This window comes from Pseudomonadota bacterium, from assembly GCA_036339585.1.
GTDB lineage: Bacteria > Pseudomonadota > Alphaproteobacteria > UBA8366 > UBA8366 > UBA8366.
Map to the genome: position 1 here is coordinate 1 of JAYZAS010000021.1, position 57,671 is coordinate 57,671.

General features: G+C 44.4%; 48 protein-coding genes (1 of these 48 running past the window's edge). 23 read left to right on the plus strand and 25 right to left on the minus strand.

Annotated features, from left to right (window positions below):
- Nucleotides 1–447 (plus strand): SDR family oxidoreductase (locus tag VX941_11680; GenBank protein ID MEE2934064.1); only part of this gene is annotated, 447 nt, incomplete at its 5' end.
- Here the strand turns inward: VX941_11680 and VX941_11685 are convergent.
- A complete protein-coding gene (locus tag VX941_11685; protein MEE2934065.1) occupies nt 444–2,117 on the minus strand; it encodes an amidase in 1,674 nt (557 codons plus the stop codon). The genes VX941_11680 and VX941_11685 overlap by 4 nt on opposite strands.
- An 80-nt stretch (nt 2,118–2,197) precedes the next feature.
- On the opposite strand from VX941_11685, the gene VX941_11690 reads away from it, so the two are divergent.
- From VX941_11690 to VX941_11705, 4 genes are all read left to right on the plus strand, one after another.
- Nucleotides 2,198–3,373 (plus strand): acyl-CoA dehydrogenase, encoded by a 1,176-nt coding sequence (locus tag VX941_11690; protein MEE2934066.1) that lies wholly within the window; start codon nt 2,198–2,200, stop codon nt 3,371–3,373.
- A 3-nt stretch (nt 3,374–3,376) separates the two neighbouring features.
- The gene (locus VX941_11695; protein MEE2934067.1) at nt 3,377–5,467 is read left to right on the plus strand and encodes an acetate--CoA ligase family protein; all 2,091 of its coding nucleotides are present in this window, start codon (nt 3,377–3,379) and stop codon (nt 5,465–5,467) included.
- A 21-nt stretch (nt 5,468–5,488) separates the two neighbouring features.
- On the plus strand, nt 5,489–7,582 hold the full coding sequence (locus VX941_11700; protein ID MEE2934068.1) for an acetate--CoA ligase family protein: 2,094 nt from the start codon (nt 5,489–5,491) through the stop codon (nt 7,580–7,582).
- 84 nt (nt 7,583–7,666) lie between these two features.
- Entirely contained in the window at nt 7,667–8,575 is a 909-nt protein-coding gene (locus VX941_11705; GenBank protein MEE2934069.1) for an isocitrate lyase/PEP mutase family protein, read from the plus strand.
- 14 nt (nt 8,576–8,589) lie between these two features.
- Here the strand turns inward: VX941_11705 and leuD are convergent, their stop codons facing one another.
- The 3 genes from leuD to VX941_11720 form a co-directional block, all read right to left on the minus strand.
- A complete protein-coding gene (gene leuD / locus VX941_11710) occupies nt 8,590–9,201 on the minus strand; it encodes a 3-isopropylmalate dehydratase small subunit (protein ID MEE2934070.1) in 612 nt (203 codons plus the stop codon).
- A gap of 1 nt (nt 9,202) precedes the next feature.
- Nucleotides 9,203–10,612 (minus strand): 3-isopropylmalate dehydratase large subunit, encoded by a 1,410-nt coding sequence (gene leuC, locus VX941_11715; GenBank protein MEE2934071.1) that lies wholly within the window; start codon nt 10,610–10,612, stop codon nt 9,203–9,205.
- Between the two features lie 681 nt (nt 10,613–11,293).
- Nucleotides 11,294–12,196, minus strand: a complete 903-nt coding sequence (locus tag VX941_11720) for a DMT family transporter (protein ID MEE2934072.1) — start codon at nt 12,194–12,196, stop codon at nt 11,294–11,296.
- A gap of 156 nt (nt 12,197–12,352) precedes the next feature.
- Between VX941_11720 and VX941_11725 the strand changes: the two genes are divergently transcribed.
- The 3 genes from VX941_11725 (at nt 12,353) to VX941_11735 (ending at nt 15,795) form a co-directional block, all read left to right on the plus strand.
- Nucleotides 12,353–13,324: a hydroxymethylglutaryl-CoA lyase gene (locus tag VX941_11725; protein ID MEE2934073.1), complete on the plus strand. Its 972-nt coding sequence runs from the start codon at nt 12,353–12,355 to the stop codon at nt 13,322–13,324.
- 4 nt (nt 13,325–13,328) lie between these two features.
- Entirely contained in the window at nt 13,329–14,519 is a 1,191-nt protein-coding gene (locus VX941_11730; protein ID MEE2934074.1) for an acyl-CoA dehydrogenase family protein, read from the plus strand.
- Between the two features lie 103 nt (nt 14,520–14,622).
- The gene (locus VX941_11735) at nt 14,623–15,795 is read left to right on the plus strand and encodes an acyl-CoA dehydrogenase family protein (protein MEE2934075.1); all 1,173 of its coding nucleotides are present in this window, start codon (nt 14,623–14,625) and stop codon (nt 15,793–15,795) included.
- Between the two features lie 54 nt (nt 15,796–15,849).
- Here VX941_11735 and egtD read toward each other — a convergent pair whose 3' ends face one another.
- Complete coding sequence (gene egtD, locus VX941_11740) at nt 15,850–16,821, minus strand: L-histidine N(alpha)-methyltransferase (protein MEE2934076.1); 972 nt, start codon at nt 16,819–16,821, stop codon at nt 15,850–15,852.
- Nucleotides 16,822–16,966: 145 nt separating this feature from the next.
- Here egtD and VX941_11745 point away from each other — a divergent pair, with 145 nt between their 5' ends.
- The gene (locus tag VX941_11745) at nt 16,967–18,157 is read left to right on the plus strand and encodes an MFS transporter (GenBank protein MEE2934077.1); all 1,191 of its coding nucleotides are present in this window, start codon (nt 16,967–16,969) and stop codon (nt 18,155–18,157) included.
- A 307-nt stretch (nt 18,158–18,464) separates the two neighbouring features.
- Here the strand turns inward: VX941_11745 and VX941_11750 are convergent, their stop codons facing one another.
- On the minus strand, nt 18,465–19,349 hold the full coding sequence (locus VX941_11750) for a TauD/TfdA family dioxygenase (GenBank protein MEE2934078.1): 885 nt from the start codon (nt 19,347–19,349) through the stop codon (nt 18,465–18,467).
- A gap of 96 nt (nt 19,350–19,445) precedes the next feature.
- Between VX941_11750 and VX941_11755 the strand changes: the two genes are divergently transcribed.
- Nucleotides 19,446–20,549, plus strand: coding sequence for an ornithine cyclodeaminase family protein (locus VX941_11755; protein MEE2934079.1), 1,104 nt, complete (start codon nt 19,446–19,448; stop codon nt 20,547–20,549).
- A gap of 257 nt (nt 20,550–20,806) precedes the next feature.
- The gene (locus VX941_11760) at nt 20,807–22,078 is read left to right on the plus strand and encodes a hypothetical protein (protein ID MEE2934080.1); all 1,272 of its coding nucleotides are present in this window, start codon (nt 20,807–20,809) and stop codon (nt 22,076–22,078) included.
- 33 nt (nt 22,079–22,111) lie between these two features.
- Here VX941_11760 and VX941_11765 read toward each other — a convergent pair whose 3' ends face one another.
- Nucleotides 22,112–23,332 carry a CoA transferase gene (locus tag VX941_11765; protein ID MEE2934081.1) on the minus strand — a complete coding sequence of 407 codons (1,221 nt, stop codon included), beginning with the start codon at nt 23,330–23,332 and terminating at the stop codon, nt 22,112–22,114.
- 159 nt (nt 23,333–23,491) lie between these two features.
- On the opposite strand from VX941_11765, the gene VX941_11770 reads away from it, so the two are divergent.
- Nucleotides 23,492–24,751, plus strand: coding sequence for a glycosyltransferase (locus VX941_11770; protein MEE2934082.1), 1,260 nt, complete (start codon nt 23,492–23,494; stop codon nt 24,749–24,751).
- Between the two features lie 188 nt (nt 24,752–24,939).
- Here VX941_11770 and VX941_11775 read toward each other — a convergent pair whose 3' ends face one another.
- Both VX941_11775 and VX941_11780 read right to left on the minus strand, forming a co-directional pair.
- A complete protein-coding gene (locus VX941_11775; GenBank protein MEE2934083.1) occupies nt 24,940–26,310 on the minus strand; it encodes an amidohydrolase family protein in 1,371 nt (456 codons plus the stop codon).
- Between the two features lie 116 nt (nt 26,311–26,426).
- The gene (locus tag VX941_11780; protein MEE2934084.1) at nt 26,427–27,353 is read right to left on the minus strand and encodes a LysR family transcriptional regulator; all 927 of its coding nucleotides are present in this window, start codon (nt 27,351–27,353) and stop codon (nt 26,427–26,429) included.
- 260 nt (nt 27,354–27,613) lie between these two features.
- Here VX941_11780 and VX941_11785 point away from each other — a divergent pair, with 260 nt between their 5' ends.
- The 10 genes from VX941_11785 (at nt 27,614) to VX941_11830 (ending at nt 37,314) form a co-directional block, all read left to right on the plus strand.
- On the plus strand, nt 27,614–28,291 hold the full coding sequence (locus VX941_11785; protein MEE2934085.1) for an isochorismatase family cysteine hydrolase: 678 nt from the start codon (nt 27,614–27,616) through the stop codon (nt 28,289–28,291).
- A gap of 14 nt (nt 28,292–28,305) precedes the next feature.
- Nucleotides 28,306–30,126 (plus strand): allophanate hydrolase, encoded by a 1,821-nt coding sequence (gene atzF, locus VX941_11790; GenBank protein ID MEE2934086.1) that lies wholly within the window; start codon nt 28,306–28,308, stop codon nt 30,124–30,126.
- 350 nt (nt 30,127–30,476) lie between these two features.
- Nucleotides 30,477–31,460: an NrtA/SsuA/CpmA family ABC transporter substrate-binding protein gene (locus tag VX941_11795; GenBank protein ID MEE2934087.1), complete on the plus strand. Its 984-nt coding sequence runs from the start codon at nt 30,477–30,479 to the stop codon at nt 31,458–31,460.
- Between the two features lie 63 nt (nt 31,461–31,523).
- Nucleotides 31,524–32,297, plus strand: coding sequence for an ABC transporter permease (locus VX941_11800; GenBank protein ID MEE2934088.1), 774 nt, complete (start codon nt 31,524–31,526; stop codon nt 32,295–32,297).
- Between the two features lie 34 nt (nt 32,298–32,331).
- On the plus strand, nt 32,332–33,129 hold the full coding sequence (locus tag VX941_11805) for an ABC transporter ATP-binding protein (protein ID MEE2934089.1): 798 nt from the start codon (nt 32,332–32,334) through the stop codon (nt 33,127–33,129).
- 51 nt (nt 33,130–33,180) lie between these two features.
- The gene (nthA, locus tag VX941_11810) at nt 33,181–33,807 is read left to right on the plus strand and encodes a nitrile hydratase subunit alpha (protein MEE2934090.1); all 627 of its coding nucleotides are present in this window, start codon (nt 33,181–33,183) and stop codon (nt 33,805–33,807) included.
- The gene (nthB, locus tag VX941_11815; protein MEE2934091.1) at nt 33,804–34,469 is read left to right on the plus strand and encodes a nitrile hydratase subunit beta; all 666 of its coding nucleotides are present in this window, start codon (nt 33,804–33,806) and stop codon (nt 34,467–34,469) included. Before nthA ends, nthB begins: the two co-directional genes overlap by 4 nt.
- A gap of 7 nt (nt 34,470–34,476) precedes the next feature.
- Nucleotides 34,477–34,773, plus strand: a complete 297-nt coding sequence (locus VX941_11820) for a nitrile hydratase accessory protein (protein ID MEE2934092.1) — start codon at nt 34,477–34,479, stop codon at nt 34,771–34,773.
- A 101-nt stretch (nt 34,774–34,874) separates the two neighbouring features.
- On the plus strand, nt 34,875–36,344 hold the full coding sequence (gene atzF / locus VX941_11825; protein ID MEE2934093.1) for an allophanate hydrolase: 1,470 nt from the start codon (nt 34,875–34,877) through the stop codon (nt 36,342–36,344).
- A gap of 175 nt (nt 36,345–36,519) precedes the next feature.
- A complete protein-coding gene (locus VX941_11830) occupies nt 36,520–37,314 on the plus strand; it encodes a class II aldolase/adducin family protein (protein ID MEE2934094.1) in 795 nt (264 codons plus the stop codon).
- Nucleotides 37,315–37,433: 119 nt separating this feature from the next.
- On the opposite strand, the gene VX941_11835 is transcribed toward VX941_11830, so the two are convergent.
- From VX941_11835 to miaA, 13 genes are all read right to left on the minus strand, one after another.
- Entirely contained in the window at nt 37,434–38,417 is a 984-nt protein-coding gene (locus tag VX941_11835) for a Gfo/Idh/MocA family oxidoreductase (GenBank protein MEE2934095.1), read from the minus strand.
- Nucleotides 38,418–38,426: 9 nt separating this feature from the next.
- Nucleotides 38,427–39,083: an alkaline phytoceramidase gene (locus VX941_11840; protein ID MEE2934096.1), complete on the minus strand. Its 657-nt coding sequence runs from the start codon at nt 39,081–39,083 to the stop codon at nt 38,427–38,429.
- 317 nt (nt 39,084–39,400) lie between these two features.
- Nucleotides 39,401–40,744, minus strand: coding sequence for a peptidylprolyl isomerase (locus VX941_11845; GenBank protein MEE2934097.1), 1,344 nt, complete (start codon nt 40,742–40,744; stop codon nt 39,401–39,403).
- A gap of 135 nt (nt 40,745–40,879) precedes the next feature.
- Nucleotides 40,880–42,028, minus strand: a complete 1,149-nt coding sequence (gene rodA / locus VX941_11850) for a rod shape-determining protein RodA (GenBank protein ID MEE2934098.1) — start codon at nt 42,026–42,028, stop codon at nt 40,880–40,882.
- 30 nt (nt 42,029–42,058) lie between these two features.
- Complete coding sequence (gene mrdA, locus VX941_11855) at nt 42,059–43,936, minus strand: penicillin-binding protein 2 (GenBank protein MEE2934099.1); 1,878 nt, start codon at nt 43,934–43,936, stop codon at nt 42,059–42,061.
- 4 nt (nt 43,937–43,940) lie between these two features.
- Nucleotides 43,941–44,462 carry a rod shape-determining protein MreD gene (gene mreD, locus VX941_11860; protein MEE2934100.1) on the minus strand — a complete coding sequence of 174 codons (522 nt, stop codon included), beginning with the start codon at nt 44,460–44,462 and terminating at the stop codon, nt 43,941–43,943.
- The gene (gene mreC / locus VX941_11865) at nt 44,459–45,340 is read right to left on the minus strand and encodes a rod shape-determining protein MreC (protein MEE2934101.1); all 882 of its coding nucleotides are present in this window, start codon (nt 45,338–45,340) and stop codon (nt 44,459–44,461) included. The genes mreD and mreC overlap by 4 nt, the downstream gene beginning before the upstream one ends.
- 73 nt (nt 45,341–45,413) lie before the next feature.
- Nucleotides 45,414–46,454 (minus strand): rod shape-determining protein, encoded by a 1,041-nt coding sequence (locus VX941_11870; protein ID MEE2934102.1) that lies wholly within the window; start codon nt 46,452–46,454, stop codon nt 45,414–45,416.
- Between the two features lie 80 nt (nt 46,455–46,534).
- Entirely contained in the window at nt 46,535–48,097 is a 1,563-nt protein-coding gene (locus tag VX941_11875; protein MEE2934103.1) for a 2-isopropylmalate synthase, read from the minus strand.
- Nucleotides 48,098–48,442: 345 nt separating this feature from the next.
- Complete coding sequence (gene ilvC, locus VX941_11880) at nt 48,443–49,462, minus strand: ketol-acid reductoisomerase (protein MEE2934104.1); 1,020 nt, start codon at nt 49,460–49,462, stop codon at nt 48,443–48,445.
- A 70-nt stretch (nt 49,463–49,532) separates the two neighbouring features.
- The gene (gene ilvN / locus VX941_11885) at nt 49,533–50,108 is read right to left on the minus strand and encodes an acetolactate synthase small subunit (GenBank protein MEE2934105.1); all 576 of its coding nucleotides are present in this window, start codon (nt 50,106–50,108) and stop codon (nt 49,533–49,535) included.
- A gap of 9 nt (nt 50,109–50,117) precedes the next feature.
- Nucleotides 50,118–51,872 (minus strand): acetolactate synthase 3 large subunit, encoded by a 1,755-nt coding sequence (locus VX941_11890; protein ID MEE2934106.1) that lies wholly within the window; start codon nt 51,870–51,872, stop codon nt 50,118–50,120.
- Nucleotides 51,873–52,031: 159 nt separating this feature from the next.
- Nucleotides 52,032–52,979 (minus strand): tRNA (adenosine(37)-N6)-dimethylallyltransferase MiaA, encoded by a 948-nt coding sequence (gene miaA / locus VX941_11895; GenBank protein ID MEE2934107.1) that lies wholly within the window; start codon nt 52,977–52,979, stop codon nt 52,032–52,034.
- Between miaA and serB the strand changes: the two genes are divergently transcribed.
- Nucleotides 52,936–53,916, plus strand: a complete 981-nt coding sequence (serB, locus tag VX941_11900; protein ID MEE2934108.1) for a phosphoserine phosphatase SerB — start codon at nt 52,936–52,938, stop codon at nt 53,914–53,916. The genes miaA and serB overlap by 44 nt on opposite strands.
- Here the strand turns inward: serB and VX941_11905 are convergent.
- From VX941_11905 to VX941_11915, 3 genes are all read right to left on the minus strand, one after another.
- Nucleotides 53,897–55,120, minus strand: coding sequence for an MFS transporter (locus tag VX941_11905; protein ID MEE2934109.1), 1,224 nt, complete (start codon nt 55,118–55,120; stop codon nt 53,897–53,899). The two genes, serB and VX941_11905, sit on opposite strands and share 20 nt — an antisense overlap.
- Before the next feature lie 265 nt (nt 55,121–55,385).
- On the minus strand, nt 55,386–56,603 hold the full coding sequence (locus VX941_11910) for an MFS transporter (protein MEE2934110.1): 1,218 nt from the start codon (nt 56,601–56,603) through the stop codon (nt 55,386–55,388).
- Between the two features lie 249 nt (nt 56,604–56,852).
- On the minus strand, nt 56,853–57,671 hold the 3' portion of the coding sequence (locus VX941_11915) for an MFS transporter (GenBank protein ID MEE2934111.1). Its footprint extends 399 nt past the window's final position; the window shows 819 of its 1,218 coding nt (coding positions 400–1,218); the start codon falls outside the window, past its right edge; its stop codon occupies nt 56,853–56,855.

Sequence of the window (57,671 nt, forward strand, 5' to 3'; positions counted from 1 at the left end):
GCAAGCTCAGAAACCTGGCGTGCAGATATGAAACTTTATTTCGATCAAACAAGAAACATTACCCACAATGCATTACCGTTTATGATCGAGAATGAGTTTGGCCGTGTTGTAAATGTGATAGGTAGTTTCGAACCCATGCATTTTAATAGTGAGTTTGCAGCGTGGGGGGCACTCGCAGCTTGGTCCAAAAGCCTCACAAGAGAAGTCGGAAAGTACGGCATAACAATTAACTCCATTCAGCCAAGTCTTATTGACTGTGATACAACACGCAAAAAATGGTTAGACGAGGAACTCAAAACTTATGTAGCCAAACACATTCCAACTGGCCAAATGTGCAAACCCTCTGATGTGGCGCACCTGACAACATATTTATGCTCCTCGTTTGCGAAGTACATTACTGGAACCGTAATTCCAGTTGACGGCGGCATGAGTAGATACCAGCATTAAAAACGCGCATGTGGATAAATCGGCGGGATTGGATCAACATCATCCATCTGCAATCCCAAGACTTCCTCTATCTCCTGCATCGATTTAAGAAGAGAGTCAAAACGCAAGCCGATTTCGGCACTATCACCATCAGGAATTTTGAGATCAATCAATTTTCCAAGCTCCTGAATATCAGTTCTTACATCACCTGAAAGTTCAGTCTTTTCAATTTCCTTTTCTGTTATTTCTTCAACGTCAGACAATGTATTTTCTAGTTTGGGGTGTCTCTTAAACCAACCTGCCTGTTGCTCATAAGCGTATGCAACCCTGTAAATCATCTGTTCGTTATAGGGTTTTGCGGCCACTTGAAATCCCATCGGCAAACCATTGCTAAAGCCACATAAAACATTCATCGCGGGGACATTTGCAATGTTGAAAGGGTAGGATAGCATTCGCCTAGCATGGGCTATCTTTTTACTGAAATCTCCTGAGCTAGTTAATGATGATCGTGTTTCACGTATGAGTTCTGGTGGGACTATATGACTAAGCCCAATCAATACATCATAACGATCGAAAAGATTCAGAAGCTGATCCCGTACCAAAACACGAGCTCGCATCGCGCGAGTGTACACGGTACCTGGCACAAGGGCCGCTGCAGCTACACGGGCGCGAACACCACTATCCACTTTACTCCAATGGTTACGCAACGCGCTTCGTGTTAACATGGATGCAACCTCAACATCTGACGTTAGCATCTGTAGCGGAACACCATATTTTCCGAGCGGGTGCGACGCTTTATCTAATATAGCGCCCTTAGATTTAAAAATATCCTGAACTTGATTAAATGCTTTTTCCACATCCGGGTGCATATCGAGATCAGTACTGAGCTCCTCAACCAACCCAATGCGCAAACCGCTGATATTCCCATCCATATAAGACGGGTAATCAGGTACTGGGTTTTTGCCAGTTAAAGGATCATTGGGATCATAACCCGCTATTTTCTGGAGAACCAAAGCATTATCTAAAACGCTGCGGGTCAACGGACCGAAGGTATCTTGCGTGTACGCATACATAAACCCGCCATATCGACTGACCCGCCCAAATGTTGGTCGGATACCTGCAAGACCTGCTGCCCACGCGGGCCCACGTATGGAGCCGCCCGTATCTTCCCCAATTGAAAAACTACACATACCAGCAGCGGTCGCGATACCAGAACCTGATGACGAACTAGCTGGCGTATGATTTGGGTTCCATGGATTACGTGGTTCACCAAAGTGGAAAGTATTAGCTCCTCCTTTGCCAAATTCATGTAGATTCTGCTTCCCAATGAGTATCGCACCAGCATCTTGTAGCTTTTTAACAACTGTGGCATCTCGGTCCGAGCCGAAGTCTTCTCTGATGACGGAAGCTAGACTAGTTGGTACATCCTTTGTCATCATTTGATCTTTTACGCCGAATGGAATGCCATGCAGAACACCACGATACTTGCCGGCCGCGATCTCATCCTGCATTGCTTTGGCTTGGGCTAGTGCTTGTTCACCACAAACGAATGTCCAAGCACAAAGGATGCTATTCCATTTCTCAATCCGTTCTAAATAAATTTCAACGAGATCAACAGGCGACAATTGGCCCGATTTTATCAAATTAGCCTGAGTGCTAATGTCTAAATACGCTATTTTTTCTGCATTCATTTAATAACTCCCTGCAACTCCCTCTTTACCACAATCATAATTAACCGATACACTGCATATTGATCGATAAGGAGATAATAATGGATTTTCAGCTACCAGAGGAACAAAAGCTATTTCAGGAGTCAGTTCGTGGATTCGCGGAACGGCATCTTTCGGATGGCGCACTCGAACGCGCCCATAATCATGAGTATCCCTATGATGTCGCTAAGTTGATGTCTGAACAAGGGCTTCTAGGTATCACAATTAAGGAAGAGGATGGTGGCATAGGGGGGACTTTACTGGACGCCGTTCTCGCTATAGAGCAGGTTAGCCAAGTTTGCCCAAGGTCCGCAGATGTAATTCAGGCGGGTAACTTTGGAGCCATTCGCACCTTTGCAGAATATGCCACACCAGAGCAAAAAGAGGAATATTTACCTGGACTTTTGGCAGGGGAAAAGGTTGTGGCTGTTGGCATGACAGAGCCGACCGCTGGTTCAGCCACAACAGATCTTCAAACAACGGCTACTCCAGATGGAGACGGGTTCCGAATTAATGGGGAGAAAGTATTTATTGGTAATAGTGAATATGCCGATGTTATCGTTCTTTATGTTCGATTCGGCCCTGGCCTTGGCGGTATCGGATCGGTTTTGATTGAAAATGGAATGGACGGCTACACTAAAGGTGCCCCTACACCTTACCTAAATGGTGAGCGTTGGGTCTCGATGTTTTTTGACAATGTTTATGTGCCAAAAGAAAGAGTCTTGCTCGGTCCTGGTGGTTTTAAAAAGCAAATCACTGGCTTCAACGCCGAACGCATCGGGAATACGGCGCGTTCGATCTCTCTTGCCAGACATGCATACCGCCTCGCTCGTGACTATGCACTTGATCGCGAGCAATTTGGTAGATCAATCTGTGAGTTCCAGGGACTCCAGTGGAAATTTGCAGATATGAAAGTGAAGCTTGATGCCGGCCAGTTACTGCTATATCGAGCAGCAACTAACGCTGATCGCGGATTACCCGACCCGCAAGAAACCTCAATCGCTAAATTATTTTGTAATCAAGCGGGATTTGAGGTCTGCAATGAGGCAATGCAGGTAATGGGTGCGCTCGGTTTCTCTCAAGATTCCCTTGTCGAGTACTGTTTACGCCGTTGTCGAGGTTGGATGATTGCGGGTGGTTCATTGGAAATGATGAGAAATCGGATAGCTGAAGGAGTATTCAAAAGACGATTTTCTCAGCGTCCCCCGCGCGAAGCAACGGCAGAAGCGGCGGAATAGCCGATGCCTCGTAAAGCAAGCTTAGCCGACGCACTTTTCCGCCCACGCTCAGTAGCCATGATAGGTGCCTCTGATGAGGGGCGCCGTCATAATGCGATGGCGCTTCTATATCTAGAAAAACATGGTTATAAAGGGCGAATAATTCCGGTTAATCCCAAGCGTAAAAAAGTTTACAACCACAAATGCTACGTCAACGTCTCAGATGCCCCGGGCCCTATAGACCACGCCTTGGTGATGACACCAGCACGGACAGTCCCCTCAGTAATACAAGACTGCGCAAAAGCTGGGGTAAGAGTGGCAACAGTATTTAGTGCTAATTTTGCTGAAGCCGGATCAGACGGAATTAGACTCCAAGACGAAATGATGCGAATTGCAAAAGAAGGCAACGTACGAATTGTTGGCCCGAATTGTATGGGTGTCTACTGCATGGACCCACCGGCAATAATATCACCGAATCGGATAATGCAAATCCCCAAGATTGAGAAGGGAAGTATCGGGGTCATTAGTCAAAGTGGGAGTCTTACAGGAACTTTTGTTTCCCGGGGACAGCATCGTGGTCTTGCCTTTTCAAAAATTGTCTCGATCGGAAATGAATGTGACGTATCTGTACCTGAAATCACTGAAATTATGATCGATGATCCAAAAACAAAAATTATTCTTATGTTCTTGGAGACTATTCGCAATTACAAAGCATTTGCTGCAGCGGCGCGGCGTGCCTTCTATAAAAATGTACCTATCGTAGTTTATAAAATTGGAAGGTCCGAGGCAGCAGCAGAGTTCACTGCATCGCATACAGGCGCGATCGCAGGAACTGATTCTGCTGTCGATGCTTTTTTTAAACAGCATGGCATCATCAGGGTGCGGCATTTCGAGAGCCTTTTCGAAATGACTTATCTTGCAATGGGCCGAAAGCCAATCAAAAATAAAAATGTTGCAGTAATCGCATCTACTGGTGGTGGTGGTGGAATGGTTGTTGATAATCTTGGCGTTAATGGCCTTTCACCCACACCGCTCCCAAAAGATGCAGAACGCCGAATATTTAAGGCTGGAGGTACATTTTCAAATGGACCATTAATCGACGTAACCCTTGCCGGGGCTTACCCCAAAAATGTCAGACAAATACTACAAGAGGCCTTTAATGCGCGTAATAATGGTGCAGTAATAATGACGCCGGGTTCGTCAGCCGAATTCAATCCTGAACGGACTGTCATGCCTTTGAAGGAATTTCTTGGGCATGATAAACCTTTCGGAGCAGCTTTGATCCCGGAAGCTGCTGATACAGCTCGACTAATGAGTTCGCTGAAAATTCCCGCCTTTAAATCACCTGAGAGCTGCGCAGACGCAATGCGCGGTTTTCTGGAATGGGAGGCTCCTCGGGCATTACCAAAAAGAACAAGTGTAGATTTATCTCGCATTTCAAAGGCAATAAACCGCACCGAAGGTTCAATTCTGAGTGAAAAGGAGTGTCAAAGGATTTTCAAAATACTCGGCATAAGACAGGTGAAATCGGTTTTTGTTACCACAGCGCTCCAAGCATTGTCTAAGGCCAAAGGAATTGGGTTTCCTTTAGCTGTGAAGGTTGTTTCTGCCGACATACCACACAAAACTGAAGCTGGAGGCATTGAGTTAGAGATAAAGTCTCTTAGTGATTTAAAGGCCGCAATTAAACGGATTAAACGTAATGTTCACAAGACTTCACCAAATGCAAAGATTGATGGTTTCCTTGTGCAGCGTATGGAAACCGGCTTAGCTGAGATTCTAGTTGGCTTTCGAGTGGACGATATTGTTGGACCTACTGTTGTAGTCGGTTCTGGTGGTATAATGTCTGAGATTTATAATGACGCGGCGGTAAGGTTAGCGCCGGTCACAGAAAGAACCGCGTTGGAAATGCTTCATGAAGTAAAAGGGTTAGCCCCAGTCCGTGGGTACCGCGGACTTCCGAAAGGAGACCTAAAAGCGGTCGCAACTATAATCCATAAGCTTTCACAATTAGCCTTCCTAGTTGATAAGATCACTGATGCAGAAATTAACCCAGTGATCATTAAAAAACGAGGGGCTATTGCAGTTGATGGCTTAATAATAAAAACCCGCTAACGTCAAAGACAAGAGGAAAAAATGGCCAGCTCTCGCTTAGCAAAAGCACTCTTTGAACCGCAAAATATTGCATTAATCGGGGCCTCAGACGATAAGGGACGCAATAATTCACGTCCACAACAATTCCTAGAAAAGCACGGCTACAAGGGTAAAATCTATCCTATCAATCCAAGACGAAAAAAAGTCTATGGTGTTAAAGCATATCAATCAGTCACTGAAGTTCCTGACCGGGTTGACCACGCGTTCATAATGACTGGACCAAAAGCAGTTCCAGCGGTGATGCGGGACTGCGCGCAAGCCAAGGTTAAAGTAGCAACCATCTTCACCGCTGATTTCGCTGAATCCGGGACTGACGGCGCAAAACTGCAAGAAGAGGTCGTTAAAGAAGCAAAAAAAGGCAATGTACGTGTGATTGGCCCTAATTGTATGGGCATCTACTGTATGGATCCACCTGCAATGATCTCGCCCAATACGGTATTGCAACTACCAAGAATATATAAAGGCAATATTGGCGTAATCTCTCAGAGTGGCAGCCTTACTGGTACATTTCTGTCGCGCGGCCAGCATCGTGGCATGGCTTTTTCGAAAATGGTCTCTATTGGCAATGAATGTGATGTGTCTGTCGCTGAAATCGGAGAGATTCTAATAAAGGATCCAAAAACAAAATGCATTCTGCTCTTTTTGGAGACTATACGACATGAGCCGGCGTTTACGGAAATGGTTCGTCGCGCCTTTACCGCAAGAAAACCCGTAATTGTATATAAACTTGGCCGTTCAGATGCTGCCGCTGAGTTCACCGCAAGTCATACCGGTGCCATTGCTGGGACAGATAGTGCTGTTGATGCTTATTTTAAACATAACGGCGTGGTGAGAGTGGACCAGTTCGAAACGCTTTTAGAAATGCCTAATTTGTTAATTGGTCGGAAACCTCGACCCGGTAAGAACGTATCAGTCATCACAACAACTGGTGGTGGAGGTGGTATGGCCGTTGATCGTCTGGGGGTCGCTGGACTAAACGCTGTGCCTCTGCCAGAGGACGCAGTTGCACGTATCGAGAAAGAAGGGGGACTAATCTCAAATGGCCCACTATTGGATCTTACATATAAAGGTGCAACTGCGGAAAACACGGAGCGGGTGCTCAAAGAGGTAATGAATTCAGATTCTAACGATGCCGCGGTCATGGTTGTGGGATCGTCGGCTCAATTCAATCCGGAAGTTTCTGTACAATCCCTAATAAAGTTTGCCAAAAAAGCTAAACCTCTGGGAGGTTTCTTGGTTCCAGAAGCTGCAGAAAGCGGCCGACTTCTGACCAAAGCGGGAGTACCTTGCTTCCGGACGCCCGAGAGTTGTGCAGATGCCATGCATTCATTCCTCCACTGGCAAGAACCTGTGCCACTCCGAAGAAACCCTCAGTTTGATCTCAAAGCAGCCCGCAAGGCGCTTGGCAGTCGAACCGGTTGTGGACTTAGCGAAAGAGAATGTCGCACGGTTTTTAGTAAACTGGGAATAAACCAAGTCGCGGCTGCATTCGCGAAAGATGTAGAAAAAGCGGTGCAAGCGGCAAAATCGGTTGGTTTCCCATGTGTCGCTAAAATCGTATCAAGGGATATACCCCACAAAACGGAAGTAGGAGGTGTATTATTAAATATTGAGAACTCCAAGCAATTAAAGACCAAAGTACAGGATATGAAGGCGCGGGTCTCTAGATTACTACCTCAAGCAAAGATAGAGGGATTCTTAATTCAAAGTATGGAAAAGGGCTTAGCTGAAGTCCTAATAGGGTATCGGGTTGATGAACTAGTAGGTCCCACTGTTGTGCTCAGTGCCGGTGGCGTCTTATCTGAAGTTTATGGCGACGCCGCAGTACGTATGGCACCTGTTAGCCATGCAACTGCCTTAGATATGATAAAGGAGGTAAAGGGTCTGGCTCCTATCTGTGGTTATCGTGGGATGCCGCAGGGCGATCTTCAGGCAATTGCTAATGCATTGGTAGCCTTGTCGCAACTGGCGTTTATAAAGAGGCCAAAACTCACTGAGGCCGAGATCAATCCACTCATCGTCAGAGAGGATGGCGAAGGCGCAGTGGCTGCAGATGGACTGATAATCTTACAATAATACAAAAAAGCCCGACATGACTTGCGATAAGGAACCCCACCCTTACCATAATGAAAATAAATTAAAACTTGAGGGAGTTTTGTGATGGTAGATAAAAGAAACTTGCCGGTCGGACTAAAAAATAAGAAGGGGCGTAATACCCAATTACGCAAACTTTTGCAAGCTGATGGAATATTGGTAGCGCCTGGTGCTTTTGACTGTATTTCGGGGCGTATAGTTCAGAATTCCGGCTTCGATGCTCTATATTTGACGGGGGCTGGAATTTCCATGAGCCTAATGGGTGCCCCAGATCTCGGCATGCTGTCATATGGAGAAATCATATCCCACATTCGCAGGATTGCCGATGCAGTTGAAATTCCTATTATCGCTGATGCAGATACAGGGTACGGAGGACCGCTCAATGTAGTTCGAACTGCCCGAGATTATGAAAAAGCTGGTATTTCATGCATTCAAATAGAAGACCAGCAATGGCCTAAACGCTGCGGACACATGATGAACCGGGTCATTGCATCAGTTGATGAAATGTGTGGCAGGATCAAAGCTGCAGTTGATATTCGTGACGATCCGGATTTCGTCGTGATGGCGAGAACCGATTCTCGGACTGAATTCGGAATCAATGAAGCTATTGATCGTATGAATGCATACGTTGAGGCTGGTGCCGATGTAGCCTTCGTGGAGAGCCCTGAAAGTATTGACGAAATGCGGATGGTCAATGAGCAAATTTCTGCACCTACATTAGCTAATATGGTTGAAGGAGGTCGCACACCATTTATAAAAACCACTGAACTGCAAGAGCTAGGGTATGACCTAGCTATTTATCCAGGCTCGATGGGGCGAGTTCTTGGCAAGTCAGGCACTCGCGTTCTTGAACATTTAAAGAAAGAGGGCACAACAGAGGGAATGGCAGATTGGATGTTTGACCAACCCGACTTATTTGCCTTATTTGATTATAAAGATTGGACGGACTACGAGGCGAATTTTGGGAAACGCTAAGAGCGCCAAGGCCGTTAATATAGCCAAGGTGCTTCCTTTTGTCTTTTCTTCTCGTAAGCACCTAAAACATCCTCATATCCAAGAGTTAGGCTTATATCGTCAAGTCCATTTACCATGCAATGCTTGTGCAAAGGATCGATTTCAAAGTTGTAATTGGTTCCTTCAGGCCCCACGACTAGTTGGTCTAAAAGATTTATAGAAACCCGTGACCCCGGCACCTTATGAATTTGTTTTCTGAGAGTATTACAATCTGAAGTTGGTAGCCGGACGGGTAGCATGCCGTTCTTCATCCCATTATTATAATGAATATCTCCAAAACTGGGCGCGATCACTGCGCGAATCCCATTCGCTAACAATGCATAAACAGCTGCCTCTCGCGAGGATCCGCAGCCCCAGTTTTCGTCAGCGATGATTATTTGACCGTGCCGATATTTTTCTTGATTCAAAATGAAATCTTCTTTCTCTGAACCATCGTCATTATATCGAGCGTTGTTAAACAGGAAGGATGCATAGTCGGGATCACTTCGCTGTTTCCTCAAAAACCGCGCCGGTATTATTTGATCGGTATCAACATTAACCTGATCAAATGGGATTGCAATCGCGGTCAGGGAAGTAAAAGCTTCCATCTTAACGTCTTTCCATCAAAGTACGAACATCAGTAAACTTTCCTGTTACAGCAGCAGCGGCGGCCATGGCGGGGCTTACCAAATGTGTCCTAGTTTCGGGACCTTGCCTGCCCTCAAAATTACGATTGGATGTGGAGGCTGAACGCTCTCCTTTATTAAGTAGATCACCATTCAAACCAACACACATTGAGCACCCTGAGTGGCGCCAATCAAAGCCGGCATCAGTAAAGATTCGATCCAAGCCTTCTGCTTCAGCCTGTTGACGGATTTTCCCAGAACCCGGCGAGATCATTGACCAAACCTTAACCCTTTGACCTTTAACCACCTCTGCAGCCAGCCGCAAATCCTGTATACGACTATTGGTACATGAACCTATAAAAACACGATCTACCGAAACATCTGTCATTAACTGTCCTGGCATCAAACCAGTATACGTTAGAGCTCGCTTCATTTCCTCACGCTTTTCACTATCAGGTTCTGCCTCTGGATCAGGAATTGGTTCAGTTATACGGATGGCATGTTGCGGACTTGTGCCCCATGTAATCATTGGCGCAATAGTTGAGCCATTTAATGTCACTTCCTTATCGAATTCAGCACCCTCATCTGTCGGTAAACCCTTCCAGGCTTCAACTGCAAGATCCCATTTCCTGCCTTTTGGCGCAAATTCTGCGCCCTCTAGAAATTTAATTGTTTTTTCGTCTGGCGCAATAAGCCCTATGCGTGATCCTGCTTCAATGGTCATATTCGAAAGGGTAAGCCTTCCTTCAATATCGAGCTGATTAATACATGGACCAGCATATTCAATCGCATACCCTACACCACAAGAGGCACTCTCTTGAGCAATTAAGGCTAAGGCCACATCCTTCCCACTAACTCCAAACCCCAGCTGTCCAGTGACGGTGACACGCATCGACTTAGGTTTGCTTTGCCAAATAGATTGCGTGGCAAGGACATGACTGGCTTCGGAAGCACCAATTCCAAAAGAAATGCATCCCATAGCACCATGCGTAGAAGTGTGGCTGTCTCCGCAACAAAGAAGAATACCGGGTTGGGTTATGCCCAATTCCGGGCCGATAACATGAACAATACCCATACGACTATCTTCAAGGCCGAAATGGTGAATGCCAAATTCATCTGCATTAGATGCAAGCATCTCGACCTTCTCACGAGCTTCAAGATCAGTCATCTCATCTAAAGTTCGCTCGACGGTAGATGCATAATGATCGGGTGTTCCAAATGTTTGATACGGCCGTCGCACTGTTCTGGACGCATCACGCAACATTCCAAATGCATGAAAACTGCCATCGTGAAGTATGTGACGATCCACATACAACAACGACTGCCCATCGTCACGTTTCACGACTTCATGTGCCTCCCAGATCTTTGCGAAAATTGTTTTCGGCGCTGTCATGACCTGCTCCTCAGTCCACAAACACGTTTCTTAAATTTTCTGCCGTGCACTCTGATACAAATAATCAGACTCCATCATATAGAGTCCACTCATAATAACAATGTATGCTCCTAAGATTGCCAAAGTATTAGGTGGATTCTTCCTGACCACATAGGCGGCGAGACCAGCAGAGGCAATGGAGGTATTATCAAACGGCGCTATCGTCGATGCCTTTGCAAAACGCAACGCTTTAATAATTGCACAATGCTCTCCTCGCTTTGAGCAATGCACCAACAGAGGGAAAAATTAATCATATAAGCTTGGCATTAACCAAAATCGAAGACTGGTGTGAGACTTCCAAAGGTCGCAACCATTATACTGCTCAGGAAGATTGTAAGAGGCCATATAACAATCATGAGATCGGGCGCAGTTGCCATTACCGTTGCTGAATTTTCTTTTTTGTAGTCTGACGAATAATAAATTTTACTCAGCAGATGAATATTAAGAAACTAGCATTAGCAGATCGGCAAACTGAGCGGAATCACCATCAGGGCATCGGTTCATAGGTATTCCTAGAAAACCCACAATAGTAGCCCCCCGGGCACATGATGCATTGCACAATTTTTACCTTCAGCAAAGCGCTAAAAATTACAAGACCTATTCCCTTCAGAGGTTTGCCTGCTGCACAGGAAACCCCATCCGTTAGGGTGACTTAATCTCTGATAATAAATGTTGACGGTGCAAAATGTATAGGCCGCTTATGATTATTATTGAGACACCCAAAATGGCAAACTTGTCGGGCAATTGGCCCCAAACGATAAAACCCAAAATAGTAGCCCATATAATTCCAGTATAGCGGAAAGGAGCAACAATTTTAGCTTCCGCAAAGCGGAATGTTTCTATCATAAGGTAATGTCCTGCCGCGACACATAGACCAGTTAAAAAAACGAGGACGGTGTCGTAAAGCCCAGGCATTACCCACTTAAACGGCTCTAAATCCAATAAAGAAGCAGGGATTGAGCCTACAACCGAAATCAAGCTTGATGTGAAAAATATCGAGAGGGAACCCTCCTTTGCTGTAAGTTTTCGAGTAACAATATCACGCATCGCACCTGTTAAGGCAGCAAGCAGTGGAAAAACCATTGCTAATTGTAATGTGCCTCCAATAGGTCGAGCGACAATTAAAATTCCAAGGAACCCAAGAGACACCGCCATCCAACGTCGCCAACCAACCCTCTCGCCAAGAAATGGTATCGCAAGCGCTGTGAGAAACAACGGCGCTGCAAAAGTGAGCGCCACTGTTTCTGCTAGAGGAAGATAGGTAACAGCAAGAACGAAAAAGATACCGTTTAACAGATTTAACACACCCCTATACCAGTGGCCCGAATTGTTACTTGGCTTTAGAGTTGACAAGCTTGAGAATAAAGGGACTATCAAGAGTACTATTAATATCATCACCATTGAACGCATGAAAATAATTTGGCTTGCCGGATACATACCCGAGAGCCATTTCAGTAGCGCATTATTCAAATTCATGAAGAAAACGCTCGCAACCATTAGCCCAATTGCTCTGAATGGAGCCGTCCTATGCACGCCAGTCGCCATGGGATATTCTATCCTCCGTTATCCACAACCTACGGCAACAATTGCAATAAGGATAGCCATACCGATGATTGACTTATGATGAGTGGCAAGGCTAGGAATCAAGTAAATAAGTTATACGTTTCATAACAGTTAGGAATTAGATTTGGGAGATTACTAATGGGCCAAGAGCTCAATCGAGATGATATTGATGTGTATATAAGAGAGGTCGGTCTGCGTGATGGTTTACAAAATGTAGAAGCTTTCTTTCCAACCGAGGCAAAAAAAGAATGGATTACCACTGAAGCCGCAGCTGGAGTTATTGATATTGAGGTCTGTTCTTTCGTTCCACCAAAACTTATTCCACAATTTGCGGACGCACCTGAAGTTATTAAAGAAGCAAAAAAGGTAGGTAACTTTAACGTTTGTGCGCTGATGCCCAATCTCAAAGGAGCTGAACGAGGTATAGAGGCAGGTGTAGATCAACTAAATTATGTTACTTCAGTCAGCGAGACCCATAATCTTCAAAATGTTCGCCGCACCCCTGCTCAATCGGTGGAAGAGTTTAAAGCCATTGTTGAATATCGCGATAAAAAGGCAGAGGAAACAGGCAAAAGAGTAACACTCCTCGCCGGTTGCGCAACGGCGTTTGGTTGCACATTGGAGGGTGATATTGCTTCGAGCTCCGTGGTCTCTTTAGCCCGGCAATTTGTCGAGTCAGGGGCTGATGAGATATCACTTGCCGATACTGTCGGCTATGCTAACCCCAGCCAAATTAAAGCACTATGCGCGGAAGTTTTAGATGTGGTTGATATCCCGGTAACTATTCACTTGCATGATACACGTGGTATGGGTGTGGTAAATGCATTCGCTGCCTATGAGGCAGGAATACGACGCTTCGATGGATGCCTCGGCGGTCTTGGTGGATGCCCCTGGGCGCCTGGAGCAACCGGGAATGTAGTATTAGAGGATATGGCTTTTATGTTTGAGGGCATGGGACTCCGCACAGGTATTGACTTGAAGAAACTATGTGCTGTTCGTGATATTATCATCCGTGAATTACCTAACGAACCACTTTGTGGTGGTTTGGCAAAAGCAGGCCTACCCTTAAATTTTTCACAGGCAACAACCCTTTCGGCGGCGGCGGAGTAGAATAATGGATGAAGAAGAAATTAAGCTAGTACTTGATGACGAGGATTTTCCAGAACTGCGATCTGAAGTTAGGAAACTTTGTGAGAAATATCCATCCAGGTACTGGCTGGATCTTGAAAATCAACCTCCGGACACAAGTTATCCGACTGAATTTGTTCAAGAACTCACCGATGCTGGTTACCTTGCCGCTCTTATTCCTCCGGAATATGGCGGTTCGGGACTTTCGCTACGGGCCGGTTCCGTTATCCTCGAAACTGTCTGCGAGATGGGGTGCCAAGGCTCTGCGTGTCATGCTCAAATGTATACAATGGGGACGGTTCTGCGCCATGGATCGAATGACCAAAAGCAAAGTTATTTACCAAAAATCGCCACTGGAGAATTAAGACTACAAGCATTTGGTGTTACCGAGCCTACGACTGGCTCCGATACCACTCAACTTCGAACACGTGCTGAGCGCAACGGCAACGGATACATCATCAACGGTCAAAAAGTATGGACTAGCCGAGCGGGCCACTCTGATCTTATGCTTTTACTTGCTCGTACCACACCAAAAGAACAATGTGAGAAGCGAACCGACGGAGTATCCGTGTTTTTGATAGACATGAGGGACGCAAAGAATAACGGCATGGAAATTAAACCCATTGATGCAATGATTAATCACAACACAACTGAGGTTTTCTTTGACAATGTAAATATTCCCGGAGATGCCCTAATTGGTGAAGAGGGGAAAGGGTTTCGTTACATACTTGACGGTATGAATGCAGAACGTTGCCTTGTGTCAGCAGAAAGTATAGGCAACGCGCGATTTCTTTTAAACAAAGCGGTCAAATACGCCAATGAGCGCGTTGTTTTCAACCGTCCAATAGGCAAAAACCAAGGAATTCAATTTCCAATATCGGATGCGTATATCAAGTTACAAACAGCTGATCTGATGGTTCGGAAAGCGACCGCAATGTTTGAGGCAGGTTTACGATGTGGAGCCGAAGCGAATTGTGCAAAATATTTAAGCTCCGAAGCTTTATGGGCATGCGCAGAAACATGTTTCACTACCCATGGTGGTTTTGCTTTTGCCAAAGAATATGACGTAGAGAGAAAGTGGCGTGATGCGCGACTTTCGCGAAATGCTCCAATATCTCCTAATATGATCATGAATTTTATCGGGCAGCACGTTCTTGGGCTGCCGCGATCTTATTAGAGTTCTTATTTCCTCTTTCATATCCACAAGACATTTAGGGGGAGGATCATAGATATGAGCAGAAATAATTCCGAAATAGAAATACAATGTGAGTGACAATATCATGGAAATGACAATTGAAGATGACTACACTGAATTTCGCGATGCTGTTGCAGCAATATGCAACGATTTTCCCGGAAAATACTGGCGTGATCTCGAAGATCAACCATCAGATGGCAGTTATCCCACAGCCTTTGTAGATGCTCTAACGCAGAGTGGATTTTTAGCAGCCCTAATCCCAGAATCATATGGCGGATCTGGCCTCCCTATCCGAGCAGGAGCCGTTATATTGGAGGCCATTCACGCGAGTGGTTGCTCTGCCGCAGCATGCCACGCACAAATGTATACGATGGGTACAATCCTTCGCCACGGTTCTGAAGAACAAAAACAAAAATATTTGCCTCAAATTGCTAAAGGCAGTCTTAGGCTGCAAGCTTTCGGTGTTACTGAACCAAACACCGGATCTGACACTACGCAGTTGAAAACAAAGGCTGAGCGGGACGGAAACGGCTACGTGATTAACGGTCAGAAGGTGTGGACTAGCCGAGCAGCTCATTCAGATTTAATGCTACTTTTGGCTCGCACTACCCCTCCTGAAGAATGCGAAAAAAGGACTGATGGACTCTCATGTTTCCTGATCGATCTTAGAGAGGTAACAGGCAATGGCTGCCAAATAAAACCATTAGATGCCATGATAAATCATAATACCACTGAGGTATTCTTCGATAATATGCATATCCCCGGTGACGCTTTGATTGGTCAAGAAGGCAAAGGGTTTCGATACATATTGGATGGTATGAATGCAGAACGTGTCCTAATAGCAGGGGAGTCGCTCGGAGATGGAAAATTCTTCATCGACAAGGGAGTAAGTTACGCTAACGAGAGAATTGTTTTTGATCGGCCGATTGGTCAAAATCAAGGCATCCAATTTCCACTTGCAAAATCGTGGGCTGAGTTACAAGGGGCTGACATTATGGCTCGCAAAGCAGCGGCATTGTTTGACTCAGGGAAACCTTGTGGTGCTGAGGCCAATATGGCCAAATATCAAGCAGCGAAAGCAGCGTGGGAGGCGGCTGAGGCGTGCTTAATGACTCATGGCGGTTTCGGGTTTGCACGTGAGTATGACGTTGAACGAAAATGGCGCGAAGCTCGTCTATATAGAACAGCACCTGTTTCTGAAAACATGATACTCGCATACATCGGTCAAAATATTCTTGGCATGCCACGATCTTACTAAAGGACGCTGGGTACGATAGAAAAGGTATTGATGAGCCACGTTCTGAAAAATTCTTTAAATCTGAAGAAAATGAACACTAAATAACTCATTATCATCGGTCCATACCTTCGAAGGGGCAAAGCCTGCACTTGATGCTAACGTTTGGAACTCGTCAATTTCATATTTATACGAATTTTCAGTATGAATTCGTTCACCTGCTTCAAAGTAAAATTTGGTACCGCTTACAGTGACGCATTGTTTCTTAGAGCTCTCCAAATGCATTTCTATACGCCCCAAATCTTTATTATAAAAGGCTACGTGACAAAAAGATTGAAGATCAAAGTTTCCCGACAACTCTCGGTTTATATGTGATAAAATATTAAGATTAAAAGCTTTGGTGTTACCTGCAGCATCATTATAAGCTGCTTCTAGAGTAATGGGGTCTTTCTTGAGATCTACACCAACAAGCATACCTCCCCCGGGCCCCAATGTTTTTACACATGCCTCAAGAAAATCTTTTGCCTCAGGGCGAGTAAAGTTACCTATTGTAGATCCGGGGAAGTAACCCACTGAACGCCTGGATCTAATACCCACGTCCTTAGGCAACTCAAACGGTTTAGTAAAATCTGCACACACTGCATGCACAGCAATCCCTGGGTAATCCTGAGCCACAGACCGACTAGCTTTCACAAGAAAATCTCGAGAAATATCAACTGCCACATACGATGACGGCATTTCAAGCGCATCAAGAATGTACCTAACTTTTTTTGAGGCGCCGCTGCCATATTCTATTAAATCTACATTTGACCCAATAGCGTTAGCTATTTCTGGGGCAGCATCCTTCATAAGTTTAAGCTCAGTTCGTGTTGGATAATATTCTGGAGATTCGCAAATTGAATCAAATAACTTAGACCCAACTTCATCATAAAAATATTTACAAGGTAAGGATTTAATCGGGCCTCTTAGTCCTAATATAACTTCTGCTAAAAAATCATTGTCAGCAACAAATGACTCATGTGCTGAGTCAAAATTTGAGAGAGATACCATGGAGATTTTCCGAGATTACATTGCTAGGAAGATTTTAGACAGATCGCCTTGTTATAAGTTTGTACACCTTTTCTTTTTCTAAGTCTTGTCCTTTAAGCCATGCAACAAGTTTGTGTTAAAATGAGAATAATGACATAGTCAAGAAATGCCTAAAAGTAAAAAACAAACGGCCCTTTGTATTACCTGTGGAGCTCACGTGGTGCATGATGGCCTCGTAGATATGCTTTACGCTCTATTACCATTATTGCGTGATGCATTCGGCCTTTCGTTCGCGCAGGTGGGTCTTTTGCGCGCAGTTCACAAAACAGCCACTGCAGCATTTCAAATACCCATTGGAATTTGGTCAGAACGCACAGGGACAAGACCACTCTTAGTGGCAGGGACTGCACTAGCTGGTTTTGGGTTTTTGGGACTTGGTTCAGCAAATAATTTTGGGGCCATATTAACATTTATTTTCTTGGCAGGGTGTGGGGGTGCTTTTCAACATCCATTATCCTCCTCTATTCTTTCAAGCAATTATCCTAAAAACGGGCAGCGCGCCGCTTTAGGTATATATAATGCCTTCGGCGATATCGGAAAATTTCTGTTTTTGGGAACTATAATCTTTGCCACTGCGAGCCTCAACTTCAGTTGGCAAGCACCGGTTTACGGTTTTGGTGTTATCGCATTAGTGACGGCGCTTGTTATTTGGCTTTTTCTCAGAGCATCTGCTATTGGTGCCAGACCTAAAAAAACACTGTCAAAAACCACTGGTAGTGGCCCCTCGGAATGGGGGGTTAAACATCCAACAGGTTTTGCGTTGCTCGGTGCTATTACCGCACTAGACAATACAACGAGGAACGGTTTCTTGACATTTGCTGCGTTTTTAATGATCGAGAAAGGTGTCTCAACAGAGTGGTCGGCGCTTGCGGTTCTGGTGACGATATTTGGCGGCATGTGCGGGAAATTGGCTGTAGGTATGATTGCAGAGCGGATTGGTGTGACCCGAACAATTGCTTTTACCGAGTTCGCCACAGCCTTGATGATCCTTGCCATTGTTGCGATGCCAAGCCTTTATGCTTTTTTTCTCCTTCCAGTTCTCGGTGTCTTTTTGAATGGTACTTCCTCCGCCATCTACGGGACAGTCCCCGACCTTATAAAAGGAGAAAAGCACTCCCGTGCCTATGGTCTTATCTACACATTGGGATCTGTCTGCGGCATCATTGCTCCGCTTGGATACGGGGTCCTCGCAGATTGGACTAATGTTGAAACAACCATGATTGTTGTGGCCGGAGTGGTTTTGCTTACTATCCCGCTGTGCAAACTTCTGGCAATAACAATTCAAGAGGCCCGGTAACTTTGAAGGATCTTAATTTGTAAGCCATCACGCAACACGTGAAGATTAGTTACGGCAACTGTTAGCTTTTTGCATGGACACCTCAATCAATAGCTCCAAATACAATATCCCCTAGCCTAACACGAGTAACGCCGTCCGCAACTTCAATCATCTCTCCGGCAATCTCAGTGCCAAGGGAAATGGGCCTGCCCATCAGTTAAGGAGGATCGAGATACTCGAGTGAATAGAAGGTCGTTACAATTGCACCATTGCGAGCATATGATAACGCGCATTTCCTCATCCGGCATATTTTAGGACTTTGAAATATTCATGTTGATGTTTTGTCAACCTCGAAATACGGGCGCCCACCCTTGACCTGGGCTCGATGCATAATACGCCTCTCGCTTTTGTCAAAAGCCTCTCGACGATGCATTGTACAACGATTATCCCACATCAGGACATCACCCACTTGCCAAACATGCTCATAGGTAAATTCTGGTTTCACCGCATGCTTCCATAGTCGGTCCAGTATTTTTTCGCTCTCATTTAGGGAGAGCCCCATAATATAACAGTTAAGCCGCCGACCAAGATATAGGCTTTCCCGCCCAGTATCCGGGTGGGTTCGCACAATAGGGTGAGTCGGTCCGGGCGCTTCACGAGGATCGAGTACCTCCGGAAAGTCTTTTCGGCGTTCCCCGACACTAGTGTATGTATAGTCGTGTTTTGCGTTTTTCCCTCTGATAGCGTCACGCAAGACAGGGTCTAAGGAATCCCAAGCTTTAGTCATATTTGCCACAGAGGTGTTGCCGCCCTTTGATGGTATTTCAATAGCATAGAGTACACTAGCTGCAGGTGGCTCCTCGACAAAGGCACTATCCGTATGCCAAGAGGCTTCACCAGCACCCAATTGCCCGATCGGTTGACCATTTTCGACTACATTCGATATAACATTAATATGCGATGAAATTTTATTTGAGGAGCCAACAGACTTTCTAAGGGACAATAACTTGCTTGGCGGGAACTCTAAATCCCCAAATTTCTTGGCAAAGGCTAGCAGTTGTTCGTCGGTTAGGGATTGTCCTCGAATTAACAGCGCGCCAGTGGCCAACCACACCTCATTAATCCTACTAAATACCTCATCTGCAAATGGGCCGCTGAGATCCACACCGTTTATTTCAGCGCAAACACCACCTGGCAATAATGTAACATTCATCGCACTACTATCTTTTTCCCCTTTTTACTTGGTAAATCACAAATCAAAGCATACACCATTGTATGTGAGTTTCTACTTTAACCAGAGAGTCAAAATATGTTGATCATCAATAATAAGATAGTCGAAGAGTTGCTCGATATGCAAACCTGTATCGATGTTCAAGAAGATGCATTTCGCGGATTAGCAACGCGCTCCTCGGTTATGAGGCCACGTATCGACGTTTATGTCCCTTGTGACTTTGAGGATAGTTATTATCGCTGGGGGTCAACAGAAGGGGCATGCAATGGGTTTTTCGCTACTCGTATTAAATCTGACATAATGAGTTGGCCACGCAATGATGCAGGTGAAATTACCAATCAAAATAAGTTTTGCGTCGAACCTGGAACATACTGCGGCCTAGTTTATTTATTTAGCAGTGGGGATGGGGCACCACTAGCAATCATCAATGATGGTATTTTACAACACATGCGCGTAGGTGGTGGGGCAGCCATCGGTGCAAAATATCTCAGCCGCGAGAATGCTGAAACAATTGGTATGATTGGTTCGGGAGGAATGGCACGGACGTATCTACAAGCCATCAAGTGTGTGCGAGACATAAAAAGGGTTAAAGTATTTAGCCGCGACCAAAAAAATCGCGAAGAATATGCAGATGCGATGCATAAAGAAACCGGGGTTGAGATTATTCCAGTTCCAAGCACCGAAGAAGCAATGAACGGAGCGGACATAGTCTGCAGTTGCACAGATAGTATGGTGCCAACATTTGATCCTAAGTGGTTAGAGCCGGGAATGTTCGTAGTCAACGTCAATGACTTCGAGGTAGGGCAAGAACACCTGAAATACTTTGATATCGCAATACGTCAGGGCGATGAAAAAATAAAAATGGCAGACGGAAATGGATTTCTCAATTCCGTCGGAGGGGGCACCGGTGGATATGTGGCAGGTAATGACCAACAACTCGCAAGTGTTCCATTTGCAGAGGCTTCTGACTTCGCACATCCGACCTTGCCAACTTTTGCAGACTTAATATCTGGAGCCGTCGCAGGGCGGAGCAATGATAAGGAAATAACCTATTATGAAAATCAAGGTAATAACGGGTTGCAATTTGCTTCCTGTGGGGGAGCTGTCTATACAAAATGCAAACAAAAGGGGTTAGGCATAGAAATACCCACCGAATGGTTTCTTGAGGACATAAGAAATTGAGAAGATTAAGGCAATAAAGAAATAGTCTTAAAAAGCGATATCCTTAGCATATTTTAGCAGCCGCATGAATTCTTAACTCTGGTATATCCGAACAAGAACCGTGAAATGGTTTATGATATTTCCCAGCAACTATTGAGCCCTCAACTTATAAGGGCTACTCTACCTCTTCATTCGATCAGATTTATGTATTGAAACTTGCATATTTAGAAAAACATGGGTGCATTACTGAAACTTAATAAAAAATAATAGAACAAAAAATGAAATTCTTAGGAACTCCAGGGTCGGAGTTATCGGCAGAGGTGGGCAGTTTATGGTGGCCCATTTTGAACTCTCTTCGGTTAGGACTCGCTGTATTCGTTATACTTGCGACGTCATCCCCTAGTGCAATATCGCAAGATTTGCCACTTTATTATTACGAGCGTGCCCTTCAAGCACGCTATAATTATGAGAACGCCCTATTAACTAATAATTCCGCTGTAATAAAAGCTTATTACGAATACGCACTTGCTACACATGATGATTATATTCGTTCGTATCGGGCCCGACGTGGTCGTGTCGCATTTCAACCAGAAAAAAATGTGGATACCAAAGTGCCCAAACACCGAGGGCAACCTCAAGAAAACTTATCTACTCAATTACAACATTCACCTGCTGAGAAAAATCTTTCCCAGGGTGCCCGTAGCCACAATAAAGGCACTTCGATTACCCTCGGCGTTGGTTTCCTCTCAGATACTAACACAAGTATACGACCTGAAATAATCAAGCCAGAAAGTGACTTGATTATTTCAGCAATGGCTTCGCTACTGAATGAAAGTACCCTAAGCACAGATCACAGGTACTATTTAAGAACCAAATTCAATGCTAATGCAAAATTAAATATTGAAAATAGCGAAAATGGTCATGATCTTTTTTCTCTAAAGGCAGGGCCAGTCATGCGGGTGTCTGAAAAGTGGGAAATATCTGGCTTACCATTTGCCGAGGTAAATCTATTAAATTACAAATATTTTTCCCATAGCAATGGCTTTGCGTTAGCTCTTGAAAATACTCAACAATATTGGATTAATGAGATAACACTTGAATTTGGCCGTGAATTTTTTACGAAGAAATATGAATCTTACGAGGCCGCTAAACAACAAATAGCTGCCAACCTGTTATTTTACGACTCTTTAAGAAATAGCGACCAATTGTCAGTAAGACCGGTTTTTGCATACATCAAAGCAAGAGGTTCGCAATACACTTACTTTAACCCAGGAATAGTTCTACGATACCACGTTCCGATCGCCGACTCGGCGCGCATGAGTATGCAGGTCTCACATTTTACACGACTGTACGAGGGCAGTGAAATAGATGTGTCCAACAATCGCCGTGATACAACATTTGTTGCCAGTCCAGCATTCACCTACAGTAAATTTTTCTTCGATAGCACAGACCTTACGGCCCAATATCGTTTCGTAAAAAATTGGTCGAATGATGGAGCACAGGAATATAAGAGCCACAGTGTTGGGTTGAATGTGAAGTGGAACTACTAGGCCAACAAAAAGTGTTACGACAAAGACTCACTTTTAAGGTGTGGGTCCGCCAATTATACCATTAGCGTGTAAGCGTTCCAGTTCAGCATGACTCAAACCAAGGATCTTTGAAAGTATACTATCCGTGTCCTGACCGAGCATTGGTGCTGCTGCCACTCTCCGACGGTCCATGTGTGAAAATTCCAACATTGCGCCAGCAGCACGATGTGTTCCTATCCCTGGTTGATCAATTTCATCGAACAAAGGGCTTTTAGTTGAAAGCCTTGGATCCTCCGAAACTGCCTCAGCAACAGATTGATAAGGCCCCCAGCATGCACCCGCTTCGCCAAGTTTTGATGACACTGTGGCAAAATCATACCTTTTAAACCATTTCCGAAATATATCTGTAATCTGATTGCGCGCAGCGTAGCGATTTTCCTCAAGCCGAAGATCGATGCTCAATTTTTCCTCTATCTTCCTCATTTCTGCAGCTGTGTTCGTTACTTTCACAAGCACCTGCCAATGGCGTGCTGTAAATGCTGTAACCATTACCCGTCGACCATCTGCAGTTTCAAAATCTTGCGCATATGAGCCAAAAACATGGTTGCCAGTTTTTGGTCTATTTTCACCATTAATCTCCGCCTCAGCCACGTAACCAAGGTGACTTAAAGTGGCAAATGCTGTATCCGAAAGTGCTAACTGTACTAGGCCTCCTTCACCTGTTTCTCTGCGTCTGCGTTCTGCAGCCATCAAGCCTTGCACTGCAGAAAGTGCGGCAACCACATCCCATACTGGCATTACGTGATTTACTGGCTTGTCGTATTCAACTGGACCAGTGAGAAATGGGAAACCAGCTGCTGCATTGACGGTATAGTCTAAAGCAACCGAACCATCTCGATTGCCTACAATACTAACCATAATCAAATCTTCGCGTTTTTCTTTGAGAACACCATATTCGAGCCAACCTCGTGGTGGTAAATTAGTTAATACGAAGCCGTTATCTGAACCGGGTGCTGTCATAAGTGCATGAGCTATGTCACGCCCCTCATCTGAGCGTACATTTAGCGCTATCGATTTTTTTCCTTTATTTAAGCCTGCCCAATAAAGACTCCGATTGTCGCGTGTTACTGGCCATCGTCGATAGTCGAGCCCCCCGCCAATGGGATCAATACGAATGACCTCGGCTCCCATTTGTCCGAGGCTCAATCCAGCATAAGGCGCCGCAATAAATGCAGACACCTCGATAATTCGCATGCCCTTTAACAATTCATACATTTACTTGTCCTCTATTTGTTTAGTTGCAACAAATGTACAACACACGCAACGAATACAACCTTTGTATATTATTTTTCCATTTTAGCTACCGATCGACGACCCAAACACTATCTGATAGCATTACGCCAGTTTAGTGATTAATTCGCAGTGAGGGTATAGATGGGTTGTAACACGCCACTGAGAGTAGGCGTGCTCGTTGATCTGGAACGTGGAGACGAGGCAGGTGGACACGTTAAATGTTGGGAGCACTTCGCCAAAGCAGCAGTTGGGTTTGCCAATCAACTCAACTTGACTGTACATTTCCAAGGTAATAATGATGAAGAAATAAGCCTCGGACCCCAGACGCGCATTATTACCTTGCGGCCGCTGTTTAGCACGAAGCGTTTATTCTTTCTCCGTAACATAGCAGATTATACTGACCTGGCTCCTGGCCATCCTCGGCTAAAAAAATATCTCAAAGGGTACGACGTAATTCATACCACTGATGGATATTTTGCTTACGCTCAGTCAGCTGCACGATTTAGTCGCAAATACGATATTCCATTGGTCAATTCTGTGCATACGGATACTCCAGGCTTCACTAAAGTTTATTCTGAAAAAGCCATAAGACAGGTATGTGGAAAAGGGATACTCGGACGATTATTAATCGAAAGATTACGCCTCCCTGAAAGGTTTTCAAAAAATATGCAGCAAAAATTAGTGGAACACACGGCACAGTGCAGAGCCACTTTATCATCCGAAAAAAATGTGCTCGAAACCGGTCCCCAAATCAAAACGAATTCAACCCAACTACGACGTGGCATAGACAAAAAACTCTTCCATCCGAGCAAACGAAACCCTAATGAATTGCGTAAACGCTTTGGCATTCCCGAAGGAAAACCAATAATCGCTTTTGTGGGGCGACTTGATGGCTCAAAGAATGTAATGACACTCGCAAAGGCTACCAAACTACTGCTCGATCGTTCTTGCGACTTGCATTTAATTCTTGCCGGAAAAGGTTATTTTAAAAATGAGATTGGAAATCTTCTTGGTGATAGCGTTACATTTGCAGGTACCTTGGCATCAACCGATATAGCCCTTTTAAACGCATCCTGTGATCTGTTTGTCTTTCCCTCAACCCTAGAGATATGGCCCAATGCCGTTCTTGAGGCTAAAGCATCAGGTGCGGCAATACTTGTTGCTCCCGGCGGAGGTGATGTTTACGTAGAACAAGATGGGCAAGATGGGCTAATTATAAAAGATCCGTCACCTAAAGTTTGGGCGCACGAAATCGAAAAACTTCTAAATAACCCTGACAAGATTGCAGCATTTCGCAAAGCCGCGCGCCACGATGTAGAAACGAAAAGATTAACTTGGGCTGATGTATTGGAACAAGATTTAATACCAGTGTGGCGTAGCGCGGCTGAGACAAGGCCCTAGTTAAAAAAAACTATTCGATCGTTTAGAATTGCTTTTTCAAATGAAGCATTTCGTAGGGGCGGTTTAAAAATATCATCTGCGAAATGCGTTGGGTTCAGTAAATATCATTATACCGCATACACGCGCACCTAATTCCGTGGAGGGAATTAATGCAATGATGGAAAATGTGTTCCGATCAAGGTAAAGGCCTAAGATCTATAAAGACGTGAAGGCCCATGGAGCCGAACAATTTCCGAATTGCTTGTTATAGACTTTGCTTGGGAAAGGCCAGACAATCTGAGCTCTTCAGCATCCCATCCAACTGGCTTACCTTGCGCCATACACAGCTGACCATTAATTACCACTGCATCCACTTGATCTCGGTTGTAATACCGAACTAATTCCCATTCAAAGTCATGACTGGGGAGGCATTCGGGTACCATCATATCCAAAATCAAAAAGTCCGCGGCACATCCCTCTTTAAGGTAGCCGTGACTACCGGCGCTACCAGTAGCATCTGCGCCTTGAGCAGTTGCTGCCTCGACCCAAGTCCAGGCGGCCCCGCATGAAAAATCGGCTATTGGCAAACCATGTTCAATTCGCTGGCAGGCTTCTGCTGCCATGAGGTTTTTAAAACCATCAGCAGAAGTTGTATCTGATCCCATGCCGAAGCGGACGCCCCGCTGCGCAAACCGCAACGCTGGCGCAACTGCATTTCCTTTCCAAATGCTAGCTAGTGGATTGTAGGAAACGGCTGTGTCTGTCTCTACAATCAATTCAATCTCCGCTTCAGAAACAAGCGTAACATGGTGCAATAGAACATGGGGGCCGAGCACAGAATGTTTGTGCAATAGTTCGATCGGACGCATCCCATGAGCCAAAATAGAGTCATGTAATTCCGGGAAATGTTCATTAGAATGTATTTGCAGGAGTATTTTGTTCTTTTCGCAGAAAGCTGAAAGTTTGGAGAGTGTCTCGGGAGAATTACCCATAAAGGAGCTGCAACATACTGAGGGACTTATAAGCTCATGTTTTTCACAATGCTCAATGTGTTTAAGAATTACATCTTCAATCTCTGACCAATTTTTATTGCCGTGTCCTGTGCCAATTTCACCAGAAAATTCATCTAATCCGCAGGCTGAAACGAGCCTTATGCCAGTCTCAAGTGCCGCTTGATGCACTCCAGCATTTTTAAGAAAGCTATTAAGCCCATAGTTAACCACCTTTGTAAAACCGCCTCGAAGTGCCTCCCAAAATGCCCATTTAGCCGAAAGATAGCACTGTTCTTGATCCATATCTCTTTCCATTGGATGCCAAATACGTCGCCATATTTGTGCCGGCTCACCCCCAATAAGTGCTTTCCCGAAAATTTGTCCTACATGAGTGTGTGCATCCACGAAACCGGGCACCACTGCCCTACCAGGCAATTTTTCTGCTTCAGGATAAAGCTCGACGGGGCCGATTCCGGTTACATTAGCCCCTGTATATTTAATGGCCCAATCATGCTTCACTCCTTCGTGCGTAAGCAGTACTTCGGGTGCTAGGCAAACGTCATTAGCCGACAGGTATTTAAAATTCATTTATTTTATTTTCCACGCGATGGCCGCTTGAGTCGTCATTTTGCTTTTGCCACCTACTACTCATTAATTTTTTCCGCGTCAACAAACTAAGTTAAGCGTGCCACTCGTAAGTCATTTTACTTACCAGTTAGATGGTTAATACTTTTACATGCATCCGAATTAAAAGCAGACGCAACTTGTTCCGCAAATTTAGCAGCAGCAACCGAAAGGTTACGCCCACGTAACTTGATGAGTTGCACTGACATGTTTCGGGGTGCATTTAATATCAAGGGTCTCCTTACCAGCCCGAGGGGATCATTTTCCAAAAGACCGATCTCAATCTCAAAACCAACAGCATCACTATTTAATAGGTAATTTTGAAGCAAAATAAAACTATTAGACTTCAGATAAGGGCGCAGTGACAGACGAGATAATTGTGCTTGGGAATCTAAAATTTTACCGATTGAATAACTGCTATCGTGCAAAGCTAGTGGAAATTCGACGCACTGCGTAAGATTTAATCTTTCATGCCGCGTTAAGGGGTGGAAAGAAGACATAATTGCAAAAATTGACTGTTCGAGTCTCGCGACTGTCTCGAAGCTCTCGGTTGGGAGGGGTGAGAATGTTATTGCTAAATCAGCCTCGTAATTGAGAAGCGCTACCTCTGATTCCTCTGGGTCAGCAACACTTACGCTGAAATCAACGCCCGGAAACTGTTTTTGATATTTCAAAATCTGTCTCGGTAAAAAGTGAGGCAGTAGAGGCTGGGAACATGTTATCGATACGGTTCCACGACGGATACCTCGTAGATCTTCAATCTGTGCTTTTAGTACGTCTATTTCTGCCAAATGTTTTTTGAAAGCATGAACAGCAAGTTCACCAGCAGCATTTAGCCTTACACCTCGCGCATTTTTCTCGAAAATTGGGCCACCCATCTCTTGCTCAAAAGATTGAATTCGTCTGTTGAGTGAGGATGGAGTGATTGCTAATCTCTCGGCTGCCTTTCGGACGGACCCAGCCCGCACAACCTCTAAAATATATGTGTAAATTATGATATTACGCATAATAAATTACAGCCAATTTAAAAATTCATTGGTTCAGCCACACTTGCAATAAGTGCTTCTTGATATATTAACCTTCTGAAACCCCAGGGGCGCGCAGTAATAACAGGTGCGATCTATTTTTTGCACAAGGTCGTAGCAAAATTAGCAGCAGACAGCAACACAGGTCACTACTAATTTCGGACCTAAGTTATCAGATTCTTACTTATAAAAAATTTTTTGAGAAATGTAGCCCTCGCAAGTAACTTTCGGAAACATACAACATGTCTACTATATCAGCAGACCCATATAATTGGCCTTTTAACGGCGATCTGCGACCAGAAAATACAGCACTTATTGTGATTGATATGCAGACCGACTTTTGTGGTCCGGGTGGCTATGTCGATAGCATGGGATATGATCTAAACCTAACACGTGTCGCGATTGATCCGATCAAGTCAGTTCTCAAAACAATGCGCAAGAAAGGATATCATATTATCCATACTCGTGAGGGTCACCGTCCTGATTTGTCCGATCTACCAGCTAATAAACGATGGAGATCACAACAAATAGGTGCGGGTATAGGCGATCCCGGCCCTTGTGGTAAAATTCTGATTCGCGGTGAACCTGGCTGGGAAATAATTGATGAATTAAAACCCGACCCTGGCGAACCTATTATCGATAAACCTGGTAAGGGCAGTTTTTGTGCTACTGATTTAGAACTACTGTTGCGTACTCGTCATGTCGATAATCTTATCCTAACGGGCATTACTACGGATGTTTGTGTTCATACAACTATGAGAGAGGCAAATGATAGAGGGTTTGAATGTCTCATTCTGGAGGACTGCTGCGGGGCTACCGACAAAGGTAACCACGATGCTGCGATTAAGATGGTAAAAATGCAAGGTGGTGTTTTTGGTGCAGTTTCAGAAAGCCAAACGTTAATGGATCAGCTTGCCTAATTTTTTCAAAGTTTATGCAGAAGGATTTCTCACTTACCATACCCACTCTTCGCAAAACGTATGCGAATGGAGTACATCCCGCCGACATTATTCAAGAAATTTATGAGAAAATTTCCGAGTCTAAAGATTTTAATATCTTCATTAGTTTATATCCCATTGAAGACGCCATTACCCAAGCTAAAGCCCTGGACAGAGTAGATCCTAGCACCCCTCTTTGGGGAATACCATTTGTCGTGAAAGATAACATCGACGCAGCAGATTTTGAAACAACTGCTGGTTGCACAGCTTTCGCATACAAACCTGAAAGGGATTCCTTTGCAGTTAGGAAACTTCGAGAAGCTGGCGCTTTATTGATCGGTAAAACAAATCTGGACCAATTCGCAACTGGTTTGGTTGGCACTCGGTCACCCTTCGGGCCATGCCATAATCCCTTCAATCCGGATTACGTTTCAGGAGGGTCGAGCTCGGGCTCCGCCGTAGCTGTTTCACTCGGCCTAGCAAGCTTTGCTCTTGGGACCGATACTGCAGGCTCAGGTAGGGTCCCTGCTGCCTTCAATAACATTGTTGGGTTAAAGCCCACATTTGGGCGCATCAGCGTCCGCGGCGTAGTTCCAGCTTGTAAGTCACTAGATTGTGTTTCAATTTTTGCATTAACTCCTCACGATGCGGCAAGAGTATTCGAGGTTGTTAAAACTAGGGATGCTTTAGATCCGTGGATAGACGACGCACCTCGGATAGGCGACGCACCTAGCTCCAATTCGGTCTTTTCACATAATTTTAAATTCGGATTACCCGATTGCAGTCAATTGGTATTTGGTGAGAATAGTTTTTATAAAGACGCATTCTACGCTGCGGTAGAATGTATGAAGTCACTTGGCGGCGAAGCTTGTTTATATGATTATCAGCCATTCGACGAAACGGCCAACCTTCTGTACAACGGACCATGGCTTGCAGAGCGCCTGTATGCCGTCAGTAAATTAGCGAAGGATAGTGAAGACGCTATTTTGCCGGTTATTCGGGAGATCCTGATAAAGGGAAAAACATTTACTGCACTGCAAACTTTTGAAGCAAAATATAAACTGCAGGAATTGCAAAATGAATGCGCCAAAATTTTAAATCAAACCGATTTTCTTCTGCTGCCGACAGTGCCTTCACACCCAACAATTGAAGCCGTTAATACAGACCCAATCGCTAAAAACGCAGACCTCGGTAAGTACACTAACTTTGTCAACCTTCTAGGTTTATGCGCCATCGCAGTGCCAGCGGGATTCGATACTGATACAGGCTTGCCATTTGGCGTTTCTCTTGTTGCTCAACCTGATAGTGAACCAAAACTCGTGGAACTCGCATCACAAATACAACATAAAATGGTAGCATCGCTTGGGGCTACTGGCCACTCAGTTCCCGAAATTATTAAAAGTAAACCACAGCTAATAGCAGAACCAAAAATGATACGGTTTGCGGTCTGCGGAGCTCATCTATCTGGACAACCTCTAAATAATCAGCTGACAGAGCGCGGTGCCATCTTCGTTAGCGCGGCAAAAACAGCACCTGTATACCAATTTTATGCCTTGCCTGATGATACTATCAAGCGACCAGGGCTTGTTCGTCAGAATAGGGGAAAGTCAATCGATTTGGAACTTTGGGATATACCTGAAGTGAATTTGGGAACTTTTATAGCCAGCATCCATGCACCACTTGGTGTCGGTCGTGTTGAACTCGCAGACGGAACCGATGTTCTTGGCTTTATTTGCGAGAGTTACGCTATACAGAATGCAGAGGATATTACTGAGTTTGGAAGTTGGCGTTCATACATAAGCTCAAAAACAGACTGATAAACAAAAGTTATTGAGGGAAAATCTAAAAATATTAGTAAGGTTGTCTCTTAAACTGATTTCATAAGTATCACCCCCATATTACCATTTTTTTTTACGTCCGAATATCAGTTCATTTCTGATAATTTCCAGAAAAAGTAGTCTTAAGTTTAGATTATTTTTGAGCCAAAAAAGCGATAAAAAAGATTCTGCTCAGATTTCCTCCCTAATAATTAGCCCGTTTTAATTTTTGATGCATTTTCCGAACCGCCTTGTAGCAAAAAAAGCATCACCATACGCGTTTTAAATGTAGCAAAATACCAAAGGTTATTTACCTGCCGAAGGCATAAAAACATTGCAAGGAGTACACTATGAAATGGACATCTAAAAGTCGAAAGATATTTGTGATAGGCGGTTTGGTTGCTCTCATGGCAACCCCAGTGTCCGCCGAAAAAATGAAAGCAAGGTTAGCACAAAGTATTTCACCATTAGCAGCTATTGCTACTGTCGCGAAGGCAAAAGACTTTTATGGGAAACATGGACTCGATATAGAAGTCAAATATTTCACAAGCGGCAAGCGAAGCTTAGCGGCCGTTATGGGTGGAGGCGCAGATATTGCTACGAATGCAGAATCTCCCACCACTGCAGCAGCAATGGCCAAGCAACCTATCGCTTTTTTAGCCAGAATAAATTACGCGTTTGTAAAAACGCTAGTAAGTGAAAAGTCGGGAATAAAAAGTATTGCTGATCTCGCTGGCAAGAAAATTGGGTACACCGTTGGAACCGGAGGTCAGGTCTACACTAATTACCTATTAAAAAAGGCCGGCATCACGAAAAAAGATGTAACGCTTGTTAACATGCGTCCACAGGAACTTCTTCCGGCTATGGCCGCAGGTAGCGTGGATGCCATTAATAGTTGGGAGCCAAACATCACCAACGCAAAGCGCGCTGTCAAAGGATCGTCAATTATTGACACCAAGGGTATATATGCGGAGTCATTCAACGTTTTAACGCTTCGACCATTTCTGGATAAGAACCCAGAATTATTTGTGAGATTAATGCGGGCTTATATCGATGCTGAGAAATTCCTCAAGAAAAACCCGGAGGAATCCATTAAGATTGTTGCTAAACGCGCTGGTATGCAGCCATCGGACCTCAAAGCCATTTGGAATGATTATACCTTTTCAGTGGTGTTGGATGATAAGACAGTTAAGGTGTTAAAAGCCCACGCTGCGTGGCGACTTGAGACTGGCAATCATCCCGAAGGTGCAAAGATGCCTGACTTTATGAAAGTAATTGAGCCAGGTCCATTGAGAAAAGTTGATCCAAGTCGAATTCAGATCACTGGTATGTAAGAAGATTATTTCGTTAGGAATTCAGCAATTTTCTGAGTTCCTAACGCATAATCGAGATGTTTAATGTTAAACAAACCTAGCCAACAGACAAATAAACGTTACTATATTTTCTTTTCGGTAATATCGATCCCATGTTTTCTGGTTGTTTGGGAAATAGCCGCACGAGCTGAGGGTTCAAACATGGTTTTATTCCCTCCACCGACGCTTGTTGTTGAGGGAATGGCTAAATGGATTGAAAGTGGCGATTTCGTAATTGATTTATGGACTAGTGTGAGACGGGTGGTAGTTGGCTTTCTTCTCGGTTCGAGTGTGGGCGTAATCATGGGGGTTTTAACTGGTCGTGTACAATGGATCTCAAGTTTCCTCTCACCTGTTTTTCATATTCTCCGACCGATCCCGCCGATAGCATTCATACCAATTGTTATTCTGTGGTTTGGTCTCTCAGAGACCGGTAAACTTTTTCTTATATTTTGGGGTGTGTATTTTATGGTTTGGATTTCTACACATCTTGCTGTTCAAAATGTGGATAAGGGCCTAATCAGAGCTGCACAAGCGCTTGGAACACCTGAACGCCTTATGCTGAAAGAAGTTATCTTTTTTGGGGCTTTACCAGTAATTTTTGTAGGTCTACGAACGTCCGTAGGCATCTCATTTTATACACTCGTAGCAGCTGAACTTGCTGGAACAGTTGCAGGTGTTTTTTTTCGAATTGATATTGCTCAACAAAATCTCCAAACCGGACAAGTCCTAGGTGGATTGCTGGTACTTGGTATAATGTCTTTTGCAGCTGATAGAGCCTTCGGTGTTCTATCAAAAAAACTCGTCTGGTGGAGATAAGGTAACTTACGTCCTTTTTAAAAAGTAGTGTACGATGTTCCAGGAAAACCCGATAATAGACGTCAAGAAAACATCCGTCATTTTCAATACGAAAAGTGGTGACTTTCTTGCTGTCGATAGAGTGTCTTTAAAAGTACAGTCTGGGGAATTTATTTGTCTATTGGGGCCATCTGGATGTGGAAAATCGACTGTCTTAAATGCAATTGCCGGTTTTGAACCTTACATCGGAACGATATCTGTGCTGGGCATGCCAGTTTCTGGCCCTGGCCCCGAACGAGGGATGGTTTTCCAACAGCCAAATCTTTTCCCGTGGAGGACGGTTCGCGGCAACATAAGCCATGGTCCGCGAATGCGTGGTAGATCAAAGAAAGAAGTCACCCAGATTACTGATGATCTAATAAATGTGGTGGGTTTGAAAAATTTTTCAAATAATTATCCGCACATGCTTTCAGGAGGAATGCAACAAAGAGTGGCACTAGCACGAGCTCTCGCAAACGAACCAAAAGTGCTGTTGATGGACGAGCCCTTTGGTGCACTGGATGCACAAACCAGATCTATAATGCAAGAGCATCTCCTAAGCATATGGACCCGATTGAAAACTACTATTGTATTTGTTACACACGACGTCGAAGAGGCCATTTTTCTAGCGGACAGAGTTTTTATTATGACTGCTAGCCCAGGCAGAATTAAAAGTAGCTTTTCAGTTGACCTCGATCGACCACGCGACATGGCAACTTTAAGTAGTCAGACATTCCTGAAACTTCGTCAACATTGTCTCGAAGAAATTAGAGAAGAAAGTGCACGCGCCTTCAGCCAACAAGGTATTGCATAAAGGCGCATTAATATTTTGAAAGCCCATTATATTTTTTTCTGGTGAAAAATAATGTCGAGTGAAAAAGATAATAAACCTCATCACAGTTCACAATCTGATGCCGCGTTAAAAACCGCAGCTTTGGAAGCTGTCTTGTTAGAAAAAGGCCTCGTCGATAGGGAAACTTTGGATGAATTAATTGACTTTTATCAAAATGAAGTCGGCCCAAAAAATGGGGCTAAAGTGATTGCTAAAGCATGGTCGGACTCCGAATATAAACAGTGGCTTTTAAGTGATGCTACATCTGCTATTGCCAGCCTTGGTTTTAGCGGACGCCAAGGCGAGAATATGGTTGCCATCGAAAACACCAAAGAAGTTCATAACATGGTGGTATGTACACTGTGTTCTTGCTATCCCATTCCTGTCTTAGGATTACCACCAACATGGTATAAATCTGCTCCCTATAGGTCTAGAGCTGTTATTGAACCAAGAGCAGTTCTCGAAGAATTTGGACTTCGCCTTTCAAAGGACGTCCAAATTCGTGTTTGGGACTCCACGGCTGAGTTACGATATCTGGTAGTACCTATAAAACCGCCGGGGACAGAGAATTGGACCGAAGAAAATTTAGCTAAGTTGGTGAACCGAGATTCGATGATCGGTACTGGGTTACCTTACAATGCATCAGAGGTGAGCGTATGAACAGTATTCATGACATGGGGGGCTGCCATGGAATGGGTGAAATTTCACGGGAGCAGAATGAGCCCTTCTTCCATGAGACGTGGGAAGCTCGGTTGTTTGCTTGCCAGTTCGCAATGAATGCATGGGGTTCATGGTCTTTAGATCGCGTTAGGTGGTTTAGAGAACAAATGCCTGGTCCACTATATTTGAATTCAAAATATTATGAGATATGGCTTGATGCATTAATAAGACTAATCATAGATGCGGGCTTTGCCTCTGCAAATGAACTGAAAACAGGCATTTGTGAGGATAACGTTGAAAGGTATAGCCCAGCCTTGAAGCCTGACAGTGTTAAACGCCAGATGCTAAAAGGCATATCCTCACGCCGCGAGAATTCTGAAATCGAACAAAGATTTTCCCCGGGGGTCCAAGTTCGAGCGCTTAATATAAATCCTAAAAGTCATACTCGCCTACCTCGTTATGTGCGAGGTAAATGTGGAGTTGTGGAAGCAAGGCGTGGTGTCTTCGTGTTTCCTGACACTAATTCTCAAGGGTTAGGAGAGAAACCACAAACCGTTTATAGTGTTTGTTTCAAACCCGAGGAGATTTGGGGACCAGGTCATAAACACCAAAATGATTTGATTTATGTTGATATGTGGGAGAACTATCTTGAAAAAGTGTAGCCAATAAATGTTCGCCAACAAAAAAGAACATAATTTTAATGAAAAATGGGAAGCGCAAGCTTTTGTGCTTGTTTGCCATCTCAATGAACTTGGATACATCTCTTGGCCAGAATGGACAGAACTACTTTCAAAACACTTACGACAACGCAAAAAAAGCCAAGGGTTTACCGGGAATAGACCGTATTACGTTAGCTGGTTAGCAGCGGCAGAGGAAATACTGATACAAAATGGATTGGTGACATCTGATGAGCTGTTTCGAAAGAAGGAAGATCTTCAGCTTGTTGAATTGACAAATCATCACTGAGGTGAAATCGAATTTTTGCTACTGTAGTTCATTTTATATCGTGTCTAATTTTGCCCAAAGTTAGCAATACCCAGTAAGATGAAGGAGCATTGCAAAAATACATGAGAAGAGACTTGGATAATTTTGGTAAACACCCAACGTCAAATTCCTTAGGTCTGAATTTAAGCCAAAAAGACAACATGTCAGACACTTGTCTTTCATTCAAAAATATCAGGCAAAGTTATTTTGACAATAATTCAACAGTCGAAGAATTATTCGAACACCTCATTCAAAGAATTGAAAATCGTCGTGATGACGGGGTATGGATTACTTTAGTCCCAAAACCCCTTATAATGAGGCGAGCAAAAGAACTTGATCTATTACCAGTTTCCAAAAAAAAGGAACTCCCGCTTTTTGGCCTACCTTTTAGTGTAAAGGACTGCATCGATGTAGCCGGATTACCAACTACATCTGCGTGTCCAAAGTATCAATACGCCGCACACCACACCAATTTAGCGGTTCAAAGAGCATTGGATGCTGGTGCAATTCTCCTGGGCAAAACAAATATGGACCAATTTGCTACTGGCGTCGTCGGAGTAAGAACGCCTTATGGCGTTGCAAGAAATCCATTCAACCCGGAATACATACCCGGCGGGTCGAGCTCTGGTTCGGCTGTATCAGTTTCTGCTGGCCTTTGTGCATTTGCATTTGGAACAGATACAGGCGGATCCGGCCGTGTGCCTGCGAGTTATAATAATATCGTTGGCCTAAAACCAACTCTCGGACTATTGAGCCGCGTCGATATGGTAAATGCTAGTATGCTTTTTGATACAGTCTCGATATACGCACTTACAGCATCTGATGCCAAAGAAATACTTCAGATATGTGAAGCCGTCGATAATAGAGATGCTTACGGGCGCAAAAACCCAGCAACACCCACCTTAGGTAAACCTCAAAATTTGCGTATCGCTATTCCGAAAACTGAAGATCTGGAATTTTTTGGAAATGCAAATGCGGAAGAGTTATATCACGCAGGTATAGAGACGCTTGCCGCTTTGGGCCATAAAATTCATGAGATTGAATTTGATACCTTTTTTGAGACAAGTAAGATGATGTTTGAGGGTCCGTTGTTAGCCGAACGGTATGCTGCGGTCGGAAAATTTGTTGAGTGCTTCCCAGATGAGATTGATCCGACTGTAAAATCAGTGATTAATGCTTCAAAGAAGTTCACGGCAGCGGATGCCTTCAATGCAATTTATCAGTTAGACCGCAATATTCGATACATTCAACAAGTGTTTAATGATGATGATATTTTAGCGGTACCAACTGTAGGAACCGTATATCGAATAGATGAGGTTTTAGCAGATCCGTTTAATACGAACTCAACAAATGGGCTTTACATGAATTTCGTTAACATGGCCGATCTTTGCGCTATAGCAGTGCCAAACGGATTTCTGAAAAACGGTTTACCTATTGGGATTACCCTAATTGCTCCTGCATTTAATGATCTTATTTTATGCGACCTCGCTACCGAAATGCATCCTCTAAGAGTTAACACCATGGGCGCTACACAATTTCGTCTGAAAACCTAACTTAACTGCGATGTTATGGCCTCTCATTTATAAAAAGTTATAAATCGAAAAATAATCTGATTAAAGGTTTCCTATTCTATTTGTTTGGAACATTTTTGGACACTATTAAGCTTTAAAAGTGTTCTCATTACAACACATGCTGGATATGCTACTGTTAAGCCTCTTGGGGAGGAGCATGATCGTGATTAAAGAGGCATCGATAACTGATCGAAAGCATAACTCACTTCAAGGCCAAGTCAGTGGAGTAGAGTGGAAAACTCGCGTCGACTTAGCTGCTGGGTGCCGCATAGCTTACAAATTTGGTTGGAACAAATCTATTCGAAACCATTTTGTGGCCCGCGTTCCAAACGAACCCGATAAAATCCTTATAAATCCGCGAGGGCTATTATGGTGTGAGCTTACTGCAAGCGACTTCCTTAAATTTGACCTTGATGGCAATCAAATTACTCCATCTGAGCTTCTGCCTGGTCCAGCCGGCCTCAATTTTCATAGTGCCCTACTGCGATTGAAACCTGATCGAGGTGCATCACTGCATATTCACGAAGGAGCAGGTGTTGCGGTGTCAGCCATGGTAGGAGGATTAAAATACATAAACCAGGAGAGCATGGCATTCTACGAAGAGATTGCATATCATGAATATGAAGGGCTAGCAGACACAGACGAAGAAGGCCCTGTCATCTCTGAGGAACTCGGAGAAAAAAAATGCATGATTATGCGCAATCACGGCCTTCTTACTTGCGCACGTAATATCGCTGAAACGTTTTCTATAATGGATCGGTTAGTGGATACGTGTCGAGTGCAAACTCAATTAATGATGAGCGGTGCCCATTTCACGGAAATTCCAGAGGAAATATGCAAGCGCACACGGGATCAATATAAAAAGCGCTGGGAAAAAAAGCCGCTCGGAACAGATGAGTGGCCCGCGTTACTGCGTTTAGCCGACCGCGACGATCCTTCATTTCGTCGTTAACGTTAAAACCTTAGCTATTTTAAACTTTTATTTTCGATAGCTGATTTTCCTGTCGAAAAATAGGGCTTGACGTCAGAGTATGAGTTTTATCGATTGAGATATGAGTTGGCTATTCTTCGTTATTTAAGTGCTATCGGCACACCTGTCTCAGCTGATTGAATTGCAGCTTCCAAAAATGTCGGTATGGCTAGGATCTCCTCGGTGCTTATCGGATATGAAGCAACACCAGAAACAGCATCAGCAAAAGCCTCTAATTCTGCAAGTTCGAGATTTGTGCTATGAAAATTAGTTATGGTGGCTTTGCCTCCACGAGGCTGGAAAACCAACCTTTCCTCCCCACGCATTTCCAGTGTTGCCTCTGTTCCATAAATTTTTAAAGACCAGTATGGAGTCGTAGCCTGCAGTGTACCAAGATAGCCTGTAGTACCGTTCTTGAACCAAAGTATACATGAGGTTGTATCCTGACGTGGACCACCAGCTATGTTTTCTACATTTGCAAAAACCTTCGCTATCGGGCCAAAAAATGCCACCATTGCATCAAGAATATGAACCCCCCGGTTAGTCATTGACCCAAGTGGGGTTTCGGAGTCTTTATACCGCCAAGAAGCAGAACTGCCCTTATGACGCAGATTGGAGTCTGTCGAGAAATTAGCTTCAACGTGGCAAAGCACACCTAGTCTTTCTGCCTTAAGAATATCGTGCACAGCTTGGATACTAGGCAAAAAACGACGATTATGAAGGACCGCAAGGGTTACATTGGCTTCACGTGCTGACTCTATTGAGGCAAGGGCATCCTTCATATTCAACGTAAAAGGTTTTTCACAAGCAATATGTTTTCCTGCCCGCGCAGCAATCATAGTTTGTTCAGCATGAAGGCTGTGGGGTGAAGCTAAAATGACAGCATCAATATCACTTCGATGCACAGCCTCTTCATAACTACAAGTTAATAACTCGAACCCATTCGCCCTTGCAAAGGATATGTCATTTTCTGAGGCATTACGCTTCAAACCGAGCGTAAATGAAATCTTACTGCTTTTTCCCTGCACTTGAGCCACCAAGGTTCGCCCCCATCGGCCTACACCGACAACCATTGTACTCAGCATCGAACCCTCCTAATTGACCGGAAGGCCGCGTAGAGCCCTACGTAACATTACGATCACAACAAATACTGCGATTGATGCAACAAAATGCTTAAGCGTATGGCCACTGATCAATCCTGCCAGACTTTCGAATATCTTTCGATCATAAACTTCGAACACCTTGGCAAGGGCATACCAGCCGAGTATCAAATACAAGTGCCGATTGCTCGTGTAACAGTTCCTGGGAAAAAACCAGCAAATCAATGGTAGTGCTACGAATGCATAAATTTGCAATAACGCATAAAAACGTAGGTCTCCGCCCACATGCAAATAGCTTAAATCCCAAAGAAAAGCCCCACATCCCAGTGTAAGCAGGGATGGGAATAACAAAAATATACCTACATGCTGATTAACTCGATCAGCAAAAAAGGCAGTAAACAAGCATATGAAGCCTAATAAAATAGGGGCACGGTCGAGATATAAGCGTCCGCTAGATGGGCTTAAATGGTAATAGCTTGATCCCAACGAGACTAAGATCACCGCGCAGAAAAATATTAAATACGGCCAACTATGATACTGTTCTAAAAATATTCTCTCCCCAGACATTTTTATTACCGTGATTACACCCAGGAATCCGAATAGTGCAAAGGGAAAATTGGACATAACATCACCGAAATTGGGGATGCCCATACAAGGTCTCGAATCAGCAAATTCGTGGTAACTTTTACTTACAGGAAGTTGTGGGATAAACATTGTGCAGATGAACATCACCACAAACAAAAAGATTAGTATAAGAATTTTAGTTTTTTTATCTAAGGTCATCAAAAGTCTACCAACTCAAGTAAAGCAATTTCAGTAGTTTAATCCATAGCGCAAGCAATCGCTAAAATAGCAAGATCCATTTGTTCGAAAAATTTCTTTATCACCCCTGAGAACTTCAATAGTAAGGGTCATTAGGGGTTCTAGTCTGTTCTTTATTTGGCGGAGGAGACTAGGGTTAGAAGGGACTAACGATCTGAAAAATTTGCAAACGGGACATCAGACAATAGTTGTATCGCCACAATATATGCGGGCTTCTGAGGAGGTCTTCCTGTTGGTAACTTTCTAATTTTGTCCATACCATGTACCACAAGGCCCCACTTCGTATATTTACCAGTAAGATGAAGTAATGGTTTAAGTGCAATAAAAAATTGACTATCAGCGCTATTCGGGTCTTTTTGATCTCTTATCATCCCGACGCTGCCAGCAATAAAAGGAATCTTAGAAAATTCCGATTTCAATGTTTTTCCTGATCCACCCTCACCGTTATTCAAAGGGTCACCTGTTATAGCAGCGAAGTCCGACTTTACATCAAAAAATTGTAATCCGTCGTAAAAGCATTGTCTTATGAGATTTTTTATTCTTATAATGTGCCTTGGCGCTTTATGTTCAAGTAATTTTATAAACACATCTCCAGTATTTAATCTCATTATAATTAACTTTGATTTATCAAATTTTCGTAAATATTTCGGAATTACAATACCTGTGAGTTTTTTAGTGCATTTTGCAGGAACTTTACTTAATACTGGTGCCTCATTACTGATGCCATAAGTCTTAAACATTTTAAAGCTATGCTTACTCTGTTTGAGAATTTGTGAGACATTCTGTACTGCTTTTTTTATTTCCAAACTAGGGGATTTTGAAATCACGAAAGTTTCATCTTTATTCAACTTAATCACTTCACCAGATCGCAGTACGGCTTTTTTGTTATTGCTATCGACAGCTATGTTCCCCTCATGGACAACAACCTCAACATGAGAAGAGGATGCTAAAATATCGAAAACGGTACCTCGTATGCCGATCGCTGCCAAAGACGTTTGTATAATTATGTTGGAGCGACGCCCCGCTGAAGTATAGCGCAGAAAACCAGAAGTCATATTTAAAACTCCCTCTGCTGTTCCAAGTTGGGGATTAAAGATAAGATTGTTTATTAAAAGCGAGCTATTTTCACCCATAACAAGTTCTGTATTATCGACAAACCGCAATGCAGCTGCGCTACTTAGACCTACCCTAACTGTGTCGAAATATTGAATGGGGTCGCCGCTATTAAGTCGCTTACCCAAACCTTTACCAAAAACATTACCAGATATTGTTTCTGCATTTCCAACTCTAACCCCTTGTGTACGACTTGCATTTTGGGCTCCAGTAGTAGCATCATTAATGAAAGGATTTTTGAGTTCTTGATTAGCAAAAGCGTCAGCACCCGCGAAAAAGAGAATGGCAGCAACTAGAGCACACCGGCTAAAAATTAGTTCATGGAAAACAACGGACACTATGTATTCCTTATTAGCTAACGCTTCTAAATAAACCAAAAACATTCGCGCTTTTTAGGCGCGGCTCATCCACAACCCGTTGGATTTGATATATGACACTTACATGCTAACTTTCAAAATAGGATAGTTTCTGCAGAACCATGCACCCAACGGTCGAAATATAACCCGAGTTTATCAAGTAGCACCTTCTGACCAGTATCGACCAATACGCACATCCCTATGGATGTATATATTCATAACAAGCCCAAAACCTATCAATACGCTTAGCATGGCCGTTCCACCATAAGAAATTAATGGCAATGGGACCCCCACCACTGGAATTACTCCCATGACCATTGCAATGTTAGTAAATACATAAAGAAACAAATTAGTTGTAAGACCCATCGCTAATAATCGACCAAAATGGTTGCGACTTTTTAAAGAAATTGCCAATCCATATATCAAAAGAAATGCATACAAGCAAAGAACCAGTACTCCTCCAACTAGACCAAATTCTTCTGCAAGCATGGTAAAAACAAAATCCGTATGCCTTTCGGGTAAAAATTCTAAATGACTTTGGGACCCATTTATAAAGCCTTTGCCGAAGAGACTGCCCGATCCCAGAGCTATTTTTGACTGCAGAATATGATATCCAGCACCCAGCGGATCCGATTCTGGATTGAGAAATGTGAGAATACGTTTCCGTTGGTATGCATGGAGAAAATTCCAAGCCACTGGTATTGATGCTAACCCAACAATAGCAACAACAAAAAACTTCCAGATGCGAACGCCAGCAATGAAAAACATTGCACCAGCGCCCACTACCAACATGACTGCTGTTCCAAGATCTGGTTGCCGAAATACGAGTATAACTGGTGCAACAACTAGGAATATAGGGATTAAGAGGTAAATGGGTCGCGCCACCTCCTCCATGCTCATTGCATGAAAATGTCGCGCAAGCGCTAGAATCAATGCAATCTTCATAAATTCTGAAGGCTGTATACGCACGAACCCAAAATCTAACCAACGCTGGGCACCCATGCCGACCACGCCAGTGAGTTCAACAGCACCAAGCAACAATAATCCAATCGCATAGATCAGATATGCATATCTCATCCAAACTCTGATGTCGGTCAAGGCGATAGCAAACAATATGATAATGCCAAAAGCAAACCTTGTCATTTGCCTGCTGGCCCAAGGGTCCAGGCTTCCTTTAGCCGCGGAGTAAAGCATACAAAAGCCGATCACAGCTACCGCCAGAATCAAAAAAATCATGGTCCAATTAAGCTGCCAAAGCTTTTCACTTAGTTTCATTTCTGCTTTGGTTAGCGAGCCTTTAATCATGGTCGCTTCTCTTGCATTGAGTTTGGCTCCTCATGAGACACCCACACGTGCCGGATCCTTGGTCCGTGTGCCGGCTGGATTCAACCTCTGTGTTTCGCGCAATACATCACGTGCTACAGGAGCCGCAATTTTGCCTCCACCCCCGCCATGTTCAATGACAACTGAGCACGAATAACGAGGATCGGACATTGGGGCATAGCCAACAAACAGCGCATGATCGCGTTCATGCCAGGGCAGCTCATCATTTTGCTTTACTCCTAATTCCCGCTCCTGCAGCGAAATTCGTCTTACTTGTGAGGTGCCTGTTTTGCCGCCCATTCGCCATGCTCGTTTTGAGATCCGTGCATTGTACGCCGTGCCGCCCGCAGGATTATTTACCACCTCGTCAAGCGCTTGACGGACAAGGTTTAGTGCATCTGCTGGGAAATTTAACGAAGGAAAATCGGTTGCTTTTCTGGGAGTGACTTCTTCAAATTCATTAGCTCTTGTAAGCCTCGGTGTCACTGCGTAACCACCATTTACAACGCGAGATGTCATAACTGCTAATTGCAAAGGAGTGCTTAGAACGTAACCTTGCCCAATTGCATTTATCAAACTTTCGCCGCCGAGCCAATGAGCACGCAGCGTCTTCAGCTTCCATTTCTTTGTTGGAATTAAACCATCCCGTTCACCGGGCAATCCGAGATTTAATTTTTCGCCCAAACCAAGTCGCCGTGCCACTTTTGCAATGTTGTCAACTCCTATACGTTGAGCGAGTTCGTAAAAATAAACATCACACGACTCCCGCAACGCATCAACAAGATTCACATATCCATGACCATTTTTCTTCCAACAGTGAAATAGCTCATTCCCAAACTCTAGTACCTCCTCGCACTTAACTGTCATGTCCGGACGAATACCCTTTTCCAATGCAGCTAGCGCAACCACAATTTTGAAAACTGACCCTGGAGCATACTGCCCAGCGATAGTTTTATTGGTGAGCGGCTTGTCGGGGTCACTAAGTAGTTTTTTCCAATCGCTTACTGTGATTCCACTATTAAAGGCGTTTGGGTCAAAACCTGGCCTAGATACCATGCCGAATACGTCACCGTTTTGGACATCCATTACTACCACAGCGGCTCGTCTTTCTTTTGCAATACGTTTGAAAATAAATTTCTGCAATTCAATATCTAGGGTAAGATTTATTTTGAGGCCAGGCTGCCATTCTCTCCGGCTTACCTCACGTATCACTCGTCCAAGCGCATTGACTTCCACTTCCGTGTTACCTGCCCGGCCTCGAAGTTCTAAATCAAAACGTCTCTCTATTCCATTTTTCCCTATGCGAAACCCGGGGAGCTCAAGAACTGGATCGCCCGTTAGTTCCTTCTCTGACACCGCGGCTACATAACCGATCACGTGAGCCGCGACATCACCGTACGGATAATATCTACTTTGCGCGACATCTATTGTGATCCCTGGCAAATCCGGTGCATTAACTTCAATTCGACTTACTTCCTCCCATGTCAAATTTTCACGCACAGTGATTGGAACAAAGGCTCGGCGCCGGCGTGCTTCCCGCCGCACTCGCCGTCGATCATGATCACTGACTTTTACAAGTCGCGCAAGCCGCGTTAGCATTTCATCCATATTTTTTGCTTGCTCAGGAACCACTACTAGGCGGTAGATCTGAACATTTATTGCTAGTGGGGTTTCACGACGGTCGAGTACCACGCCGCGAGGCGGAGGTAAAAGCCTTAAACTGATACGGTTTTCCTCAGCAAGCACTCGGTAACGATCAGCTTCGAGAACCTGAAGGTAATACATTCGTGCACTTAGGCCAGCAAATATCGTTAACTGGCCGGCAGCAAGCAATACAGCTCGACGATTAAATATCTTATCTTGACTTTGATCTTGTTTAGTTTCCAGCATCGTTTTAGTTTTCTTGTAATAGAGATCGATGGACTAAAACAAAAAAATAACCGAATACTGGGTATAGGGTGACGGTCAACACACACTCGACAACTGTCGGCATGAGCAGAACTATTTCCCCTTCAATCATTGACACTAAAAGCCAGCGGATAATTCCGACCGCTAACGCAGTCATAGCGAAACCCCACCAAACGAAGACAAATGATTTCCCATGGAAGAGTCTGCGCTGTGAAACCATTACTCCATAAACAATAACTAGCGAAAGTGCTCCGAGTCCCATGGGCGTAAATGCCAATATGTCCTGTAATAACCCTGTAAAAAATACAGCCGTAACTGGCAATATGCTTGGCTGATGCAATGCCCAATAATAAACAGAAATGAGGCCTACGGAGAGCGTCACTGGCGCTACACCCGACACCTTTAGAGGGGCCTGTGCAATAATAACAAGCACTATTGTCAACAAAAAAGGAGTAGACCTTCGAGCAATAAAATCGATCTTATACCACACACTGTTTCGGTCTATCACTGCCCTACCGCCGCCTTGTTCCGTCTTTCTAAATCAGTAAGCACTCCTGTCAAACCAAAGTCGATAAGCCGGGCAAATTCAACCTTTTCCCCATGAACAAAAGGTTGAACAACTACGGCATTGTCTGTGGTGTAAGCAACAATACCAACCGGTAACCCCGGTGGAAAAACACCACCATGTCCAGAAGTGACTATGCGTTCACCCTTCTTTATTTTCACGTTATCGGGTAGATGCAGTAGGCGAGGTCTATCCGAATTATCACCTGCAAGAACAGCTCGTTGGCGCGTCGACTCAACAACTACGGGAATTCGGCTATTTAGGTCCGTAATCAGTAAGACCCGCGCAGATCGTTCACCAACTTCATGCACGCGTCCAATTAGCCCAAAATTAACCAGAGCAGCCTGCCCCTTTGCTATACCAGCTCGGCGGCCAGCATTTATCAAAATATTTCTCACAAATGTACCGCCTGAGTCACCAATTACCCGCGCAGTTACCGATTTGGCCACGTTATCTGGAATGAATCCTAGAAGTTGGCGTAACTTTTCATTTTCTAAAGCTAACGCGCGAGCCGCGCTCTGCCACTGAATAAGCTGGGCATTTTCAAGTTTAAGTTGGCCATTTTCCTCTCGAATCTTTGTGAGCGACCGGGCTTCTTCGATAATTTCTGATATCGTAGCTACTGGACGAGATACAGCATCCAATATCGGCGCAACAACATCCGTAACAGATACACGAACACGTTCAAAAATTTGTTGATCGGCACGCCCGATAACAATTATTGCAAGGGCGCCGAACAATAGAAATATATAAGCAAACCGTTGAGCTACATTACGCACCGGCGCCGCAAATCTGAGAACGCTACCCCTATTATACTTCAATCTCTATTCTCCCTATGTTCCTTCTGAGGGGAATAAAATGGAGCCACGCTACCTTACAAAAAATAACGGGAACTTAATACATGCTGATTAGAACATTCCGGAGTGTTTTAATTTCCTCTAAGCAACGGCCAGTACCAAGAACCACGCAGGAGAGTGGATCGTCTGCAATGGAAACAGGCAGCCCAGTTGCATGCCTCAGGACGTAATCTAAGTTCCCAAGTAATGCTCCTCCACCCGTAAGCACTATACCTTTGTCGACTATGTCCGCTGCCAACTCAGGCGCAGTATGTTCAAGTGCCACTTTCACTGCTTCTATAATCGCACCAACAGGCTCAGCCAAACTTTCAGCTATCTGTCTCTCACTAATGACCAATTCTTTCGGAACTCCATTCATGAGGTCACGCCCCTTGACTTCCATAACACGACCCTCACCATCTTCAGGAGCACAAGCAGTACCGATCTCTTTTTTTATCCGTTCCGCGCTACTTTCCCCAACTAATAGATTATGGTTGCGACGAATATAGGCAATTATAGCTTCATCAATCTTATCACCACCTACCCGCACACTGCGCGAGTAGACAATGCCGCCCAGCGATAAAACTGCAACCTCCGTAGTGCCGCCTCCGATGTCTACTACCATTGAGCCAGTTGGATCCGTTACAGGCAAGCCAGCACCTATCGCAGCTGCCATGGGCTCTTCTATTAAAAATACACGCCGAGCACCTGCGGCCTCCGCTGACTCCTGAATAGCGCGGCGTTCAACCGCAGTCGAGCCAGATGGAACACAAACAATCACTTGTGGGGAGGCGAAACTGCGTCGATTATGGACCTTGCGGATGAAATGTTTAATCATTTCTTCCGCCACCTCAAAATCTGCGATAACACCATCGCGCAGTGGTCGAATGGCAACTATATTGCCCGGTGTTCGACCGAGCATCATTTTTGCCTCATCACCCACAGCTAGAACCTGGCGTTTATTTTTAAAGTCGGAGATTGCCACCACTGATGGTTCATTTAAAACGATACCTCGCCCTTGTACATACACAAGTGTGTTTGCAGTACCGAGATCGATTGCCATATCGGCTGAAAGCATTCCTAGGAGTTTTGAAAACATAATTAAATTAGCTCCTCCACTAACCTTTGTACGCTGCTACGCGTTATGAAAAAACTATTTTTTTCATGTATATGCACTCTTCACGCGCTAAGCATCTCAGGTGCAGTCTTGGAACGCTTATCTGCAAGCTTATTCAGAGCATTTATATAGGCTTTTGCTGAAGCCACTAACGTATCCGTATCCGCCCCTTGTCCATTGACGGTTTTGCCATCCTCTTCCAACCGAACTGTTACTTGTGCCTGAGCATCGGTACCCTCCGTCACTGCATGCACTTGGTAAAGTTGCAAACGGGCTGAGTGGGGAACTATAGCGCTAATGGCATTAAAAGTAGCATCCACGGGGCCATCCCCCGTTGACTCTTGAGAGCATATTACACCATCAATCTTCATCTCTAAATAAGCCTTTTGTGGACCAGCTGATCCGGCGATAACGCGTAGTGTCGAAAATTTTATCGACTCGGCAGCATGCGTCATCTCATCTTTAACTAATGCTATAATATCTTCATCGTAGACGTCTTTTTTCTTATCTGCCAATGCTTTAAATCTTACAAAGGCCTCCTCTATCGCATTATCCCCAAGCTGGCAGCCAAGCTGTTCAAGCTTATCTCGAAATGCGTGACGACCAGAATGCTTACCTAATACGAGCGAGGACTGTGTTAACCCCACCGACTCTGGCGTCATAATTTCATAGGTACCAGCATGCTTCAGGACACCATCCTGATGAATTCCTGCTTCATGCGCGAATGCATTGGCACCGACTATCGCTTTATTAGGCTGCACCGCAAATCCCGTGATGGAAGACAACAAACGGCTCGCTCCTATAATCTTTTCCGTAGCTATCGCCGTATCAAATGGCATCAAATCTTGCCGTACCTTCAAACCCATGACGATTTCTTCCAATGATGCGTTTCCTGCGCGTTCTCCAATGCCATTTATTGTGCATTCGGCTTGGCGAGCTCCCGCCCTTATAGCAGAGAGGGTATTTGCAACTGCTAACCCTAGGTCGTTATGACAATGGACCGAAATTATTGCCTTATCGATATTTGGCACGCGATCACAGAGTGCCGATATAATGTCAAAGAATTCGTCAGGCATAGTATAGCCGACAGTATCCGGGATATTAATTGTTGAAGCACCGGCCTTGATTGCCGACTCTACGCAGCGGCATAAAAAATCTATTTCTGTTCTTGTCCCATCCTCTGGACTCCACTCCACATCGTCACAAAGGTTCCGAGCATGACTTACCGAGTCAATTATTGCACTATGCACCTGTTCCGGTGTCATTTGCAGTTTATGTTTCATATGAAGCGGGCTCGTAGAAATGAACGTGTGAATTCGCGGTTGCTTTGCGTGTTTCAAAGCTTCCCAAGCGCGTTCAATATCTTTGCGCCCTGAGCGCGCCAATCCGGCCACCTTTGCATTTTTAACAACTTTAGAAACTTCGGAAACAGCCTCAAAATCGCCAACAGAAGCAATCGGAAAACCCGCTTCCATCACATCCACACCCATCCCATCAAGGTACTCAGCGATACGCAGCTTCTCCTCCAGGTTCATTGAACAACCCGGCGATTGTTCCCCATCACGCATGGTAGTGTCAAAGATCTTAATACGTTGTAGCTTTTGGCCAGGTGTACCTGTTATCATGCCTTTCATCCTCTTCTCATTTACCAACTTGCCTCTTCAGACCCTTGGTATCAATCCAAAATGCACGGGCACTGAGAGACGAGCTGATCAAATGGGAGAGTAACCGGCAAATAGATCCATGTCGACATAAAGGCACAAATTCCAATACTAAACTAATGTTAACAGATATTACTTACCCCGCTACATTGGAATACAGTTATTCACCGATTCCCATTTGTCTTCAATACAAAGACTATAAATAACGATGATACACATTCGTTTCAGAATAACATGCTGGCAACAAGTCAAATAAAAGGGGCTGCCTTCCTTACCTTTAAGGAATTTTTTCAATCCTTCCGCTGCAAATTAATTCTTCGATTTATCAACCAAGGCATTTTCTGCGATCCAAGGCATCATAGACCGCAATCTTTCCCCTACTTCCTCAATTGCGTGCTCACCTCCACGCCTCCTTAACGCCTTAAAGCTCGGTTGGCCGGCCGCGCATTCTTGCATCCATTCCTGAACGAACCGGCCAGTTTGAATGTCCTCAAGAACTTTTCTCATCCGTTTCTTTACCTTCTGATCAACCACACGGGGACCTCGCGACAAATCACCATATTCCGCTGTATTAGATACTGAGTACCGCATATTTGCGATGCCACCCTCGTAAATTAAATCAACGATCAATTTCACCTCATGGCAACACTCGAAATAAGCCATTTCCGGAGCATATCCTGCCTCAACCAATGTTTCAAAACCATTCATGATTAACGATGTAAGACCGCCACAAAGAACCGCTTGTTCTCCAAATAGATCCGTCTCACACTCTTCTCGAAATGTAGTTTCAATAATCCCTGCACGACCGCCCCCGATGGCACTAGAATATGAAAGAGCCAAGTCATGACAGTTGCCGGACGCATTTTGATGAATGGCCAAAAGGCACGGCACCCCGGCACCCCGCTGATATTCTGAACGCACGGTATGACCGGGTCCCTTTGGTGCGATCATAAAAACATCGATGTCAGAGCGAGGTTCAATGAGATTAAAATGAATATTAAGTCCATGCGCAAAAGCCAGCGCCGTCCCGTCACGCAGATTGGGAGCCAAGTGCTCCCTGTAGGTTTGACCTTGTGTCTCATCTGGCGATAACATCATCACCACATCAGCCCATTTTGCAGCCGCTGATGCATCCAGAACCTCAAATCCTGCACCCTCAGCCTTTGCTGCACTAGCAGATTTAGGTCTCAGTGCGATTTTCACTTCCTTAGTGCCAGAGTCTCGAAGATTCATGGCATGGGCATGCCCTTGGCTACCATAACCAACTATGGCAACTTTCTTACTTTTTACCAAATTTACGTCTGCGTCACGATCATAATAAACACGCATTTTGAAACTCCCCTAGTAAATGAATCTCTTGCAGCTTTCAGAAAAGATGCCTCTAATTTCCTCGATATTTTCAGGCGCCTCTACCAATAGCTACCACCCCACTTCGCGCTACCTCTATTCGACCAAGCTCGCGCATAAGGTCAATAAAAGATTCTACTTTATCTGTATCCCCTGTCATGGCGAATACGAACGACCGGGTCGTTGTATCTACAACTTTAGCACCAAAAATATCTGCACACCTCAGAACTTCCGCACGCTCAGGCGATTTTGCCTTGGTTACCACTTTAACCATTGCAAGCTCGCGTTCAACATGCGGACCTTGCTGAGTAAGATCTTTGACCGAATCCACGGGTACAAGACGTTCTAACTGGTTCCGAATTTGTTCTATCACCATTGGTGTACCAGAAGTAACAATGGTTATTAATGACATACTATTATCATGCGTAACAGACGCTACGGTGAGGCTTTCGATATTATACCCGCGCCCGGAAAATAGCCCTATAACGCGGGCCAGAACCCCAGGCTCATTAATGACCATCACCGCCATGGTATGCGGCTCTATGCTTTGATCACTATCGGTCATAAAATAGGCAGACCCGGGTTGCGGTTTCACATTCTTTGTGCGTGATGCTACTTTTTTTGCCATTTGTTTTACCTAAACTAACACCTTACCCTTTTCGGTTACCTTGCCGGAACCTTTGCCTTTGGCTGCCGGGCCGAGCAGCATCTCATTATGAGGAGAACCTGACGGTATCATTGGATAGACATTCTCGGTTGGATCTACCACAATATCAGCGATTACCACATTATCAACCTCAACCATTTCATTTATAACATCATCGATTTCGGAGGTTTTTTTTGCACGAAGACCAACCGCACCAAAACTCTCGGCTAATTTAACAAAATCTGGCAGAGCTGCTGCATAGCTCTCTGAATATCGCCCACCATGCAATAGTTCCTGCCATTGACGAACCATGCCGAGGTATTCATTATTCAAAATAAACACTTTGACCGGCAAATGATGTTGCATTGCGGTTGATATCTCCTGCATATTCATCATAAACGATGCCTCACCGGCTATATCAATAACAAGTTTGCCAGGGTGTCCTGTTTGAACTCCCAAAGCTGCAGGGAAACCATACCCCATTGTTCCAAGACCTCCTGAGGTCATCCAATGGTTTGGCTTTTCAAATTTTAAGAATTGTGCGGCCCACATCTGATGCTGGCCAACTTCAGTAGTAATGAAAGTATCTCGCTTTTCCGTAAGCGATTGGAGCCGTTCCAGTGCATATTGTGGTTTAATAATCTCACCGTCTTTTTTGTAGGCAAGACAATCACGTGATCTCCAATCCTGGATTTGTTTCCACCATGCCTTAAGCTCTTTACTATTACGCTTACGATTTTTCTTTTTATCCCAAGCGACGGCTAATTGTCCCAATACATGGCCAACATTTCCAATTATCGGAATATCTACAGCAACATTCTTGTTTATGGATGATGGATCGATATCGATATGAATAATTTTGGCATCGGGTGCAAACGCATCGAGCCTCCCGGTAATCCGATCATCAAACCGAGATCCAACAGCAATCATCACGTCGCAACCATGCATTGCCATATTGGCTTCGTAAGTACCATGCATACCAAGCATGCCGAGAAACTGCTTGTCCGACGCAGGAAATGCCCCAAGGCCCATGAGTGTTAGGGTGCACGGATAACCAGTGGCACGCACAAAATCCGTAAATTTTTTGCATGCTGCAGGGCCAGCGTTAATTATACCTCCACCCCCATAGAAAATAGGTTTCTTGGCATTTGAAAGTAAATCAACAGCTTTATCAATTGCCCGAGTTTTTCCACGCGTAGCTGGACGGTAGGTCGCTGGCTTGACAGACTCAGGAACCACATAAGGACAGTCAGCAAATTGTATATCTTTTGGCAAATCAACAACAACAGGGCCCGGGCGACCTTTGCGAGCTACAAAAAATGCCTCATGAATAGTCCTAGCAAGATCTTTAGGCTCTTTGACTAAATAATTATGCTTGGTGCAAGGTCGCGTGATACCAGTGGTGTCACATTCCTGAAAAGCATCATTACCAATAAGATGGGTCGGCACCTGACCTGTAAGACAAACAATTGGTATAGAATCCATTAGCGCATCGGTTAAACCAGTCACTGCATTGGTAGCGCCTGGCCCCGAGGTTACTAAGACAACGCCAACTTTCCCTGTTGAACGTGCATATCCCTCGGCCATATGAACTGCTCCTTGTTCGTGACGAACAAGCACGTGACGAACGCTACTCTGCTGAAATATCGCATCATAGATAGGCAACACAGCCCCTCCGGGATACCCAAAAACAACTTCTACGCCTTGGTCAATGAGTGACTGAATTACAATTTCAGCACCATTCATGCGTTTTAGAGACGCCACAATATTCTCCAGATATTAATTATTACAGGTTCAAATCCGACTAGCCTGCTCGGTACTTCATGAAACCGTGTTCGTGGTTTATGCGCAAGCAAACTCTTCGACACAAGCCCAAACAATAGGCTCTCAGCTGAAATGGGTCAACTAATTAGCTATAATAAATGAAAAGATATCATTACAAATACTTTCCGAATATTGCCTGCGGATATGTAAATCTGGAATAATCTGATTCCGAAACCACGTCATTTGACGTTTGGCGTAGCGCCGCGTCGCTTGCTGAGCTCTTGCGACTGCATCTGCAAGATCGTGCTCACCAGCAAGATAGGCACTAATTTCTGGCACACCCAAAATTCTCGAAGCTGGCTGATTGGAGCCTAAGTTAAGCTTTTTAAACGCTCTTACTTCATCCACAGCACCTTCTTTAATCATTTTCTCAAATCGTTTTCCACAAACCTCGTAAAGCTCTTTGCGTGGGGGGTCGAGGAGAATCGTTTTAAATTTAAATTTGTTATTCGCCCCAATAGCCGGCATGCTCTGCCAAGCCAATAAAGATTTGCCCGATGCTACCAACACTTCCAATGCCCGTGATACTCTCTGACTATCCCCCGGAGCCAAACGATTAGCTATCTTGTCTCCACGAGCGACTAATTCAGAATGCAAAGACTCAGAACCCTCTCGAACCAACCGCTCTTGGATCTCGGCGCGCACACTATTGGGGATATAGGGCGTTGGAGGCAACCCATTTACAAGAGCCTTTAAATAGAGACCGGTACCCCCACAAATTATAGGTAAAGACGACTGATCAAAGGCTTTTTTGATCTCGACAATCGCTAGTTTCCTCCACTTCCCCACGTTAAAACTTTCTGTAACTGAGAGTGCTCCGTACAGCTTGTGGGGTACCTTCGCCTCATTTTCAACTGAGGGACGTGATGTTAAGGTACGAAACTCACGGTATACCTGCATACTGTCGGCGTTAATGATCACACCATTAAATCTTATTGCAACTGCAAGCGCGGCCGCTGATTTGCCGCTGGCTGTGGGGCCGGCAATGATGAGTCCAGTATTTGGCGAAGATTGTGCATTGTGTGTCATGACACTTAACGATACAGATGTTAACGCTATGGACAAAGTACTTACTTTAATTGATGAAAAAACTGGCCTCGAAGAGTCATATGTTATCGAGGTTATGTCAGCAATGGCTAGAATGGGAGCAACCGTCAACACTCCGGAATGGCTTCACTTTAATACTGCCGCCGATTTAAAATTCTGCGGCATAGGCTGTAATGACGCACGTGATATTGCCTATCAGGTTTCACTTAGCAACAAGAAATTAGATGCCATAGCACAACAGACAGAGGGACGCCGAAAAAAACTTCTTATTGCAGATATGGAATCGACCATAATAGAAAATGAAATGCTTGATGAATTAGCTGAAGATGCAGGCATCTACGACCAGATAGCAGATATAACTGCGCGTGCTATGAATGGGGAAATAGACTTTGAAAAAGCTATTGAGGAAAGAGTAAAGTTACTTGCTGGTTTGCATACCTCTGCCTTACACAATACGGAAAAACGGATACGCCTCATGGAAGGCGCAGAACAGCTGATTACGACAATGAAGTCAAAAGGGGCCTATTGTGCTTTAGTGTCGGGAGGTTTTACTTTTTATACCTCTAACATCCGTCTCCGACTTGGCTTTGATTTTGATCAGGCCAACGAGCTTGAAATTATTGATGAGAGGCTTACAGGGCAGGTAATCAAGCCAATCCTTGGCCGTAGCGCTAAAGAAAGTCGTCTCCGCGCTCTCTGTAAGCAACAGAATATCCCGTTAACCGCCACAATGGCCGTAGGTGATGGGGCAAATGATCTTGCTATGTTGGCGACAGCTGGCTTGGGAGTAGCATTTCATGCAAAACCAAGCGTTGCTGAAAAATCTGAAACACGGGTCAATCATAATAGCCTCACGGCACTTCTATACTTGCAAGGCTATAAGGTCGAGGATTTTGCCATCAAGGATTTTTGTCGCTAGGCAGAGAATATGCCACGATGTTTGCCATAAGCATTGACGCAGCGACAAGATAAAAAACACATATAAGACCATATTTATCTGCAATAAAGCCACTAGTCACAACCAATACTGGTGTCCACGCACTTTGCATCGCAAACATTACACTGGCTGCCGAGGCACCATGCCCCTGTGGCGCAAGGTCCATCATCCAAGCTTGAGTAACAGGTCTAATTGCATAGAGAGCAAATCCTAAAATAGTTATTCCAACAACGAATATAGCTGCATCGCTGATAATGGTAAGGCAAACGATTACAATCGTAATCGCAGACAGGCCGGCCATGACGATAGGACGCCGACCAATTCTATCAGACCATGTTCCTGCGAGTGGTCCGGTTACAAAGCCACCAACCTGCATGGTTGCCATTGCAAGACCTTGCGCCTTTTCGGACAAACCTAGATTATCGACCAAGTATAAGGGAAGGGAAAAAAATATAACGAACAACGCTGAAGTTCGAAAGGCAGCCATTACTGAAAGTCCCAGTATAGCTCTATTTTTAATGAGCGAGACAAGGCCAGCCACATACTGACGTCTATCCATACCACGTTCTTTCCCACCAATATTTTTATTGGTATCTTTTGGTGACACCAAAATGAGCAATGCCACGCCGATGATAAAAACTGGCACTGCGCTAGCAAAAGCGGTCACCTGCCAGCTCAACTGGAAGAAACCCACCAGCACAGAAACGGCGATCAATGGAGCTAGAATATCACCGAGGCTTGCTCCAACAGAATGAACGGAAAGTGCGTAGCCCTTATTTCCTGAATATTTCTGAGACAAAAAAGCAAGAGCAGCCGGATGCCATAAATTGTTGGACGCGCCGATCACCGCCATCATTAAAGCTAAGGTTAAAAAATCACCCGATAATCCGCATACGAAAATAGCTATGCCGCCCGAAATAACAGAGATCACTTGAAATAGTACACGCTTCCCAAAGATATCAACCATTGCTCCGCTTACCGCGTTGGCAGCAAAAGAAGCAATGTGGAAAATCGCATGAAGGATACCGATCTCAGCATAATTGAGAGAGAAAGTTATTTTAATCCATGGTGTCAAAACGGTGAAGACCATGTAGACCCAGTGGACCGCACCATGGCCAAGCCCGACCAAAACTATAGAAGTCTGTCCTTTGATTTTGAGGGCCTCAACAAGGCCAAATTTGAACATTAGCCTAACTGCCTGACATTTGCGGGATTTTGGCGGAAAAATATAAGAATATGTGCAAAGAAGCCTGCTGCATAATAAGGGGTCCTAAAACTAGTAACTTCAAGATTATTTTAGCCCTAAGGATTGCTGATTGTTGGGCACTAAAATATTAGTGACCGCAAAGAATGTGTGATCTCGTGCCCGGCGCGAGTAGAGCAAGAGTTCCATTTTCTGGTTTTTTCAAAATAATCAGGTTCAGCTGCCATGAAACGAGGCCTTTTGTTGGTTAACTCTCATTCGCAGGATTATTTTTTGGCAAGAGGAAAGTCAAAATATTCGCCCCTAGCATTATGGCAGCAAAAAAATAGAATACATCTAACATACCTCTGTTATCAGCAATCCACCCCCCTACTATCGGTACTAAGGCATTGCCAGCCGCCTGCATGCTGAACATAACACTTGTAGCTGAGCCTCGAAATTCGCCCGGAACAAGATCTACTATCCAACGTTGGAGCACAGGCCGCATTGCAAAGAGTACAAAACCAACCAATGAAATAACAAAAATGTAAGTGGTCGGGTTAGTGATATTTGTGGCTAAAATTATTGCTAAAGACGAAATGGTGATACATACAAACAATACTGGCCGCGGTCCAAAACGATCTGAGGTATATCCACCAATTGGTGTGGCCAAGCCACCAGCAATTTGCATTGCCAACATTCCCGTTCCCATCAGGGCAGCACTTACGCCCAGCACATCGATCAAATAAAGTGGAATGAAGACTAGCAATCCGTTTTGGGCCATCGTTCGCAATGAACTAACAACGCAAACCATCATTGCCGGAATATTTGCTAATAAATCAATATAGCCGGCAAGGTAGGCCCTCAATCCCATTACCTTACTCTGCTTTCCATTAGTCCGTTTTTCTTTATGCAAAAGAATAGTCGCCAACAATGCCGCTGCTAGGAACCCCGGAACTCCTCCCGTCATAGCGGCAACTTGCCATGAGCCAATTAATGTCACTATCAATCCGCCAACCTGAAAAGCGATCGCTTCTGAAATATTTGCAGCGACAACATGAATAGAAAAGACCATGCCCTTCGCATTCTCATACTCCTCTGCCAAGAAAGCAAAAGCAGGCGGGTGCCAACCTTGTACGCCGACGGCCAGCATCCCAGCGAAAATGCATATCAAAAGAAAAGATGGAGAAAACCCCAGCGCCAACATACTTATGCAGCAGATAAGAGCAGATAAAATAATGAACAAAACTCGGCGCCCACTCATATCAACAGCCAGTCCTGTGGCGAAGTTTACCAAAAATCCCGTGATATGAAATGTAGAGACAATTAAACCGGCTTCCGTATACGTAAGTCCCAATGCCTGTTTCATGAATGGCACAAGTATAACAAATGTGCCAAAGGCATAATGTGTAGCGCCATGCCCAAACGATAGTAATATTACTGGCGCAAAAGGTTTACCACTTAATGAAACCCGTTTTTGGCTCACACTTTTGCCCTCACGTTACCATCCACTTACCTGTTCAAAGCCTTGTATAATTTCCCATTTGTGGGGCACTAAATACGATTGCCAGCAACCACCCGCCAAGTCCAGTTCGGAAGACGAATGGTCCAGTCGTGAATAATTCTTTTATAGTGAAAAACAACACTATTATAACTTTTAGACGCACGAATCTTGATGGATCCTCGAACCTTCTCTAGCAGAAATTACTGTTTGAGAGCAATAAGTGATGTTGGTTTATTCGGCACCCGATGGTTTCCTACACTCCGGAACAAAAATGGTAAGAAAATTAGCCATGAGCAATAATATGGCTATCCCATAAAACACCATCAAAAGTCCGTAACTATCTGCTACCCAGCCACCTATCGGCGGGGCCGCAAGGCCAAAGAAGGATTGAATAACAGAGCGGACCGCCACGCTAGTACCATGTAATTTCTGTGGGACCATGTCTAGAATCCAACTCTGTGTCACAGGCCTTGTCGCATAAAGCGTGAACCCTAGAAAACCTATTCCAATCACAAATAAAATCTCGTTACCAACTAAGGTCATAACCAGAATAATGGCTGTTGCTGCTAACAACGCCACGATCAAAATTGGTTTACGACCGTAATTGTCTGACGCCAAACCACCGATTGGATTAGCTATCATACCCCCGACGTGCATCACCGCATAAACAGTGCCGATTAGAGATGCGCCTGCTCCCATTACGTCCCGCATATACAGTGGCACAAAAGTTCTTATCAACAGTTGTGCTGTCGAGCGCATTCCCATCATACAGCAAAGAATTATGACATCGAAGTTCTTCAGCAGACTCACAAAGCCACGAAGGTATTGTTTGAGTGACATTCCCCTTGCATGCTTTGCTCTCTTACCTGTGTCCTTCGGCATAAGGAAAATAAATAAGATTATAGCAGCAGAAATTGATGCGGCTGCTGGAACAAGCGCTCCCATTTGCCAAGTCGTTGATGCAATCACCATCCCAGCTATCAACGGACCAATCGCCTCTCCTATATTCGCACCCATGCCATGAAGACCAACAACATAGCCCCAGTTAGA

Coding starts and splice junctions, on each gene's coding strand:
- VX941_11685 (MEE2934065.1), bottom strand. CDS start 2,117: ATGAATGCAGAAAAAATAGCGTATTTAGACATTAGCACTCAGGCTAAT.
- VX941_11690 (MEE2934066.1), top strand. CDS start 2,198: ATGGATTTTCAGCTACCAGAGGAACAAAAGCTATTTCAGGAGTCAGTT.
- VX941_11695 (MEE2934067.1), top strand. CDS start 3,377: ATGCCTCGTAAAGCAAGCTTAGCCGACGCACTTTTCCGCCCACGCTCA.
- VX941_11700 (MEE2934068.1), top strand. CDS start 5,489: ATGGCCAGCTCTCGCTTAGCAAAAGCACTCTTTGAACCGCAAAATATT.
- VX941_11705 (MEE2934069.1), top strand. CDS start 7,667: ATGGTAGATAAAAGAAACTTGCCGGTCGGACTAAAAAATAAGAAGGGG.
- leuD (MEE2934070.1), bottom strand. CDS start 9,201: ATGGAAGCTTTTACTTCCCTGACCGCGATTGCAATCCCATTTGATCAG.
- leuC (MEE2934071.1), bottom strand. CDS start 10,612: ATGACAGCGCCGAAAACAATTTTCGCAAAGATCTGGGAGGCACATGAA.
- VX941_11720 (MEE2934072.1), bottom strand. CDS start 12,196: ATGGCGACTGGCGTGCATAGGACGGCTCCATTCAGAGCAATTGGGCTA.
- VX941_11725 (MEE2934073.1), top strand. CDS start 12,353: ATGGGCCAAGAGCTCAATCGAGATGATATTGATGTGTATATAAGAGAG.
- VX941_11730 (MEE2934074.1), top strand. CDS start 13,329: ATGGATGAAGAAGAAATTAAGCTAGTACTTGATGACGAGGATTTTCCA.
- VX941_11735 (MEE2934075.1), top strand. CDS start 14,623: ATGGAAATGACAATTGAAGATGACTACACTGAATTTCGCGATGCTGTT.
- egtD (MEE2934076.1), bottom strand. CDS start 16,821: ATGGTATCTCTCTCAAATTTTGACTCAGCACATGAGTCATTTGTTGCT.
- VX941_11745 (MEE2934077.1), top strand. CDS start 16,967: ATGCCTAAAAGTAAAAAACAAACGGCCCTTTGTATTACCTGTGGAGCT.
- VX941_11750 (MEE2934078.1), bottom strand. CDS start 19,349: ATGAATGTTACATTATTGCCAGGTGGTGTTTGCGCTGAAATAAACGGT.
- VX941_11755 (MEE2934079.1), top strand. CDS start 19,446: ATGTTGATCATCAATAATAAGATAGTCGAAGAGTTGCTCGATATGCAA.
- VX941_11760 (MEE2934080.1), top strand. CDS start 20,807: ATGAAATTCTTAGGAACTCCAGGGTCGGAGTTATCGGCAGAGGTGGGC.
- VX941_11765 (MEE2934081.1), bottom strand. CDS start 23,332: ATGTATGAATTGTTAAAGGGCATGCGAATTATCGAGGTGTCTGCATTT.
- VX941_11770 (MEE2934082.1), top strand. CDS start 23,492: ATGGGTTGTAACACGCCACTGAGAGTAGGCGTGCTCGTTGATCTGGAA.
- VX941_11775 (MEE2934083.1), bottom strand. CDS start 26,310: ATGAATTTTAAATACCTGTCGGCTAATGACGTTTGCCTAGCACCCGAA.
- VX941_11780 (MEE2934084.1), bottom strand. CDS start 27,353: ATGCGTAATATCATAATTTACACATATATTTTAGAGGTTGTGCGGGCT.
- VX941_11785 (MEE2934085.1), top strand. CDS start 27,614: ATGTCTACTATATCAGCAGACCCATATAATTGGCCTTTTAACGGCGAT.
- atzF (MEE2934086.1), top strand. CDS start 28,306: ATGCAGAAGGATTTCTCACTTACCATACCCACTCTTCGCAAAACGTAT.
- VX941_11795 (MEE2934087.1), top strand. CDS start 30,477: ATGAAATGGACATCTAAAAGTCGAAAGATATTTGTGATAGGCGGTTTG.
- VX941_11800 (MEE2934088.1), top strand. CDS start 31,524: ATGTTAAACAAACCTAGCCAACAGACAAATAAACGTTACTATATTTTC.
- VX941_11805 (MEE2934089.1), top strand. CDS start 32,332: ATGTTCCAGGAAAACCCGATAATAGACGTCAAGAAAACATCCGTCATT.
- nthA (MEE2934090.1), top strand. CDS start 33,181: ATGTCGAGTGAAAAAGATAATAAACCTCATCACAGTTCACAATCTGAT.
- nthB (MEE2934091.1), top strand. CDS start 33,804: ATGAACAGTATTCATGACATGGGGGGCTGCCATGGAATGGGTGAAATT.
- VX941_11820 (MEE2934092.1), top strand. CDS start 34,477: ATGTTCGCCAACAAAAAAGAACATAATTTTAATGAAAAATGGGAAGCG.
- atzF (MEE2934093.1), top strand. CDS start 34,875: ATGAGAAGAGACTTGGATAATTTTGGTAAACACCCAACGTCAAATTCC.
- VX941_11830 (MEE2934094.1), top strand. CDS start 36,520: ATGATCGTGATTAAAGAGGCATCGATAACTGATCGAAAGCATAACTCA.
- VX941_11835 (MEE2934095.1), bottom strand. CDS start 38,417: ATGCTGAGTACAATGGTTGTCGGTGTAGGCCGATGGGGGCGAACCTTG.
- VX941_11840 (MEE2934096.1), bottom strand. CDS start 39,083: ATGGGCATCCCCAATTTCGGTGATGTTATGTCCAATTTTCCCTTTGCA.
- rodA (MEE2934098.1), bottom strand. CDS start 42,028: ATGATTAAAGGCTCGCTAACCAAAGCAGAAATGAAACTAAGTGAAAAG.
- mrdA (MEE2934099.1), bottom strand. CDS start 43,936: ATGCTGGAAACTAAACAAGATCAAAGTCAAGATAAGATATTTAATCGT.
- VX941_11870 (MEE2934102.1), bottom strand. CDS start 46,454: ATGTTTTCAAAACTCCTAGGAATGCTTTCAGCCGATATGGCAATCGAT.
- VX941_11875 (MEE2934103.1), bottom strand. CDS start 48,097: ATGATAACAGGTACACCTGGCCAAAAGCTACAACGTATTAAGATCTTT.
- ilvC (MEE2934104.1), bottom strand. CDS start 49,462: ATGCGTGTTTATTATGATCGTGACGCAGACGTAAATTTGGTAAAAAGT.
- ilvN (MEE2934105.1), bottom strand. CDS start 50,108: ATGGCAAAAAAAGTAGCATCACGCACAAAGAATGTGAAACCGCAACCC.
- VX941_11890 (MEE2934106.1), bottom strand. CDS start 51,872: ATGAATGGTGCTGAAATTGTAATTCAGTCACTCATTGACCAAGGCGTA.
- serB (MEE2934108.1), top strand. CDS start 52,936: ATGATGAGTCCAGTATTTGGCGAAGATTGTGCATTGTGTGTCATGACA.
- miaA (MEE2934107.1), bottom strand. CDS start 52,979: ATGACACACAATGCACAATCTTCGCCAAATACTGGACTCATCATTGCC.
- VX941_11905 (MEE2934109.1), bottom strand. CDS start 55,120: ATGTTCAAATTTGGCCTTGTTGAGGCCCTCAAAATCAAAGGACAGACT.